Origin of the sequence: Variovorax sp. M-6, from assembly GCF_052114385.1 — a bacterium.
Classification (GTDB): domain Bacteria; phylum Pseudomonadota; class Gammaproteobacteria; order Burkholderiales; family Burkholderiaceae_C; genus Variovorax.
The window spans coordinates 1-57,671 of the sequence record NZ_JBFREQ010000018.1; the positions used below are offsets into that span (position 1 = coordinate 1).

Annotated in this window: 48 protein-coding genes, 2 tRNA genes and 1 pseudogene (1 of these 51 running past the window's edge); 32 read left to right on the forward strand and 19 right to left on the reverse strand. The window is 65.0% G+C overall.

Features of this window, described 5'->3' with window-relative positions; all coding sequences use genetic code 11:
- From tuf to AB4Z46_RS19980, 16 genes and pseudogenes are all read left to right on the forward strand, one after another.
- A pseudogene (tuf, locus tag AB4Z46_RS19905) lies at window positions 1–148 on the forward strand (elongation factor Tu); the annotation flags it as partial.
- Between the two features lie 13 nt (window positions 149–161).
- Window positions 162–237 (forward strand) — tRNA-Trp (locus tag AB4Z46_RS19910).
- Between the two features lie 134 nt (window positions 238–371).
- On the forward strand, window positions 372–755 hold the full coding sequence (secE, locus tag AB4Z46_RS19915; protein ID WP_442285261.1) for a preprotein translocase subunit SecE: 384 nt from the start codon (window positions 372–374) through the stop codon (window positions 753–755).
- Window positions 755–1,357: a transcription termination/antitermination protein NusG gene (gene nusG, locus AB4Z46_RS19920; protein WP_442285262.1), complete on the forward strand. Its 603-nt coding sequence runs from the start codon at window positions 755–757 to the stop codon at window positions 1,355–1,357. Before secE ends, nusG begins: the two co-directional genes overlap by 1 nt.
- A gap of 198 nt (window positions 1,358–1,555) precedes the next feature.
- Window positions 1,556–1,987 carry a 50S ribosomal protein L11 gene (rplK, locus tag AB4Z46_RS19925; RefSeq protein ID WP_442285263.1) on the forward strand — a complete coding sequence of 144 codons (432 nt, stop codon included), beginning with the start codon at window positions 1,556–1,558 and terminating at the stop codon, window positions 1,985–1,987.
- On the forward strand, window positions 1,988–2,686 hold the full coding sequence (rplA, locus tag AB4Z46_RS19930; RefSeq protein ID WP_442285264.1) for a 50S ribosomal protein L1: 699 nt from the start codon (window positions 1,988–1,990) through the stop codon (window positions 2,684–2,686).
- A gap of 257 nt (window positions 2,687–2,943) precedes the next feature.
- A complete protein-coding gene (gene rplJ / locus AB4Z46_RS19935; RefSeq protein ID WP_442285265.1) occupies window positions 2,944–3,477 on the forward strand; it encodes a 50S ribosomal protein L10 in 534 nt (177 codons plus the stop codon).
- A gap of 38 nt (window positions 3,478–3,515) precedes the next feature.
- A complete protein-coding gene (gene rplL, locus AB4Z46_RS19940) occupies window positions 3,516–3,890 on the forward strand; it encodes a 50S ribosomal protein L7/L12 (protein WP_442285266.1) in 375 nt (124 codons plus the stop codon).
- Between the two features lie 250 nt (window positions 3,891–4,140).
- The gene (gene rpoB / locus AB4Z46_RS19945; RefSeq protein WP_442285267.1) at window positions 4,141–8,265 is read left to right on the forward strand and encodes a DNA-directed RNA polymerase subunit beta; all 4,125 of its coding nucleotides are present in this window, start codon (window positions 4,141–4,143) and stop codon (window positions 8,263–8,265) included.
- Between the two features lie 20 nt (window positions 8,266–8,285).
- Window positions 8,286–12,524: a DNA-directed RNA polymerase subunit beta' gene (gene rpoC, locus AB4Z46_RS19950; RefSeq protein ID WP_442285268.1), complete on the forward strand. Its 4,239-nt coding sequence runs from the start codon at window positions 8,286–8,288 to the stop codon at window positions 12,522–12,524.
- Between the two features lie 93 nt (window positions 12,525–12,617).
- Entirely contained in the window at window positions 12,618–13,205 is a 588-nt protein-coding gene (locus AB4Z46_RS19955; RefSeq protein WP_442285269.1) for a lema family protein, read from the forward strand.
- Between the two features lie 51 nt (window positions 13,206–13,256).
- Entirely contained in the window at window positions 13,257–14,609 is a 1,353-nt protein-coding gene (gene rsmB, locus AB4Z46_RS19960) for a 16S rRNA (cytosine(967)-C(5))-methyltransferase RsmB (protein WP_442285270.1), read from the forward strand.
- Window positions 14,610–14,643: 34 nt separating this feature from the next.
- The gene (locus AB4Z46_RS19965; RefSeq protein ID WP_442285271.1) at window positions 14,644–15,222 is read left to right on the forward strand and encodes a DUF4390 domain-containing protein; all 579 of its coding nucleotides are present in this window, start codon (window positions 14,644–14,646) and stop codon (window positions 15,220–15,222) included.
- A complete protein-coding gene (locus tag AB4Z46_RS19970) occupies window positions 15,219–17,531 on the forward strand; it encodes an ATP-binding protein (protein ID WP_442285272.1) in 2,313 nt (770 codons plus the stop codon). Before AB4Z46_RS19965 ends, AB4Z46_RS19970 begins: the two co-directional genes overlap by 4 nt.
- Window positions 17,532–17,609: 78 nt before the next feature.
- A complete protein-coding gene (locus AB4Z46_RS19975) occupies window positions 17,610–18,305 on the forward strand; it encodes a response regulator (protein ID WP_442285273.1) in 696 nt (231 codons plus the stop codon).
- A gap of 18 nt (window positions 18,306–18,323) precedes the next feature.
- A tRNA-Phe gene (locus tag AB4Z46_RS19980) sits at window positions 18,324–18,399 on the forward strand.
- A 139-nt stretch (window positions 18,400–18,538) separates the two neighbouring features.
- On the opposite strand, the gene AB4Z46_RS19985 is transcribed toward AB4Z46_RS19980, so the two are convergent.
- Window positions 18,539–19,327, reverse strand: a complete 789-nt coding sequence (locus tag AB4Z46_RS19985) for an enoyl-CoA hydratase-related protein (RefSeq protein ID WP_442285274.1) — start codon at window positions 19,325–19,327, stop codon at window positions 18,539–18,541.
- A gap of 193 nt (window positions 19,328–19,520) precedes the next feature.
- Here AB4Z46_RS19985 and AB4Z46_RS19990 point away from each other — a divergent pair, with 193 nt between their 5' ends.
- On the forward strand, window positions 19,521–20,504 hold the full coding sequence (locus AB4Z46_RS19990) for an NmrA family NAD(P)-binding protein (protein WP_442285275.1): 984 nt from the start codon (window positions 19,521–19,523) through the stop codon (window positions 20,502–20,504).
- A 115-nt stretch (window positions 20,505–20,619) separates the two neighbouring features.
- Here the strand turns inward: AB4Z46_RS19990 and AB4Z46_RS19995 are convergent, their stop codons facing one another.
- The 9 genes from AB4Z46_RS19995 to AB4Z46_RS20035 all read right to left on the reverse strand — a co-directional run bounded on the left by AB4Z46_RS19995 (window position 20,620) and on the right by AB4Z46_RS20035 (window position 32,540).
- Window positions 20,620–22,509, reverse strand: a complete 1,890-nt coding sequence (locus AB4Z46_RS19995) for a propionate--CoA ligase (protein ID WP_442285276.1) — start codon at window positions 22,507–22,509, stop codon at window positions 20,620–20,622.
- Window positions 22,506–23,741, reverse strand: coding sequence for an ABC transporter substrate-binding protein (locus AB4Z46_RS20000; RefSeq protein WP_442285277.1), 1,236 nt, complete (start codon window positions 23,739–23,741; stop codon window positions 22,506–22,508). The genes AB4Z46_RS19995 and AB4Z46_RS20000 overlap by 4 nt, the downstream gene beginning before the upstream one ends.
- 34 nt (window positions 23,742–23,775) lie before the next feature.
- The gene (locus AB4Z46_RS20005) at window positions 23,776–25,632 is read right to left on the reverse strand and encodes an AMP-dependent synthetase/ligase (protein WP_442285278.1); all 1,857 of its coding nucleotides are present in this window, start codon (window positions 25,630–25,632) and stop codon (window positions 23,776–23,778) included.
- A 5-nt stretch (window positions 25,633–25,637) separates the two neighbouring features.
- Window positions 25,638–26,435, reverse strand: a complete 798-nt coding sequence (locus AB4Z46_RS20010; protein WP_442285279.1) for an ABC transporter ATP-binding protein — start codon at window positions 26,433–26,435, stop codon at window positions 25,638–25,640.
- The gene (locus AB4Z46_RS20015; RefSeq protein WP_442285280.1) at window positions 26,432–27,247 is read right to left on the reverse strand and encodes an ABC transporter ATP-binding protein; all 816 of its coding nucleotides are present in this window, start codon (window positions 27,245–27,247) and stop codon (window positions 26,432–26,434) included. The genes AB4Z46_RS20010 and AB4Z46_RS20015 overlap by 4 nt, the downstream gene beginning before the upstream one ends.
- Window positions 27,244–28,320 carry a branched-chain amino acid ABC transporter permease gene (locus AB4Z46_RS20020; RefSeq protein ID WP_442285281.1) on the reverse strand — a complete coding sequence of 359 codons (1,077 nt, stop codon included), beginning with the start codon at window positions 28,318–28,320 and terminating at the stop codon, window positions 27,244–27,246. The genes AB4Z46_RS20015 and AB4Z46_RS20020 overlap by 4 nt, the downstream gene beginning before the upstream one ends.
- A gap of 17 nt (window positions 28,321–28,337) precedes the next feature.
- Window positions 28,338–29,213, reverse strand: coding sequence for a branched-chain amino acid ABC transporter permease (locus AB4Z46_RS20025; protein ID WP_442285282.1), 876 nt, complete (start codon window positions 29,211–29,213; stop codon window positions 28,338–28,340).
- 122 nt (window positions 29,214–29,335) lie between these two features.
- Entirely contained in the window at window positions 29,336–30,715 is a 1,380-nt protein-coding gene (gene bioA / locus AB4Z46_RS20030; RefSeq protein WP_442285283.1) for an adenosylmethionine--8-amino-7-oxononanoate transaminase, read from the reverse strand.
- 10 nt (window positions 30,716–30,725) lie between these two features.
- Complete coding sequence (locus AB4Z46_RS20035) at window positions 30,726–32,540, reverse strand: acyclic terpene utilization AtuA family protein (RefSeq protein ID WP_442285284.1); 1,815 nt, start codon at window positions 32,538–32,540, stop codon at window positions 30,726–30,728.
- 178 nt (window positions 32,541–32,718) lie between these two features.
- Between AB4Z46_RS20035 and AB4Z46_RS20040 the strand changes: the two genes are divergently transcribed.
- From AB4Z46_RS20040 to AB4Z46_RS20080, 9 genes are all read left to right on the forward strand, one after another.
- Window positions 32,719–33,525 (forward strand): TIGR03084 family metal-binding protein, encoded by an 807-nt coding sequence (locus AB4Z46_RS20040; protein WP_442285285.1) that lies wholly within the window; start codon window positions 32,719–32,721, stop codon window positions 33,523–33,525.
- On the forward strand, window positions 33,522–34,391 hold the full coding sequence (locus tag AB4Z46_RS20045; RefSeq protein WP_442285286.1) for a phosphatidylglycerol lysyltransferase domain-containing protein: 870 nt from the start codon (window positions 33,522–33,524) through the stop codon (window positions 34,389–34,391). Before AB4Z46_RS20040 ends, AB4Z46_RS20045 begins: the two co-directional genes overlap by 4 nt.
- A gap of 81 nt (window positions 34,392–34,472) precedes the next feature.
- Complete coding sequence (locus AB4Z46_RS20050) at window positions 34,473–36,092, forward strand: acyl-CoA carboxylase subunit beta (RefSeq protein WP_442285287.1); 1,620 nt, start codon at window positions 34,473–34,475, stop codon at window positions 36,090–36,092.
- Window positions 36,093–36,114: 22 nt separating this feature from the next.
- The gene (locus AB4Z46_RS20055; RefSeq protein ID WP_442285288.1) at window positions 36,115–37,269 is read left to right on the forward strand and encodes an acyl-CoA dehydrogenase family protein; all 1,155 of its coding nucleotides are present in this window, start codon (window positions 36,115–36,117) and stop codon (window positions 37,267–37,269) included.
- A gap of 39 nt (window positions 37,270–37,308) precedes the next feature.
- The gene (locus tag AB4Z46_RS20060; protein WP_442285289.1) at window positions 37,309–39,336 is read left to right on the forward strand and encodes an acetyl/propionyl/methylcrotonyl-CoA carboxylase subunit alpha; all 2,028 of its coding nucleotides are present in this window, start codon (window positions 37,309–37,311) and stop codon (window positions 39,334–39,336) included.
- A 26-nt stretch (window positions 39,337–39,362) separates the two neighbouring features.
- Window positions 39,363–40,163 (forward strand): enoyl-CoA hydratase/isomerase family protein, encoded by an 801-nt coding sequence (locus AB4Z46_RS20065; protein ID WP_442285290.1) that lies wholly within the window; start codon window positions 39,363–39,365, stop codon window positions 40,161–40,163.
- Window positions 40,148–41,143 (forward strand): helix-turn-helix transcriptional regulator, encoded by a 996-nt coding sequence (locus AB4Z46_RS20070; protein WP_442285291.1) that lies wholly within the window; start codon window positions 40,148–40,150, stop codon window positions 41,141–41,143. The genes AB4Z46_RS20065 and AB4Z46_RS20070 overlap by 16 nt, the downstream gene beginning before the upstream one ends.
- Window positions 41,144–41,214: 71 nt before the next feature.
- Window positions 41,215–42,039, forward strand: a complete 825-nt coding sequence (locus AB4Z46_RS20075; protein ID WP_442285292.1) for an SDR family oxidoreductase — start codon at window positions 41,215–41,217, stop codon at window positions 42,037–42,039.
- An 89-nt stretch (window positions 42,040–42,128) separates the two neighbouring features.
- Window positions 42,129–43,715 carry a class I adenylate-forming enzyme family protein gene (locus AB4Z46_RS20080; RefSeq protein ID WP_442285293.1) on the forward strand — a complete coding sequence of 529 codons (1,587 nt, stop codon included), beginning with the start codon at window positions 42,129–42,131 and terminating at the stop codon, window positions 43,713–43,715.
- An 82-nt stretch (window positions 43,716–43,797) separates the two neighbouring features.
- On the opposite strand, the gene AB4Z46_RS20085 is transcribed toward AB4Z46_RS20080, so the two are convergent.
- From AB4Z46_RS20085 to AB4Z46_RS20105, 5 genes are read right to left on the reverse strand one after another with little or no spacing between them, the layout of a single operon-like run.
- A complete protein-coding gene (locus AB4Z46_RS20085) occupies window positions 43,798–44,754 on the reverse strand; it encodes a 2-hydroxyacid dehydrogenase (RefSeq protein WP_442285294.1) in 957 nt (318 codons plus the stop codon).
- 10 nt (window positions 44,755–44,764) lie between these two features.
- Window positions 44,765–45,229 carry a type II 3-dehydroquinate dehydratase gene (locus tag AB4Z46_RS20090; RefSeq protein ID WP_442285295.1) on the reverse strand — a complete coding sequence of 155 codons (465 nt, stop codon included), beginning with the start codon at window positions 45,227–45,229 and terminating at the stop codon, window positions 44,765–44,767.
- 7 nt (window positions 45,230–45,236) lie between these two features.
- Window positions 45,237–45,854: a glutathione S-transferase gene (locus tag AB4Z46_RS20095; protein ID WP_442285374.1), complete on the reverse strand. Its 618-nt coding sequence runs from the start codon at window positions 45,852–45,854 to the stop codon at window positions 45,237–45,239.
- A gap of 2 nt (window positions 45,855–45,856) precedes the next feature.
- Window positions 45,857–46,834 (reverse strand): NAD(P)H-quinone oxidoreductase, encoded by a 978-nt coding sequence (locus AB4Z46_RS20100; RefSeq protein WP_442285296.1) that lies wholly within the window; start codon window positions 46,832–46,834, stop codon window positions 45,857–45,859.
- A 50-nt stretch (window positions 46,835–46,884) separates the two neighbouring features.
- Entirely contained in the window at window positions 46,885–48,033 is a 1,149-nt protein-coding gene (locus AB4Z46_RS20105) for an ABC transporter ATP-binding protein (RefSeq protein WP_442285297.1), read from the reverse strand.
- A 265-nt stretch (window positions 48,034–48,298) separates the two neighbouring features.
- On the opposite strand from AB4Z46_RS20105, the gene AB4Z46_RS20110 reads away from it, so the two are divergent.
- Window positions 48,299–49,549, forward strand: coding sequence for a flavin-containing monooxygenase (locus tag AB4Z46_RS20110; RefSeq protein WP_442285298.1), 1,251 nt, complete (start codon window positions 48,299–48,301; stop codon window positions 49,547–49,549).
- Between the two features lie 268 nt (window positions 49,550–49,817).
- Window positions 49,818–50,966, forward strand: coding sequence for an alpha-hydroxy acid oxidase (locus AB4Z46_RS20115; RefSeq protein ID WP_442285299.1), 1,149 nt, complete (start codon window positions 49,818–49,820; stop codon window positions 50,964–50,966).
- 3 nt (window positions 50,967–50,969) lie between these two features.
- Here the strand turns inward: AB4Z46_RS20115 and argE are convergent, their stop codons facing one another.
- The 4 genes from argE to AB4Z46_RS20135 form a co-directional block, all read right to left on the reverse strand.
- A complete protein-coding gene (argE, locus tag AB4Z46_RS20120; protein WP_442285300.1) occupies window positions 50,970–52,127 on the reverse strand; it encodes an acetylornithine deacetylase in 1,158 nt (385 codons plus the stop codon).
- 43 nt (window positions 52,128–52,170) lie between these two features.
- A complete protein-coding gene (locus AB4Z46_RS20125; RefSeq protein ID WP_442285301.1) occupies window positions 52,171–53,130 on the reverse strand; it encodes a LysR substrate-binding domain-containing protein in 960 nt (319 codons plus the stop codon).
- Window positions 53,131–53,195: 65 nt separating this feature from the next.
- Window positions 53,196–53,867: a DUF1028 domain-containing protein gene (locus AB4Z46_RS20130; RefSeq protein WP_442285302.1), complete on the reverse strand. Its 672-nt coding sequence runs from the start codon at window positions 53,865–53,867 to the stop codon at window positions 53,196–53,198.
- A gap of 6 nt (window positions 53,868–53,873) precedes the next feature.
- The gene (locus AB4Z46_RS20135; protein ID WP_442285375.1) at window positions 53,874–54,287 is read right to left on the reverse strand and encodes a RidA family protein; all 414 of its coding nucleotides are present in this window, start codon (window positions 54,285–54,287) and stop codon (window positions 53,874–53,876) included.
- Between the two features lie 312 nt (window positions 54,288–54,599).
- On the opposite strand from AB4Z46_RS20135, the gene AB4Z46_RS20140 reads away from it, so the two are divergent.
- From AB4Z46_RS20140 to AB4Z46_RS20155, 4 genes are all read left to right on the forward strand, one after another.
- Window positions 54,600–55,628 carry an ABC transporter substrate-binding protein gene (locus tag AB4Z46_RS20140; RefSeq protein WP_442285303.1) on the forward strand — a complete coding sequence of 343 codons (1,029 nt, stop codon included), beginning with the start codon at window positions 54,600–54,602 and terminating at the stop codon, window positions 55,626–55,628.
- 94 nt (window positions 55,629–55,722) lie between these two features.
- Complete coding sequence (locus AB4Z46_RS20145) at window positions 55,723–56,571, forward strand: ABC transporter permease (protein ID WP_442285304.1); 849 nt, start codon at window positions 55,723–55,725, stop codon at window positions 56,569–56,571.
- A gap of 1 nt (window position 56,572) precedes the next feature.
- Complete coding sequence (locus AB4Z46_RS20150) at window positions 56,573–57,394, forward strand: ABC transporter permease (RefSeq protein ID WP_442285305.1); 822 nt, start codon at window positions 56,573–56,575, stop codon at window positions 57,392–57,394.
- A gap of 112 nt (window positions 57,395–57,506) precedes the next feature.
- Window positions 57,507–57,671, forward strand: partial view of an RtcB family protein gene (locus AB4Z46_RS20155; RefSeq protein ID WP_442285306.1) — the 5' portion only. Its footprint extends 1,053 nt past the window's final position; the window shows 165 of its 1,218 coding nt (coding positions 1–165); it begins with the start codon at window positions 57,507–57,509; its stop codon lies off the right edge, out of view.

Consider the following 57,671-nt stretch of genomic DNA (forward strand, 5'->3'; position numbering starts at 1 on the left):
CAAGGAAATGGTCATGCCCGGCGACAACGTGTCGATCACGGTCAAGCTGATCAACCCGATCGCGATGGAAGAAGGCCTGCGCTTCGCCATCCGTGAAGGCGGCCGCACCGTGGGCTCGGGCGTCGTGGCGAAGATCCTCGACATCTGATCACGGATTCCACAGGGGTATAGCTCAATTGGCAGAGCGTCGGTCTCCAAAACCGAAGGTTGTAGGTTCGATTCCTACTGCCCCTGCCACTTAGGTGGCTCCGAAAAGCAGCCCGCCATAGCCTGACGGGAGGCAAAAAAAGCCCGTCACAGCCTGACGGGCTTCGGCGTCTCAGAAGACGCATTGAATTGAAGGCCGCAAGGCCGCAGGAACAAAGCCCAAGATGGCCACTTCTCAAATCGAAACCGTCAGTACCAACGCGGACAAGGCCAAGCTGGCTGCGGCCGTCGTGCTGGCGGTGGGCGCCATCGTTGCGTTCTATCTGCTCTCGCGCCAGGGTGCGGTGGTGCAGTGGGTCGCTTTGCTGGTCGGCCTCGCGGCTGCCGTGGGTGCGTTCGGAAGCTCCGAGAGCGGCCGCCAGCTGTGGGCCTTCGGTCGCGATTCGTGGCGCGAGGTCAAGAAGGTTGTCTGGCCGACGCGCAAGGAAACGATCCAGATGACGGCTTACGTGTTCGCCTTCGTGGCGATCATGTCCATCTTCCTTTGGCTCACCGACAAGACGCTCGAATGGGTGTTTTTCGACCTCATTCTGGGCTGGAGAAAATAATGACTGACGAAGCCGTCGAAGCAGAAGCCACGCCGGAAATCAATCCGCTGCTGGCCCCCGCGAGCAACCCGGACCTGCGTTGGTACGTGGTGCACGCGTATTCCGGCATGGAAAAGGCTGTCGAGCGCAACATCCTCGAGCGCATCAACCGCGCGGGCATGCAAAGCAAGTTCGGCCGCATCCTGGTGCCGACCGAAGAAGTGGTCGAGATCAAGAACGGCCAGAAGCGCACCACCGAGCGTCGTTTCTTCCCGGGCTATGTCCTGGTCGAGATGATCATGGATGACGAGAGCTGGCACCTGGTGAAGCACACCAACAAGGTCACGGGCTTCGTCGGCGGCGCCAAGAACCGCCCGGCCCCGATTTCCCAGAAGGAAGTCGAGGACATCGTGAACCAGATGCAGCAGGGCACCGAGAAGCCGCGCCACAAGGTCGAGTTCATCGTCGGCGAGTTCGTGCGCGTCAAGGAAGGCCCGTTCACCGACTTCAACGGCACGGTCGAGGAAGTCAACTACGAGAAGAGCAAGGTGCGCGTGTCGGTCATGATTTTCGGCCGCGCGACGCCTGTGGAGCTCGAGTTCAGCCAGGTAGAGAAAACCTGAGACCTTGCGGGACAGACCACGCGAAGCGTGCTCTAAGCCTGAGACATTGTGGGACAGACCACGCGAAGCGTGCTCTGTCCTCAACCGATTAGATCTTCGCGCTACCCGACTCGGCGCGAAGAGTTGCAGAAAGAGTCGTCAACCCCGGGGAGCTGCGGCTGAAAAAGCCAAGGCGTCATCACCCGCAAGGAGAAAAGCATGGCGAAAAAAATCGTCGGCTTCATCAAGCTGCAAGTCCCAGCTGGTAAAGCCAATCCCTCACCGCCGATCGGTCCCGCTCTGGGCCAACGCGGTTTGAACATCATGGAATTCTGCAAGGCGTTCAACGCGCAGACCCAAGGCGTCGAGCCGGGCCTGCCGCTGCCGGTGGTCATCACCGCGTTCGCCGACAAGAGCTTCACCTTCATCATCAAGACGCCGCCGGCGATCACCTTGATCAAGAAGGCCATCAAGCTCGAGAAGGGTTCCGCACGTCCGCACCTGGACAAGGTCGGCAAGATCACTCGCGCGCAGCTCGAGGAAATCGCCAAGGCCAAGATGAAGGACCTGACCGCTGCCGATCTGGACGCCGCGGTTCGCACCATCGCCGGCTCGGCCCGTTCGATGGGCGTGAATGTGGAGGGCGTGTAAATGGCCAAGATCACCAAGAAGCAAAAAGCCCTCGTGGGCAAGGTCGACAGCAACAAGCTGTACGCGCTGGCCGATGCCATCGGTCTCGTGAAGGAAGCCGCCACCGCCAAGTTCGATGAGTCCATCGACGTCGCGGTGCAGCTCGGCATCGACGCGAAGAAGTCGGACCAGGTCGTGCGTGGCGCCGTCGTGCTGCCCAACGGCACCGGCAAGACCAAGCGCGTGGCCGTGTTCGCCCAGGGCGCCAAGGCTGAAGAAGCCAAGGCCGCCGGCGCCGACATCGTCGGCATGGACGACCTGGCAGCGATGGTGAAGGCTGGCGACATGCCCTTCGACGTCGTGATCGCCGCACCGGACGCGATGCGCGTGGTCGGTACGCTGGGCCAGATCCTCGGCCCGCGCGGCCTGATGCCGAACCCCAAGGTCGGCACCGTGACGCCCGACGTCGCGACCGCCGTCAAGAACGCCAAGGCTGGCCAGGTCCAGTTCCGCGTCGACAAGGCCGGCATCGTGCACGGCACGATCGGCCGCCGTTCGTTCGACACCGACAAGCTGCAGGGCAACCTCGCCGCGCTGATCGAAGCCCTGGTCAAGGCCAAGCCGGCGACCAGCAAGGGCGTGTACCTGCGCAAGGTCGCCGTGTCGTCGACGATGGGTCTGGGTGTCCGCGTGGACACGCAAACCATCGCCGCGAGCTGAGAGCGTTGATGAGATTTGCCTCGCCCGTCGAACGGTGAGGCGGATGTGGTGGGTCGTGGCAGCTTCGGTTGCCGCGAGCCATCCAAGACCGCTGGTGTGCAGGTCGCCTGCACTTAATCGCCCGACCTTCGTCAGGCAGCCAGCGCAGATGGCGACCCCACTGCAAGGAATTTGATTTTTTGTTCCGAAACAGTTGGTCGCTGCATGAAGCGCGATCCGAGGCTCCCGCCGAGGATCGCATTGAAAAGGAGTAGACCTTGAGTCTGAATCGCAGTGAGAAAGAAGCGGTCATCAGTGATGTGACCAGCCTCGCCGCAAAAGCTCAAACGCTCGTGATGGCGGAATACCGTGGCATCACGGTGGCCGATATGACCAAACTGCGCAACGAAGCGCGCAGCAAGGGTGTGACTCTCAGCGTGTTCAAGAACACGCTGGCACGCCGTGCTGTCGCTGGTAGCGCGTTTGAGATCGTCGGCGACCAGATGACCGGCCCGCTGATCTACGGCTTCTCCGAAGACGCTGTGGCTGCCGCGAAGGTGGTGGCCGATTTCGCGAAGACCAACGACAAGTTGGTCATTCGCGGCGGCGCATTCGGTGGCAAGGCCCTGGACGTCGACGGCGTGAAGCAACTGGCCAACATCCCTTCCAAGGAAGTGCTGCTGGCGCAATTGCTGGGCTTGATGCAATCCCCGATCTCTCGTACCGCCCGCGTGCTCGCGGCGCTGGCCGAGAAGCGTGGTGGTGGCGAAGCACAGGCGGAAGCTCCCGCCGCAGAAGGAGTCGCGGCTTAAGCGCGCGACTTTTGACCCAACTTATTTAGGAAACAAAAATGGCATTCGATAAAGACGCATTTCTGACCGCGCTCGACAGCATGACGGTCCTGGAACTCAACGACCTGGTCAAGGCCATCGAAGAGAAGTTCGGCGTGAGCGCCGCAGCCATGTCGGCTCCCGCAGCCGCCGGTGGCGCCGCTGCAGCAGTGGCCGAAGAGCAAACCGAATTCAACGTCATGCTGATGGATGCTGGCGCGAACAAGGTGTCGGCGATCAAGGCCGTGCGCGAAATCACCGGCCTGGGCCTCAAGGAAGCCAAGGACCTGGTGGAAGCCGCTCCCAAGGCTGTCAAGGAAGGCCTGTCGAAGGCTGACGCTGAAGCCGCCAAGAAGAAGCTGGAAGATGCCGGCGCCAAGGTGGAACTGAAGTAATTCAGTTCTCCCGAAGGGCTGGAGGTGCCGAAAGGCCCTCCAGCCTTTGCCGCTTTCAGAGCGCACCCAAAAACCGGCTCGATCCAGTCGATTTTTGAGTGTCTTCTGACCCCGACTGCAGAAGACCCCCTTGGTTCGGGCGATGTGCAACGCATCGCCGTCCGCCAGGGCTGGTAGTGGCCAGCCGCCAAGGAGAGTGGTGCTCAGGCACCTCACCACGTCGCTGAAGATCTCAAGCTCCGGAGCTCTCATGGCCCAAACGTCCACGTACAGTTACACCGAACGCAAGCGCATCCGAAAGAATTTCGGCAACCGCGACAGCGTCGTCGAAATCCCCTACCTGCTGCAGATGCAGAAAGACGCGTACACCGCGTTCCTGCAAGCCGGCATCGCGCCCCAGAAACGCACCGTCGAAGGCCTGCAGGCCGCGTTCGACGCCGCCTTCCCGATCGTCTCGCACAACGGTTTCGTCGAGATGAAGTTCCTCGAGTACAACCTCGCGAAACCCGCCTTCGACGTCCGCGAATGCCAGACCCGTGGTCTCACGTTCGCCTCGGCCGTGCGCGCCAAGGTCCAGCTGATCATCTATGACCGCGAGTCGTCGACCTCGCAGTCGAAGGTGGTCAAGGAAGTCAAGGAGCAAGAGGTCTACATGGGCGAAGTGCCGCTCATGACCGACAAGGGCTCGTTCATCATCAACGGCACCGAGCGCGTCATCGTGTCGCAGCTCCACCGTTCGCCGGGCGTGTTCTTCGAGCACGACAAGGGCAAGACCCACAGCTCGGGCAAGCTGCTGTTCTCGGCCCGCGTGATTCCTTACCGCGGCTCGTGGCTCGACTTCGAGTTCGACCCGAAGGACATGCTGTACTTCCGCGTCGACCGTCGCCGCAAGATGCCGGTCACGATCCTGCTGAAGGCCATCGGCCTGAACCCGGAATCGATCCTGGCCAACTTCTTCGTCAACGACAACTTCCGCCTGATGGACAGCGGCGCGCAGATGGAGTTCGTCTCCGAGCGCCTGCGCGGCGAAGTCGCGCGCTTCGACATCACCGACAAGGCCGGCAAGGTCGTGGTCGCCAAGGACAAGCGCGTCACCGCGCGCCACACGCGCGAGCTCGAGCAGTCTGAAACCACGCACATCAGCGTGCCGGAAGACTTCCTGGTCGGCCGCGTCGTGGCCCGCAACATCGTCGACCCCGACACCGGCGAGATCCTGGCCAAGGCCAACGACGAACTGACCGAAGCGCTGCTGAAGAAGCTGCGCACGGCCGGCGTGCAGGACGTGCAGGCGATCTACACCAACGAACTCGACCAGGGCGCCTACATCTCGCAGACGCTGCGCATCGACGAGACGGTGGACGAATTCGCCGCCCGCGTGGCCATCTACCGCATGATGCGCCCCGGCGAGCCGCCGACGGAAGACGCGGTGCAGGCCCTGTTCCAGCGCCTGTTCTACAACCCGGACACGTACGACCTGTCGCGCGTCGGCCGCATGAAGTTCAACGCCAAGGTCGGCCGCGACGAATCGACCGGCCCGATGGTGCTGACCAACGAGGACATCCTGGCCGTGGTCAAGATCCTCGTCGACCTGCGCAATGGCCGCGGCGAAGTCGATGACATCGACCACCTGGGCAACCGCCGCGTGCGTTGCGTCGGCGAACTGGCCGAGAACCAGTACCGCACCGGCCTGGCGCGCATCGAGAAGGCCGTGAAGGAGCGTCTGGGCCAGGCGGAGCAAGAGCCGCTGATGCCGCACGACCTGATCAACAGCAAGCCGATCTCGGCCGCGCTGAAGGAATTCTTCGGCGCCTCGCAGCTGTCGCAGTTCATGGACCAGACCAACCCGCTGTCCGAGATCACGCACAAGCGTCGCGTCTCGGCCCTTGGCCCGGGCGGTCTGACCCGCGAACGCGCCGGCTTCGAAGTGCGCGACGTGCACGTCACGCACTACGGCCGCGTGTGCCCGATCGAAACGCCCGAAGGCCCGAACATCGGCCTGATCAATTCGCTGGCCCTGTACGCCCGCCTGAACGAATACGGCTTCATCGAGACGCCGTACCGCCGCGTGGTCGACAGCAAGGTCACGATGGACATCGACTACCTGTCGGCCATCGAGGAAGGCAAGTACGTCATCGCCCAGRCCAACGCGGCCCTCGACAAGGACGGCCGCCTGACCGGCGACCTGGTGTCGGCGCGTGAAACCGGCGAATCGATCCTGGTGAGCGCCGAGCGCGTCCAGTACATGGACGTGTCGCCGGCGCAGATCGTGTCGGTGGCGGCCTCGCTCGTGCCCTTCCTGGAGCACGACGATGCGAACCGCGCGTTGATGGGCGCCAACATGCAGCGCCAGGCCGTGCCTGTGCTGCGTCCCGAAAAGCCGTTCGTCGGTACCGGCATCGAGCGCGTCTCGGCCGTCGACTCGGGCACCGTGGTCACGGCCACCCGCGGCGGTATCGTCGACTACGTCGATGCGACCCGCATCGTGGTTCGCGTCAACGATGCCGAAGCCACCGCCGGTGAGGTCGGCGTCGACATCTACAACCTGATCAAGTACCAGCGTTCGAACCAGAACACGAACATCCATCAGCGCCCGATCGTCAAGCGCGGCGACAAGATCGCCAAGGGCGACGTGGTCGCCGACGGCGCGTCGACCGACCTGGGCGAGCTCGCGCTCGGCCAGAACATGCTGATCGGCTTCATGCCCTGGAACGGCTACAACTTCGAAGACTCGATCCTGATCAGCGAACGCGTCGTCGCCGAAGACCGCTACACCTCGATCCACATCGAGGAACTGGTGGTGATGGCCCGCGACACCAAGCTGGGTGCCGAGGAAATCACGCGCGACATCCCGAACCTGGCCGAGCAGCAGCTCAATCGCCTGGACGAATCCGGCATCATCTACGTCGGCGCCGAAGTGCAGCCGGGCGACACGCTGGTGGGCAAGGTCACGCCGAAGGGCGAGACCACGCTGACGCCTGAAGAGAAGCTGCTGCGCGCGATCTTCGGCGAGAAGGCCTCCGACGTGAAGGACACCTCGCTGCGCGTCGACCAGGGCTCGCAAGGCACCGTGATCGACGTCCAGGTGTTCACGCGCGAAGGCATCACGCGCGACAAGCGCGCCCAGCAGATCATCGACGACGAGCTGAAGCGCTTCCGCCTCGACCTGAACGACCAGCTGCGCATCGTCGAGGCCGACGCGTTCGACCGGATCGAGAAGCTCCTGACCGGCAAGACCGCCAACGGCGGCCCGAACAAGCTGGCCAAGGGCACCAAGCTCGACAAGGCGTACCTGACCTCGATCGAGAAGTTCCACTGGTTCGACATCCGTCCGGCGGAAGACGAAGTGGCGACGCAGCTCGAGTCGATCAAGAACTCGCTCGAGCAGACCCGCCACAGCTTCGACCTCGCGTTCGAAGAGAAGCGCAAGAAGCTCACGCAGGGCGACGAGCTGCCCGCGGGCGTGCTCAAGATGGTCAAGGTCTACCTGGCCGTCAAGCGCCGCCTGCAACCCGGCGACAAGATGGCCGGCCGCCACGGCAACAAGGGTGTGGTGTCGAAGATCGTTCCGGTCGAGGACATGCCGCACATGGCCGACGGCACGCCGTGCGACATCTGCCTGAACCCGCTGGGCGTGCCCTCGCGGATGAACGTCGGCCAGGTGCTCGAAGTGCATCTGGGCTGGGCCGGCAAGGGCATCGGCCAGCGCATCGGAGACATGCTGCAAGCCGAAGCCAAGGTGGCCGAGCTGCGCAAGTTCATGGACGAGATGTACAACGGCTCGGGCCGCAAGGAAGACCTGAGCAAGCTCAGCGATTCCGACGTGCTCGAGATGGCGGCCAACCTGTCGAGCGGCGTGACCTTCGCGACCCCGGTGTTCGACGGCGCCTCGGAAGAGGAAATCCGCGGCATGCTGAAGCTCGCCTACCCGGACGAGATCGCCAAGCTCAAGGGCCTGACCGATACCCGCACGCAGGCCTACCTGTACGACGGCCGCACCGGCGACCAGTTCGAGCGTCCGGTCACCGTCGGCTACATGCACTTCTTGAAGCTGCACCACTTGGTGGACGACAAGATGCACGCCCGCTCGACCGGCCCGTACTCGCTGGTCACGCAGCAGCCGCTGGGTGGCAAGGCGCAGTTCGGCGGCCAGCGCTTCGGTGAAATGGAAGTGTGGGCGCTCGAGGCCTACGGCGCCGCCTACGTGCTGCAGGAAATGCTGACGGTGAAGTCCGACGACGTGCAGGGCCGTACCAAGGTGTACGAGAGCATCGTCAAGGGCGAACACTCGATCGAAGCCGGGATGCCGGAATCGTTCAATGTGCTGGTCAAGGAAATCCGTTCCTTGGGCCTGGACATTGAACTGGAACGCTCATAAGCCAACAAGGAAAGAGTCACATGAAGTCATTACTCGACCTGTTCAAGCAATTCACGCCGGACGAGCATTTCGATGCCATCCGCATCGGCATGGCCTCGCCCGAGAAGATCCGCTCGTGGTCCTTCGGCGAAGTGAAGAAGCCCGAGACCATCAACTACCGGACCTTCAAGCCCGAGCGCGACGGTCTCTTCTGCGCCAAGATCTTCGGCCCGATCAAGGACTACGAGTGCCTGTGCGGCAAGTACAAGCGCCTCAAGCACCGCGGCGTGATCTGCGAGAAGTGCGGCGTTGAAGTCACGCAGACCAAGGTGCGTCGCGAGCGCATGGGTCACATCGACCTGGCCGCGCCCTGCGCCCACATCTGGTTCCTGAAGTCGCTGCCGTCGCGCCTGGGCCTGGTGCTCGACATGACGCTGCGCGACATCGAACGCGTGCTGTATTTCGAAGCCTACGTGATCACCGACCCCGGCATGACTCCGCTGAAGAAGTTCGGCATCATGTCCGAGGACGACTATGACGCGAAGCGCAAGGAATACGGCGACGAGTTCATCGCCAAGATGGGCGCCGAAGGCATCAAGGACCTGCTCGAAGGCATCGAACTCGACAGCGAGATCGAGCGCCTGCGCGGCGACCTGACCGGCTCCGAAGTCAAGGTCAAGAAGAACTCCAAGCGCCTCAAGGTGCTCGAGGCCTTCCGCAAGTCGGGCATCAAGCCCAACTGGATGGTGCTCGAAGTGCTGCCCGTGCTGCCGCCGGACCTGCGTCCGCTGGTGCCGCTGGACGGCGGCCGCTTCGCGACCTCCGACCTGAACGACCTCTATCGCCGCGTCATCAACCGCAACAGCCGCCTGCGTCGCCTGCTCGAACTGAAGGCGCCGGAAATCATCGCGCGCAACGAAAAGCGGATGCTCCAGGAAGCGGTCGACTCGCTGCTGGACAACGGCCGTCGCGGCAAGGCCATGACGGGCGCCAACAAGCGCGCACTGAAGTCGCTGGCCGACATGATCAAGGGCAAGAGCGGCCGCTTCCGCCAGAATCTGCTGGGCAAGCGCGTCGACTACTCGGGCCGTTCGGTCATCGTGGTGGGCCCGACGCTCAAGCTGCACCAGTGCGGCCTGCCGAAGCTGATGGCGCTCGAGCTGTTCAAGCCCTTCATCTTCTCGCGCCTCGAAGCCATGGGCATCGCGACCACCATCAAGGCGGCCAAGAAGGAAGTGGAATCGGGCACGCCGGTGGTCTGGGACATCCTTGAGGAAGTGATCAAGGAACACCCGGTGATGCTGAACCGCGCACCGACGCTGCACCGCCTGGGCATCCAGGCCTTCGAGCCGATCCTGATCGAAGGCAAGGCGATCCAGCTGCACCCGCTGGTCTGCGCGGCTTTCAACGCCGACTTCGACGGCGACCAGATGGCCGTCCACGTGCCGCTGTCGGTGGAAGCGCAGATGGAAGCCCGCACGCTGATGCTGGCCTCCAACAACGTGCTGTTCCCGGCTTCGGGCGAACCGTCGATCGTGCCGTCGCAAGACGTGGTGCTGGGTCTGTACTACACGACCCGCGACCGCATCAACGCCAAGGGCGAAGGCCTGGTCTTCTCCGACATCGGTGAAGTCCAGCGCGCGCTCGACGCCAACGTGGTCGAGCTCACCGCCAAGGTCGCGGTCCGCATCACCGAGTACACCAAGGACAAGGAAAGCGGCGCGTTCGTGCCGTCGACCTCGCTGGTGGACACGACCGTGGGCCGTGCGCTGCTGTCCGAGATCCTGCCCAAGGGCCTGCCGTTCTCGAACATCAACAAGGCGCTGAAGAAGAAGGAAATCTCCAAGCTCATCAACGTCTCGTTCCGCAAGTGCGGCCTGAAAGAGACCGTCGTGTTCGCCGACAAGCTGTTGCAGAACGGCTTCCGCCTGGCGACCAAGGCCGGCATCTCGATCGCGATCGACGACATGCTGGTGCCGGCCGAGAAGCACGGCATCATCGACCGCTCGGCCAAGGAAGTGAAGGAGATCGAGCAGCAGTACGTGTCCGGTCTCGTGACCTCCGGCGAGCGCTACAACAAGGTGGTCGACATCTGGGGCAAGGCCGGCGACGAAGTGTCGAAGGTCATGATGGCCAAGCTGTCGAAGCAGACCGTCACCGACCGCCACGGCAAGGAAGTCGAGCAGGAGTCGTTCAACTCGATCTACATGATGGCCGACTCGGGCGCTCGCGGTTCCGCCGCGCAGATCCGCCAGGTGGCCGGCATGCGGGGCCTGATGGCCAAGCCCGACGGCTCGATCATCGAGACGCCCATCACGGCGAACTTCCGCGAAGGCCTGAACGTGCTGGAGTACTTCATCTCCACCCACGGTGCCCGTAAGGGTCTGGCCGACACGGCGCTGAAGACCGCGAACTCCGGTTACCTCACGCGTCGTCTGGTCGACGTGACGCAGGATCTGGTGGTGATCGAGCAGGATTGCGGCACCCACGACGGCGCGTTGATGCGCGCCATCGTCGAAGGCGGTGAAGTGATCGAATCGCTGCGCGACCGTATCCTCGGCCGTACCGCCGCGGAAGACGTGCTGCACCCCGAAACGCGTGCCGTGCTGGTGAATGCCGGCGACATGCTCGACGAGGACGTGATCGACGCAATCGAGCTCGACGGCGTCGACGAGGTCAAGGTCCGCACCGCGCTGACCTGCGCCACGCGCTTCGGCATCTGCGCCAAGTGCTACGGCCGCGACCTCGGCCGCGGCGGCCTGGTCAACAACGGCGAAGCGGTCGGTGTGATCGCTGCGCAGTCGATCGGCGAACCCGGCACCCAGCTGACGATGCGGACCTTCCACATCGGCGGCGCGGCCTCGCGTGCGGCGGTGGCCTCCAGCGTCGAAGCCAAGTCGAACGGTTCGATCGGCTTCAACGCCACGATGCGCTACGTGACCAACAGCAAGAGCGAGCTGGTCGTGATCTCTCGTTCGGGCGAAATCGTGATCCACGACGAGCACGGCCGCGAGCGCGAGCGCCACAAGGTGCCGTACGGCGCCATCCTGGCGGTCAAGGCCGACCAGCAGATCAAGGCCGGCCATGTGCTGGCCAACTGGGATCCGCTGACGCGCCCGATCATCACGGAATTCGCCGGTATGACGAAGTTCGAGAACGTCGAGGAAGGCCTCACGGTCGCCAAGCAGGTGGACGAAGTCACCGGCCTGTCGACCCTGGTCGTGATCGATCCGAAGCGCCGCGGCGCTGCCAAGGTCGTGCGTCCGCAAGTGAAGCTGATCGACGCCTCGGGCGCCGAGGTGAAGATCCCCGGCACCGACCACTCGGTGACCATCGGCTTCCCGATCGGTGCGCTGGTCCAGGTGCGCGACGGCCAGGACGTGGGCCCCGGCGAAGTGCTGGCGCGGATTCCGGTCGAAGGCCAGAAGACCCGCGACATCACCGGCGGTCTGCCGCGCGTGGCCGAGCTGTTCGAGGCTCGTTCGCCGAAGGACAAGGGCATGCTGGCCGAGATGACCGGTACCGTGTCGTTCGGCAAGGAGACCAAGGGCAAGATCCGCCTGCAGATCACCGACCCCGAAGGCACCGTCTGGGAAGACCTCGTGCCGAAGGAGAAGAACATCCTGGTGCACGAAGGCCAGGTGGTGAACAAGGGCGAAAGCGTGGTCGACGGCCCGGCGGATCCGCAGGACATCCTGCGCCTGCTGGGTTCGGAAGAACTGGCGCGCTACATCGTGGACGAAGTGCAGGACGTGTACCGCTTGCAAGGCGTGAAGATCAACGACAAGCACATCGAGGTGATCGTTCGCCAGATGCTGCGCCGGGTCGTGGTCGAGAGCGTCGGCGACACCAACTACATCGCCGGTGAACAGGTCGAGCGCAGCGAGATGCTCAACACCAACGACGCCCTGCGCGCCGCTGGCAAGATCCCCGCGACGTTCACCAACCTGCTGCTGGGTATCACGAAGGCATCGCTCTCGACCGACAGCTTCATCAGCGCCGCATCGTTCCAGGAAACGACGCGCGTGCTGACCGAAGCCGCGATCATGGGCAAGCGCGACGAGCTGCGCGGCCTGAAGGAAAACGTCATCGTCGGCCGCCTGATCCCCGCGGGCACCGGCATGGCGTACCACCAGGCGCGCAAGGTCAAGGACGCGATGGACGAGGCCGAACGCCGTGCGATCGCCGAGTCGGAAGCGGCCGAACTGAGCGGTTCCAGCACCGCCGCCGAGGAAGCGACCACAGCGGTCGACGCCAGCGAAGGCGCCGCGACCGAATAACTGGTTAGCATCTCCGGCCATGACCGGAACCCGAAGCCCCCTTTCCGCCCGCGGATCGGGGGCTTTTCTTTTTTCGCCCTTGCCATGAGCGGCATGCCCGAATCACTCCCGTTCTGGATCGGCGGCGCGCTGGCGCTGTTCTGGTTCGTCGGCGCCTACAACCGATTGGTGCGGTTGCGCTCGGCGGCCCTGCAGGCCTATGCGACGCTCGACGCCGCGCTGGTGCGGCAGCTCGAGTTCGTGCTGGCGCGGGCGGCCGAGGCCGMGGCCGCCGCGCCCGCTGCAGACCCGCCGCCGTCCGGCGCCTCGCTGCGGGCCGCAGCCGGCCAGCTCGCGACACTGTTGGCCACCACCCGGCTGCGGGCGCTCGACCCGGCCGGAATCGCCGCCCTGGGCACCGCCTTGCACGTGCTGTTGGCCGCCTGGCAGCACCTGCATCCCGACGCCGTCATCAGCTTCGACGCCGACGGCACCCTGTCGCGTCCGGCGCCGCTCCCCGGCAGGGACGAGCCACTGGCCGACAGCACGCCGATCGCCTGGCCCGAGCCTTCCGCCGCGGCGGAAATCGCCCGCAGCCAGTTCAATCTGGCGGTGGCGCAATACAACGCGGCGATCGGCCAGTTTCCCGCCCTGCTGGTGGCGTGGATCATGCAGCTCAGACCCGCAGCCCCGCTGCGTTGAACGTGGCGCAGGCGTCCGCCTGTGCCTCCCGCCCTTACCATCGACCTCAAGTTGCCAGATCTTCCAGACCCCATCCCCGGTTCGCCGCCCTTGTGGCGCCAGTTGCAGCTCACCGCCGCGTCGCTGGCGTCGATCCGCAGCGGCGTCTCGGGCTCCGTCGCCTTCGAGGCCGTCGAGCCGGCCCTGCGGCCCGGCGTGCAGGCGCTCGGCTTCCAGGTGCTGCGCTGGCTCGGGCGAGCCGAGGCGCTGCGCCGCCAGCTCGCCAAGCGCACCCCGCCGCCGGCCGCCGATGCGCTGCTGTGCACCGCGCTCGCGCTGGCCTGGGACCCCGAGCGCTCGCCCTATGAACCGTTCACGCTGGTCGACCAGGCGGTCGAAGCCGCCAAGCGCAACCCGGGCACCCGGGCCCAGGCCAGCTTCATCAATGCCTGCCTGCGGCGCTTCCTGCGCGAGCGCGACGAGTTGGTGGCGATCACGGAGCGCGAGCCGGTCGCGCAGTGGAACCATCCGCGCTGGTGGATCGAACGGCTCAAGCGCCAGCATCCGCGCGACTGGCAGCGCGTGCTGGCGGCCGACAACACGCAGGCGCCGATGACCCTGCGCGTCAATCTGCGCAAGACCGATGTCGCCGCCTTCCGGCAGGGGCTGGCGGCGGTGGACCTGAAGGCCGTGACGGTCGGTGCCAGCGGATTGGAGCTGGCGCGGGCGCGTCCCGTGGCCCAGATCCCGGGCTTCCTGGAAGGCGAATGCTCGGTGCAGGATGCGGCCGCGCAGATCGCCGCCCCGCTGCTGCTCTCCGGCCTCGACCTGCGCGGCGCCGCGCCGCTGCGGGTCCTCGATGCCTGCGCCGCGCCGGGCGGCAAGACGGCCCATCTGCTCGAAGTCGCGGGCAATGCGGCGATCGAGGTCACGGCGCTGGAAGTCGACGCTGCGCGCAGCCGCCGCATCGACGACACGCTGTCCCGGCTGGGCTTGAGTGCCAAAGTAGTCGTTGCCGACGCCTCCCGGCCCGCGGCCTGGTGGGACGGCCAGCCCTTCGACGCCATCCTGCTCGACGCGCCGTGCACGGCTTCGGGCATCGTCCGGCGCCATCCCGACGTGCGCTGGCTGCGCCGCGAGAGCGACATCGAACAGCTTGCGGTGCAGCAGGCGATGCTGCTGGCCGCCCTGTGGCCGCTGGTCCGCCCTGGCGGCCGACTGCTTTATTGCACCTGCTCGGTGTTTTTGGAGGAGGGCGCGCACCAGATCGAGGCGTTCCTTGCACACAACACCGATGCCCGTTTGCTGCCCTCGCCCGGGCATTTGCTACCCCAAAGCGGGGTGAATGCGCGCGGCGTCCCGGACAATGCCTTGGGTGATCACGACGGTTTCTTCTACGCGCTGCTCGAGAAGCTGCCACGCTGAAAGGCGTTGGGCGGCTCGGCTGGCCGCGCTCCTGATGCTCGTCTGGGCCCTGTCGGCGTGGCTGCCGGGGCGGGCCCTGGCGGACTCGCGCAGCACCGCGATCACCCAGTTGCGGCTCGAGCAGGCGGACGATGGCGTCTACCTCACGGCCCAGGTGCAATTCGACTTGCCGCCGGTGGTCGAGGAGGTGCTCGAGAAAGGCATCGCGATCTATTTCGTCGCCGAGGCCGAGCTGTACCGGGAACGTTGGTACTGGACCGATCTCAAAGTGGCCCAGGCGGCGCGATACATGCGGCTGGCCTACCAGCCCCTGACCCGCCGATGGCGCCTCAACGTGTCCCCCGTGCCCATCACCAATTCAGGCTTCGGCGTCTCGCTGAACCAGAACTTCGACACCCTGGCCGATGCCCTCGAGGTCATCAGCCGGGTCGGGCGGATGCGCCTGGGCGACCTGGCCGAGATCGGCGACGACGCCACGCACCCGGTGTCCTTCCGCTTTCGCCTCGACACCTCCCAGCTGCCGCGACCGTTCCAGATCGGCGCGGTCGGCCAGTCCGACTGGAACATCTCGGCCGACAAGAGCATCCGGCTTCCGCTGGAGAAACTGAAGTGAGCACCGACCAGCGGGCGTCGCCGGCGGCGCGACGTTCGCGCGCCGTGCGCTGGGCCATCGGCGTGGTGGCGGCGCTGGTCACGGCGATCGGCCTGGTGCTGATGTTCCTGCTGGCGCAGTCCACCAGCAACCGCGCCTTCTACGAGCGCAACTACGCCCGCCTGTTCGGCATCAACGTGGTGGTGGCGGTGGTGCTGGTGATCGTGATCGGCTGGGTCGCGTTCCGGCTGCTGCGGCGGTTGCGGCAGGGCAAGTTCGGCAGCCGGCTCCTGATCAACCTGGCGGCGATCTTCGCGCTGGTCGGCGTGGTGCCCGGCGTGCTGGTGTATGTCGTCTCCTATCAGTTCGTCGCCCGTTCGATCGAGAGCTGGTTCGACGTCAAGGTCGAGGGGGCGCTCGACGCCGGGCTGAACCTCGGCCGGGCCACGCTGGATTCGCTGTCCGACGACCTCGCGAACAAGACGCGGACGGCCAGCGCGCAGCTGGCCAACGTGCCGGACACCCGCGCCGGGCTGGTGCTGGAGCGCATCCGTGACCAGCTGGGCGCGACCGACGTCATCCTCTGGACCGGCGGCGGCCAGCTGGTGGCCAGCGCGGGCGCGTCGCGCTTCCAGCTCAACCCCGACCGGCCGACCCAGCAGCAACTGCGGCAGGTGCGCGCCGACCGCGCGGTCGCCCACATCGAAGGCCTCGACGAAACGCCGGCGCCGGGCGCTTCGGCGCCCGTGGCCAGCGTGCGGGCGCTGGCGCTGGTGCAGAGCCAGGGCTTCGAATTCAACACCGAGCCGCGCTTTCTGCAGGTCACCCTGCCGCTGCCGCCGGCGGTGGTGAGCAACGCCCTGGCAGTGCAGGAGGCCAACCGCGAATACCAGGAGCGGGCGCTGGCGCGCGAGGGCCTGCGCCGGATGTACATCGGCACGCTGACGCTGACGCTGTTCCTGGCGGTGTTCGGCGCCGTGCTGCTGGCCGTGCTGTTCGGCACCCGGTTGGCACGGCCGCTGCTGGTGCTGGCCGACGGCGTGCGCCAGGTGGCGGGGGGCGACCTGCGGCCGACCGCCGTGCTGCAGGGCCGGGACGAACTCGGCGGCCTTACGCGCTCCTTCGCCACCATGACCCAGCAGCTGGCGGATGCGCGCGGCGCCGTCGAGAAGACCATGGGCGAACTCGACGCGGCCCGCTCCAACCTGCAGACGATCCTCGACAACCTCACCTCGGGCGTGATCGTGCTCGATGCCCAGGGGGTCATCCGGTCGACCAATCCCGGCGCGACGCGCGTGCTGCGGGCACCGCTGGCGGCCTATGAAAGCCAGCATCTCGCCGAGGTGCCGGGCCTTGCGGAATTCGCGCAGAACGTCCAGCAGCAGTTCGACGACTTCGAGGTCGAGCGCCTCCAGCACGGGCTCGACCACTGGCAGCACGCGTTCGAATTGCACGCGGGCGGCGACGCGATGGGGCAGGACGTGATCAACATCGTCGCGCGTGGCGCCGAACTGCCGGGCGCTGAGCGGCTGCTGGTGTTCGACGACATCTCCGAAATCGTCTCGGCCCAGCGCGCGCAGGCCTGGGGCGAGGTGGCGCGCCGCCTGGCGCACGAGATCAAGAATCCGCTGACGCCGATCCAGCTCTCGGCCGAGCGGCTCGAGATGAAGCTGTCGGGCAAGGTCGCGCCGCCCGAGCAGGCGATCCTCACCAAGTCGGTCAAGACCATCGTCGACCAGGTCGACGCCATGAAGCGCCTGGTGAACGAATTCCGCGATTACGCGCGGCTGCCGGCGGCCGACCTCCGGCCGGTCGACCTGAACCTGCTGGTGACCGAGGTGCTGCACCTCTATCCGGCCGAACACGCCGCGGTCGCGCTCAAGCCCGAACTTGACGAACGCTGCCCGCCGATCCGCGCCGACGAACAGCAGATCCGGCAGGTCATTCACAACCTGTTGCAAAACGCCCAGGATGCGGCGGAGGCCAATGCCTTGCGCACCGGGCAGGGCGGCGAGGTCGTGATCCGCACCCGGCTCGGCGAATCGGGCCAGCGGGTGCGACTCACGGTCCAGGACAGCGGCCCCGGCTTTGCCGAAAACATCCTCAAGCGGGCCTTCGAGCCCTATGTCACGACCAAGGCCAAGGGCACCGGGCTGGGCCTGGCGGTGGTCAAGAAGATCGTCGACGAGCACGGGGCCCGGATCGAACTTTCGAACCGCATGGTGGACGGGGCTGTGGCTGGCGCGCAAGTCTCGTTATCATTCGCGCTTGCGGAGCAACGGCAGGGAGCGGTTGCTCACACCGAAGATTCGAAGTCGTCCATCACCTGAGCGCTTGCCCGGCGCGCGGAAGCGGACCGGCAAACGAACCGATCACTCAAAATACGAACGCGCACAACTCAAGCACACATGGCAAACATCCTCGTGGTCGACGACGAGCTGGGCATCCGGGACCTGCTCTTCGAAATTCTCAATGACGAAGGCCACAACGTGGAGCTCGCCGAGAACGCGGCCGAAGCGCGGGCGGCGCGGCAGCGGGCGCGGCCCGACCTCGTCCTGCTCGACATCTGGATGCCCGACACCGACGGCGTGACGCTGCTCAAGGAGTGGTCGGCGGCCGGCCTCCTCAGCATGCCGGTGGTCATGATGAGCGGCCACGCGACGATCGACACGGCAGTCGATGCCACGCGCATCGGTGCCTTTGCCTTCCTCGAGAAGCCCATCACGCTGCAGAAGCTGTTGAAGGCGGTCGAGCAGGGGCTGGCGCGCGAGAGCGCGCGCCGTGCCGCCGCCAGCGTGGTGCCGCCCGCGAGCAGCTTCGCCGCCGTGGTGACCACCGTCGGCGACAGTGCCCTGGTGCCGGCACAGCCGCAGCTGCCGGTCGCGGACCTGGGCCCGCAGTCGACGCAGAGTTTCGACCTCGATCGCCCGCTGCGCGACGCGCGAGACGGCTTCGAGAAGGCGTACTTCGAATTTCACCTCGCGATGGAGAACGGCTCGATGACCCGCGTGGCCGAGAAAACCGGCCTCGAACGCACCCACCTCTATCGAAAACTCAAGCAACTCGGCGTCGATCTTTCCCGAGGCCGCAGAAGCGCTGTATAATCGCAGGCTGCACACCAAGGCCCGGTAGCTCAGTTGGTAGAGCAGCGGATTGAAAATCCGCGTGTCGGTGGTTCGATTCCGCCCCAGGCCACCACTTTCTTTTCTCAGACGATCCCAAGTCAGCTCAGAAGTCCTTGTAAATCAAGGGCTTAGCCTGAAAAAGGCGGCTCAAGCGGTATCGTTGAATCCCACACCGTCCGATCTTCGCGTGTACACCCTAGGTGTACCAGTTGCTATTTCGATGTCTCTTTCCGAGAAGCCGAAGCGAAGCGAGCACAGGCCTCACGGAAAAAAGGTGAACGCAAGAGCTCCATCTGGATCAGGCGCTCCTGTTCCAGCTGATCGGGCAACGTGGCCTCCGGTGCAGCATCGAGCAGCTCGCGGGTAGCGCACAAGGCCGAAGAAGGAATGGCGGCCAGCTTGCGCGCCAGCGCCATGGCCTCGTCCATCAACACGGCATCGTCCACGCACTTCCAGACCAGGCCCCAGGCTTGAGCCTGTTCCGCCGTGATTCGCTCGCCCAGCAGCGACATCCCGAAAGCACGGGAACGGCCGATCATGCGCGGCAACTGCCATGTTGCGCCGAGGTCGGGGACGAAGCCCAGGACCGGCGCTTGCGGCAGCAGGAAGTAGGCCGAGCGCGCGGCCAGTACCATGTCCGCGGCCAGTGCCAGGCCCGCGCCGCCGCCTACACAGGCGCCATTGACGGCACTGATCACGGGCACAGGCGAAGAAGAGATGGCCTGGACGAGAGGGTTGAGCGTCTCCTGCATGCGCAACCCGATGTCTTCTTCCCCGCCCTGCGTGACGCCGTTCGCCAGTTGGCCCGCGACCGCAAGGTCGGCACCAGCACAGAATGCTCGCCCGTTGCCGGTCAGGATCACCGCGCGGGCACCATCGCGAATTGCGCCTTGCAGTGCCGCCAACCCCAGCGTGCCCGTTTCGCGCGTCAGGGCATTCAGGGCCTCGGGGCGGTCGAAGGCAATGGTGGCAATGCCGTCTTGCAGGGTGGTCTTGATCATGGTCTCGCAGATGCTGAAAGTTGATCGGACACGATACCGCCGAGGCCGTCCGGCGTCTTGCGACAGGACACTGTTCCGAGCATCCGCGGCGCTCGGCGAGTCGACGCAAGACGCGTGCGCGCCGCCCGCTCATCGCCTCCCGCACAGCGGCTGGACGCAAGACGATCGGCGTGCCCGTTCATAAGATGAACCGATGACAAACCCACCCAAATCCATCCCCGCGAGCATCCTCGTTTTTGGCGCCAGCGGTTTGATCGGAGGTGCCGTCGCCCGGCATCTGAAAGACGTATCGCCCCAGACACGCTTGCGGCTGGTCACGAGCAGGGAAAAGAAGGCCGAGCAGTTGCGTGCCCGGTTTCCCGATACCGAGGTGATCGTCGCCAACTACCTCGACCTCCCCGGCATGATTCGGGCGTTCGATGGCATGGAAGGGGCATTCGTTGTCACACCGGATTTCCTCGACGAAACCGCAGCCATGATCAATGTCGTGGCCGCGGCGCGGCATGCCGGCACGCTGAAGCATCTGGTGCGCGTGACTGGCGACCCATCGAGTGTTCACACCGAAGACGATGTTCCGTTGAATCTGCGCGCCTTCGATGGTGGAACCGCGATCCAGCACGTCCGTGCGCGCAAGGTGATCGACAGCGCGCGATTGCCGGTGACCTACCTCAACATTGCGGCCTACCTGATGTCGGACTTCACGCGGCTCTTCTTCCGCAGCCTCGTCAACGAACGCACACTGCTCGTGCCGTACGACCGCACCATGGCCTTCATCGACGACCGCGACGTGGGCAAGGCCGGAGCCTGCCTGTTGTTGTCCGCGAACGGCCATCACATCGGAAAGGTCTACCAGCTCGACAACGGCCACGACCTGATGACGTTTCGCGAGGCGGCAGCGGTGCTCGGCGAAGTGCTGGGTGAGCCCATTGCCTATGACGATTCGGTCGAGCGATACGTTCAGTCGTTCGGCCCGCTGGCCGAAGGGAAAGACGTGAAGCTGCGCTATTTTCTGCAGTACATGGAGTGGGAGCGCGGCGCCTCGACCATCTGGCGCAGAAGCGACATCCTCGAGACGCTGACGGGGAGTCGCGGCGGTTCGCTGCGGACGTGGATCGCCGAAAACAGGGCTGCTTTGCTCGGCGGGGTTCCGAAGTCCGCGGGGAAAGTGCCTGCCTGACTTCTTGCAGATGAAGCCGGCGAGGCACTTCAGCGGTCCAGGATGCCCGGTGGATTGACGAGCACGGCATCGCTCGTGCCGGGGTAGCTTGCCACCCTCTCGATGATCGCAACTGCTACGCCAGATCCCTGATCTGCTGCAGCGCTGCGGGATCCTCGATGGTGGTCAGGTCGCCCGGATCGCGGCCTTCGCACACGGCCTGGATGGCGCGGCGCAGCACCTTGCCCGAGCGGGTCTTCGGCAGCACGGAGACGAAGCGCACCCGGCTGGGGCGGGCAACGGCGCTGAGCTGCGCATCGACCAGTTTCATCATCGAGCCTTCCAGCTTCGACGCATCCTCCTCGTTTGCCGCTTTGGCGGCGTCCTTGAGCATCACGAAGGCCATGGCCACCTGGCCCTTGAGCGTGTCGGCAACGCCGACGACCGCGACCTCGGCCACGTCGGGGTGACTGCAAATGCTCGCCTCGATTTCGCGCGTGCCGAGCCTGTGGCCCGCGACGTTGATCACGTCGTCGGTGCGGCCGAGGATGAAGTAGTAGCCGTCTTCATCGCGAACGCCCCAGTCGAAGGTGCTGTAGACCGTCTTGCCGGGGATGCTCTGCCAATAGGTCTTCACGAAGCGCGCATCGTCGCCCCATACGGTTTGCAGGCAACCGGGCGGCAGCGGACCCTCGAGGGCCACCACGCCCTTTTGATTCGGGCCCTTGAGTTCTTCGCCCGTGAGTTCGTCGAGCAGCTTGACGTCGTAGCCATACATGGCGACGCCCGGGCTGCCGAGGCGGGGCGCCAACGGTTCGATGCCGCGTGCAATGGAGAGGACGGGCCAGCCGGTCTCCGTCTGCCAGTAGTTGTCGATCACCGGTCGGCCGAGGCTTTCCGTGATCCATTTCGCCGTGGGTTCATCGAGCGGCTCTCCGGCAAGGAACAGCGCCCGCAGGCTGCTCAGATCGTGCTTTCCAAGGTAGGCCGGGTCCTGCTTCTTCAGCACGCGCACGGCAGTGGGGGCGCTGAACATCGCGGTGACCTTGTACTTCTCGACCAGGCGCCACCAGATGCCCGCGTCCGGCTGCGTCGGCAGCCCCTCGTACATGATCGTCGCCATGCCGGCCAGCAGCGGCCCGTAGACGATGTAGCTGTGGCCCACCACCCAGCCGATGTCGCTGGTGCTGAAGAAGGTCTCGCCCGGCTGTCCCATGAAGATGTGCCGCATGCTGGCCGCGAGCGCCACCGCGTAGCCGCCGGTGTCGCGCTGCACGCCTTTGGGCTTGCCGGTGGTGCCGCTCGTGTAGAGCGTGTAGCTGGGGTGGGTTGCGTCCACCCAGGTGCAAGGCACCTGCGCATCGAGGTACTGTTCGCGCAGGGGCGTGTAGTCGACGTCGCGTTCCTCCACCCGTTGCATGGCGCTCAGGCCCCGGTCCACGAGCAACACCTTCGCCGGCTTGTGCACTGCCAGGCGGATCGCCTCGTCGAGCAGCGGCTTGTAGGCCAGTACCTTGCCGCCGCGGCTGCCGGCATCGGCGCTGACGACGACCCTGGGCCGCGCGTCGTCGATGCGCTGTGCCAGGCTGACGCTCGCAAAGCCGCCGAACACGACCGAATGAATCGCGCCGATCCGCGCACACGCGAGCATCGCAAAGACCGCCTCGGGAATCATCGGCATGTACAGCAGCACGCGGTCGCCTTGCTCGACGCCGAGGGCCTGCAGCATGGCCGCCATGCGCTGCACTTCGGCATGCAACTGCGCGAAGCTGCAGACGCGCTCCTGCCCCACCTCGGAGGACACCCAGATCAGCGCGTTCTGCGACGCCCGATCCTTCAGGTGGCGATCGACCGCGTTGTGGCACAGGTTGGTCTGCCCGCCGACGAACCAGCGCGCGAACGGGGGATGGCTGTAGTCGCACGCCTGCTCGAAAGGCCGATGCCAGTCGATGAGCCCGGCCTGTTCGCTCCAGAAGGCCTCGCGCTCCTCGATCGAGAGGCGATAGAACTCTGCGTAATCCGTCATTCGGGGAAAAACTCCGACACCATCTTGACGCTGCCGTCCTTCTGCGTAACCCCCTTCAAGCCGTTGAAGGCCACGTAGTCGGACACCACCTTCCACTTGCCATCCTGGATCTGGGAGAGCCGCGAATAGGGGCTGCCCAGTCGCTTGGTGGCAGTGAAGCTGGCCTCCGGTGCGCCGAAGATGTCGCGCGGAATCACGATGCTGTCCATCGCCTTGATGAAGCTGTCGGTGCCGAGATCGGGCCCGGCCTTCTGGGCCGCCCGTGCAAAGGCATCCGCGCCGTAGTAGCCGTACACCGCGAAGGTGTTGGGCTCCTCGCCAAAGCGGTCCTTGTACTTGTTGGCCCAGGCACGCACTTGCGGCGATGCGTCGTCCAGGTAGGGGTGCTGCGCGGTCATGATCGCGTACAGACCGTCCATGCCCTTGCCGCCCAGCTTGTGGATCAGGTCGCTGTAGGCGGCCGAGGAGGTCACGAAGACCGGGTTGAAGCCGGTCTTGCGAGCCTCGGCGATCGTGCCCACGGTTTCGCGGATGACGGTGCCCATCATCACCAGGTCGCAGCCCGCCGCCTTCATCCTTGCGACCTGGGACGAGAAATCGGTTGCCCCGCGCTTGTAGGAAGTCTTCTCCACCAGCTCGAGGTTCACGAGCTTCAATCCGGCTTCGCTGCCGCGCAGCACCTCCTGGCCGAAGTCGTCGTCCTGGTAGATCACGCAGGGCTTCTTCAGTCCCTGTTCCTTGACCAGCCGTGGCGCTGCGGTGCGCATCTGGTCGTAGTTGGTCGCGAAGAAGGCGTACTTCAGGCGATTGACGGGCTCGTACATTTCGCGCGCCGCGCTCACCGGCAGGAAGCTGATGACGTTCTTCTCCAGCTGCAACGGCATCGCCGCCATGCTCGGCGCCGTGCCGAGAACACTGGTCAGGAGGAAGACCTTGTCCTGGTTGATCAGCTTCTGCGCGGCCAGCACCGACTTCTTGGGGTCGTAGCCCGAATCTTCCACCACCAGCTTGACCTTGCGGCCCTGGATACCGCCCTGGTCGTTGATCTCGTCGAAGCGCAACAGCAGGCCGTTGCGCAGCGCCTTGCCGTAGCTGGCGGCCGGGCCGGAAAGGTCGACGATCGTGCCCAGCTTGATCTCGGTCTTGCTCACGCCCTGATCGGCGTTCTGGGCGCGCGCGAGTCCGGCGCCCAGGACCGTCAGGGCCAGGACGGCGATGAGTTTTTGTTTCATGGATGTCTCCTTTTTGGGATGGGATCGAACAGGCTTACGGGTACATCGCTTCGATCTGCGCGGCGTACTTTTCTTGAACGAGCTTTCGCTTGAGCTTCATCGTGGGCGTGAGCTCTTCGTCCTCGGCGGACAACTGCGTGTCGAGAAGAAAGAACTTCTTGATCTGCTCGACGCGGGCGAACTTCCGGTTCACGCGATCGAGTTCGCCCTGGATCAGCGCCTGGACCTGCGGCGCTCGCGTGAGGCTCGCGTAGTTGGAGAAGGGCACGTCGCTGTCCTGCGCGAACTTCTCGACGTTCTCCTGGTCGATCATGACGATCACCGTGAGGTAGGAGCGCTTGTCTCCGATGACGACCGCATCGGTGATGTAGGGCGAGAACTTGAGTTCGTTCTCCAGCTCGCTGGGCGTGATGTTCTTGCCGCCGGCCGTGATGATGATGTCCTTCATGCGGTCGGTGATCCGGAAGTAGCCGTCGTCGTCGACGACGCCCACGTCCCCGGTGCGCAGCCAGCCTTCCGCATCGATGGTCTCGGCCGTCTTGCCGGGCTGGTTCAGGTAGCCCATGAACACGTTCGGGCCGCGTACCAGGATCTCGCCGCTGCCAGGGGCGATGCGCACTTCGTTGTGGGCGGTCGCCGGGCCGATCGTGCCCAGGCGGATGCGCGCGATCGGATTGCAGGTCGAGGCGCCCCCGGTCTCCGTCATGCCCCAGATTTCCACCATGGGAATGCCCAGGGCCAGGTACCACCTGATCAGCTCGGGCGATATGGGGGCCGCGCCGGTGACCAGAAAGCGCGCGCGATGGATGCCGATCAGCTTGCGCACGTTGTTCAGCGTGAGCCAGCGGGCCAGCGTGAACTTCAGCTTGAGCGCCGCGCCCACCGGCTCGCCGGCCAGCACCTTGTCGGCAATCCGGGTGCCTACGCCAATGCTCCAGGCGTAGGCCCCTTGTTGCACGGCACTGGCCTCCTTCAGCGCGATCACCACGCCCGAATAGAACTTCTCCCAGATCCGGGGGACGCCGGCGAAGACCGTCGGCGCGATCTCGCGCACGTTCTCCGGCACGGTCTCGGGGTTCTCCACGAAGTTCAGCACGGTGCCCGTGAGGAGGCCCATGTAGGCACCGAAGATGCGCTCCGCCGCGTGGCACAGCGGCAGGAAGCACATGCGCTGGTCTTCTTCGTTCTGCGGAAGGATCCTGTGCATGCCATGAAGGCTGTAGACCAATCCCGCATGGCTGTGCATCGCGCCCTTGGGCTTGCCGGTGGTGCCCGAGGTGTAGATCAGGATGGCCAGATCGGCTGGCCTGCATGCCTTGATCCGATGCGCCAGCTCGTCCGGATGCTGCTGCAGATAGGCAACCCCGATCTCGCGCAGCCCGGCGAGGCTGATCACGCCGGGATCGTCCAGATCGCGCAGGCCCTTCATGTCGAAGACCACGATCCTTGTCAGGCCAGGCAACTGCCCGCGTATTTCCAGCGCCTTGTCCAGTTGCTCGTCGTCTTCCACGAACAGGAAGCGCGTGCCCGAATCCGCGCACAGGTATTGCACCTGGCTCGCGGCATCGGTCGGATAGATGCCGTTGGCCACGCCGCCACAGGAGAGCACGGCCATGTCGGCCAACACCCATTCGACGACCGTGTTGGAGAGGATGGAAGCCGTGTCGCCGGGCGCGAAGCCCAGGCTCATCAGGCCGCCGGCAATCTCGCGCACGGCTTCGCCCGTTTGCTGCCAGCTCCAACTGCGCCAGATGCCCAGCTTCTTCTGGCGCAGCCATGTCTGCGAACCGCGCTGGTCCACGCCGTTCCAGAACAGCGCCGGAATCGTGTCGCCCGACAGCAGGGCGGAGGCATCGGGCCGGATGAGGTGGGCATTCCAGAGGTTGGACATCTTCTCTATCTCCAGTTCTTCTTCTTTTTCCAGCGCCGCTCGCCGCGAACGCCGGCTTCCTTCATGCCGAGGTAGAACTCCTTGATGTCGTCCTTCTCCCGCAGGCGCGCGCAGGTGTCTTCCATCACGATGCGGCCGTTCTCCAGCACGTAGCCGTGGTCGGAGGCATTGAGGGCCATGTTGGCGTTCTGCTCCACCAGCAGGATGGTGGTGCCGCGTTCGCGGTTGATGCGAACGACGATCTCGAAGATCTCCTTCGTCAGCTTGGGACTCAGGCCCAGGCTGGGTTCGTCGAGCAGGATCAGCTCGGGCGCGGCCATGATGGCGCGCGAGATCGCCAGCATCTGCTGCTGGCCCCCCGAGAGAAGGCCGGCGTCCTGTGCCGCGCGGTCCTTCAGGATCGGGAAGTAGCGGTACACCACCTCCATGTCGCGCGCCACGCCGTCGCGGTCGCGGCGGGTGTAGGCGCCCATCGCCAGGTTGTCCTGCACCGACAGCAGCGGAAATACCTCGCGTCCCTCGGGCACATGGGAGAGCCCTTGCCGGACGATGTACGCAGGGTCCTTGCCGTCGATGCCCGCACCCTTGAACTCGATGCTGCCCTTGCGCGGATCGATGATCCCGGAGATGGTCTTCAGGATCGTGGTCTTGCCGGCCCCGTTGGACCCCAGCACGGTGGCGATCTCGCCGCGCCGCACCTGCAGGCTGACGCCGCGAATGGCCTTGATCGGACCGTAGGCCGATTCGACGTTGAGCAGTCGCAGCACAGCCTGCCCGCTTTCTGGCGCCATGGAAGGGCTCATGCCGCGACCTCCCTGCGAAGGCTGCTGACGTCGTCGATCGAACCGAGGTAAGCCTCGATCACGCCCGGGTCGTTCTGGACATCGCGCGGCGTGCCCATGGCCAGCACCTCGCCCTGGTTCATCGCCAGCACGCGGTCCGACACCTTCGAGACCAGCGCCATGTCGTGCTCCACCATCAGCACGGTGATGCCCAGCTCGTCCCGGATGTCCTGGATCCAGAACGCCATGTCTTCGGTTTCTTCCACGTTCAGGCCTGACGACGGCTCGTCCAGAAGCAGCAACCTGGGCTCGGTGCACAAGGCGCGCGCCAGCTCCACCACCTTGCGCACGCCATAGGGCAAGCCTGCCACCAGAGAGTCGCGGTAGTGCTGCAGGTCGAGAAACTCGATGACCTCTTCGACCTTCTCGCGCGTTTCGATTTCGGCCCGGCGCACCTTGCCGAGGAAGAGCATTTCGCTCCACAGGCTGCTGCGGTGATGGGTGTGGCGCCCGATCAGCAGGTTGTGCAGCACCGTGGCGTGCTCGAACAGTTCGATGTTCTGGAACGTGCGCGCGATGCCCAGCGAGGCGATCCTGTGCGCAGGCTGGTCGGTGAGCCGTTGGCCTTCATAGTCGATGCTTCCGGACGTGGGCGTGTAGATGCGGCTGATCAGGTTGAACACCGTGGTCTTGCCCGCGCCGTTGGGGCCGATCAGCGTGAACACCTCGCCGCGTTGCACGTCGAAGCTCACCTTGTTGACCGCGAGCACGCCGCCGAAGCGCACGCTGAGATCCTTGGCCGCAAGCAGGGGATGGGAGAGATTCGGGCTCATTTCAGCCGGTCCGATTTCTGGAAGGATTTCTGCCGCTTGAACAAGCCCTGGCGGTAGAACGGGAACAACTGGAGGTAGGTGCGCACCTTGAGCCAGCGGCCGTACAGGCCCAAGGGCTCGAACAGCACGAAGCCGATCAGCACCACGCCGTACACCACGCTCTGCAGGCCCGGTGCCTGGCCGATGGCCGCCGGCAGATAGTCCTTGGTCAGCGAGATGACCTGGGGCAGCGTGATCAGGAAGATCGCGCCCAGGAAGGCGCCGTGCACCGACCCCAGCCCACCGATCACCACCAGCAGCAACAGGTCGACCGACTGCAGGACACCGAACTGATCGGGCGAGATGAAGGAAATCTTGTGCGCGTACAGCGCTCCGCCAATGCCCGCCAGCGCTGCCGAGAGTGCGAAAGACAAGGTCTTGTAGCGCGCCAGGTGGATGCCCATGCTCTGCGCGGAGACTTCCGAATCGCGGATGGCCACGAACGCCCGGCCCGTCGGCGAACGCAGCAGGTTGAGGATGGCCAGCGTCGAGGCCACGCAGACGACCAGGCACAGGAAGTAGAAGCCCGTCGCGGTGTCCACCTTGAAGCCGAAGAGGTCGGGGTGCTTGACATGCAGGCCCGCGTTGCCGCCCGTGACCGACTCCCAGCGCGCCATCACCTCTTCCACGATGAAGCCGAACGACAGCGTCGCGATGCCCAGGTAGATGCCCTTCACCCGCAGCGCGGGCAGCCCGACCACGGCGCCCACCGCGGCCGACAGCAGGCCGGCCAGGGCCAGCGCGACAGGGAAGGGAACGCCCACGTTGGTGAACACCCCCTGGGTGTAGGCCCCCACGCCGAGGAACGCCGCCTGGCCGATGGAGAACAGGCCGGTGAAGCCGGCCAGCAGCATCAGCCCCAGACCGACGATCGCGTAGATGAGCACGAAGGTCATCTGGGCCAGCCAGTACTCGGCGATGAGCCACGGCGCGGCGACGAGCAGCACGGCCAGCATGCCGTACCAGAACACATGGCCGCCGTGCCTGGCGAGGTCAACGTCCTGGCCGTAGCCGGTCTTGAAGAGGTATCGCATGTTGTTTTACTTCTTCCTCAGACCTTCTTGCGCAGCTTCTCGCCGAACAGGCCGTTGGGTTTGATCATCAGCATCACCAGCACCACGATGTAGGCAGCCGTGTCCTTGAAGCCGTCGGGCAGGTAGAACCCCGAGAAGGATTCCACGAGGCCGATGACCAGGCCGCCCACGATGGCGCCCGGCAAGCTCCCGAAGCCTCCGATCACGGCCGCGGGAAAGGCCTTGAGCCCGATGAAGCCCATGTTGGCGTGCACGAACGTGATGGGCGCGAGCAGCAGGCCGGCCGCTGCGGCGACGGCGGCTGCGAGTCCCCACACCAGTCCGTTGAGCCGTTGGACCGGGATGCCCATGTAATAGGCGGCCAGCTGGTTCTGCGAGGAGGCCTGCATCGCGATGCCGACCTTGCTGTACCTGAACATGGCGAACAGCACGAGGCAAAGAATGGCCGTCGCACCGATCACCGTGGCCTGCTCCACGTTGAGCACCAGCGGCCCCACATTCCAGACTTCGTCCTTGTAGGGAACCGGCAGCGCATGGGTCTCGGTGCCGATCCCTGGGACCATGGTGACGAGCCCGCGCATCACGTAGCCGATGCCGAAGGTCAGCATGACGACGGAGAACGCCGGTTGCCCCAGGATCGGACGCACGACGATGCGCTCGAGCAGAACGCCGAACACCGCCATCGCGGCAATGGCACTGATCACTGCGATCCAGTACGGGATGCCCAGCAGCGTCGTCAGCGCAAGGCCGCAGAAGGCGCCGAGCATCATCAGCTCGCCCTGCGCGAAGCTCACTGTTTCGGTGGCCTTGTAGATCAGCACGAAACCCAGCGCGATCAGGCCATAGATACAGCCTTGCGAAACGCCGGAAAAGGCGAGTTGTACCCACTGCAAGAGATGTCTCCTTTTCGGCCGGTTCATCCGGCCTTTGTCATGGCGCGAACGTTAGGGCTTCGATGGCGCGCGGTCTTGCGTCGAGTCGTTGTGTGACGGTGCGGTGCGTCGATCGCGGCCGATCAGTTGCCGCTGAAGTCCTGTTGCAGGACCTCATGCAAAGTCGCGAGCACGCGCTCTGCGAGCCATTTCGACAACGTGCTGTCCAGCACGTAGGGCGGCAGCAGGTACACCGAGCGTCCGATCGGCCGGATCAGCAGTTCGTGCGTGCGGCCGGCCAGATGGAAGCGTTCCGCGAAGCGCGGACCGGCATGTTCTTCCCGCACGTCGAAGGCCCAGACCATGCCGCGATGGCGCAGGTGTTCGATGCGCGGATCGCGGGAGAGGGGCGAGAGTGCGGCCGTCAGTGCCGGGGCCTGCTGCCGGTTGTGCCGCAGCACGTCGTCGTGTTCGAAGCGGTCGAGCACCGCCAGTGCTGCGCGACAGGCCAGTGCGTTGCCTGCGTACGAATGCGAGTGCAGGAAGCCGCGAGCGACGTCGTCGTCCAGGAAAGCGTCGTAGATCGTGTCGCGCGACAGGACGAGCGACAGTGGCAGGTAGCCGCCGCTGATGCCTTTCGAAAGGCAGATCAGGTCGGGCCAGATGCGCGGCTCGTCCGGCAGCGAGGCTTGCTCGAACGCGAAGAAGGTCCCTGTGCGGCCGCAGCCCACGGCGATCTCGTCGGCGATCAGGTGCACCTCGAAACGGTCGCACAGCGCACGCACCGCGCGCAGGTACGAAGGGTGGTGCATCGCCATGCCGGCCGCGCCCTGCACCAATGGTTCGAGGATGACGGCGGCGATGTGCGTGTGCCGCGCTTCGAGCAGGGCCTGCAACTCGCCGGCCGCACGCTGCGCCACATCGGCGGCGGATTCGCCCGGTGCCGCCTGCCGGGCATCGGGCGACATGACCTGGTGCGCCTGCATGAGCAGCGGGTTGTAGGTATCGCGGAACACGGCCACGTCGGTCACGGCGAGCGCACCGAGGGTTTCGCCGTGATACCCCTGGCGCAGGCAGACGAACTCGCGCTTGGCCAGGCGACCGCTGTTGCGCCAATGGTGAAAACTCATCTTGAGCGCAATCTCCACCGCCGAGGCGCCGTCGCTGGCAAAGAAGCAATGGCCCAGCACGCCGTCTGTCAGCGCCGACAGGCGCTCGGCCAACTCGATCGCCGGCGCATGGGTGCAGCCGGCCAGCATCACGTGTGGCAGCCGGTCGAGCTGGTCGCGCAGCGCTGCGTTGATGCGGGCGTCGGCATGGCCGAAGAGATTGACCCACCAGGAGCTGGTGGCGTCGAAGTAGCGCCGGTCCGCGTCGTCGAAAAGCCAAGGCCCCAGGCCTTGCGCGATCGCCAGCGGCGGCACCGTGTCCGCACGCTTCATCTGTGTGCAGGGGTGCCAGATTGCGGCGACGCTGCGCCGCGCGAGGTCGGCGCGCATCGCCTGGCGTGGGGGCGCACTCATCGCCGGGCCTTCAGCGTGCGCGGTCGAGGCTCGCGGCAATCGACCGCGGAACCTTGATGACCATGTCCAGCAGCATCTGCCCCATGCCCTTGCCCAGCGGATCCATGCGCATCGACGACGGGCCGCCGCCGTCCAGCGCCTCGTGCAGAAGCAGGTTCATGGACGCCGTGCCGGGCAGGTGAAAACGCTCGACCTTGCCGTGCATCAGGTGCGCGAAGTAGCCGCGCACCGCATCGGGCGTGACCCGGTCCCACAGCAATGGCAGCCACTCCGGGCGACGGGCCACCAGGCCGATGTTGGAGATGTCGCCCTTGTCTCCGCTGCGCGCGTATGCGAGGGAGATCAGCCGGACGTCCTCCTGGGCTTCGTCCGAGTCCTGCCAGGCGCCGGGCAGGACCGCGGGTGGAACGTCGGCAGTACCGATGCCTGCCGGAATGGCCACGGCATGGCGCTCCCCATCGAGCACGCACGTCACTGCCACGACCCCCTTGTCGAGAGTGAATGCAAAGGGCTTGACCAGCGGCGACACCGTGGGCCGGCCACCCCCCGGGCTGGTGGTGCCGGGCGCACCGGATGTGGCCGAGGGCGCGATCTCGCGCGAAAACATTTCGAGTGCCGCCTTCTGCGGATGGTTGGCGACCACACGCACCATGACCTCGCGCACATGGTGCGTGCGCGCGTGGGGCCCGTACAGCGTTTCGGAGCCGATGACCTCGATGAACGTCGAGGTGAAGGGCGGTTGTCCGTTCTCGCGCAGGATGTTGCCGGCACGCTCGAGGATCGCCTCGCCGGTGCGCAGCGCCTTCTTCTCGGCGTCGACGCCCACGATCACCAGGCTGCCGGTACAGCGATAGCCGTCGAGTTGCGTGGCCGACACTTTGTAGCCGGGCATCGGCGCACGTCCCTTGGCAGGACTCACCCACACACGGTCGGCTCCCTGCTGCTCGATCACCACGTTGCGGAAATCGCAGGTCACATCGGGCAGCATGTAGGCGGCCGGGTCGCCGATCTCGTAGAGCATCTGCTCTGCGATGGCGGCCCGGATCACCTTGCCGCCGGTGCCCTCGGGCTTGGTGACGACGAAGCTGCCGTCGGCATGGCATTCGACGATGGGGAAGCCCATGTTGGCCCAATCGGGGATGTCTTCCCAGTCGGTATGCAGGCCACCAGTGGCCTGGCAGCCGCACTCGATGATGTGACCGGCCAGGCTGCCGGAAGCCAGCAGGTCGAAGTCGTCGCTGCTCCAGCCGAACTCATGCATCAAGGGGCCGAGCGTGACGGCACTGTCGACGCACCGGCCCGTGATGACCACGTCGGCACCGGCTGCCAGCGCGGCGGCAATCGGCACGGCACCCAGGTAGGCATTCGCGCTCAGCACCTTCTCGGGCAGCGCCTCGCCAGTGAACATGTCCCTGGCGCCGAGCCCACGCAGCGCCGGCATCTTCGCGCTGACGTCGTCGCCTTCCACCACCGCGATGCGCAGCGAAACGCCCTCTGCCTCGGCCAGCGCGCGCAACGCATCGGCACACCCCTGGGGGTTGATGCCGCCGGCATTGCTGATCACCTTGATGCCTTGCCGCTTGATCTCCTTGAGTACCGGCTTCATCGAGATGTCGACGAAGTCGGTGGCATAGCCCATTTCGGGTTTCCTGGCACGCGCGGCGGCCAGGATGGCCATGGTGGTTTCGGCCAGGAAGTCGAACACCAGGTAGTCGAGTTGGCCGTGCTTCACGAGCTGCGGCGCGGCCACCATGCTGTCGCCCCAGAAGCCGGAAGCGCCTCCGATGCGGACGACTTTTTGTTCAGATGAAGAGGAGCGGGTCATGCGTGTTTTCCTGGGGGGCTGATCGAAAAGTCAGCTTATCCAGCGCACCTGCAAAACGCTTGCGCCGAAGCGCTGTGTTGCGCAGCGTTTCGGCGCAAGACCTGCCGGCCTTCGTTCGGTAGCCTTCCGTTGACTATGGCGTGCGCCGACTGCCTCGCCTAAAAGAAGGACTGATGCGATGAGAGAGACAACCGACGACCTGCGTGCCGAGTACAAGGGGCTGGCCGACCTGGCACGTACCCTGAGCCCTGCGCAATGGAAGGCGACCACCGCCTTCTACGGATGGACAGCCTGGGACGAGATCGCTCACACCTGCTTCTTCGACGAAACCGCGTTGCTGTCCGCCACCGACACCGACGCCTTTGCCCGCGATTCCGCAGGCTTGATGGCCCAGATTGCAGCGGGCAAGGAAATCAGCGCCATCGCGCGCGAAAAATACGCCCACCTCGATGGCGCAGCGTTGCTGGCCCGGTGGGAGCCGATCTCCATGCGGCTCGTCGACGCATTGCAGCCTCTTCCCCCCAAGGCGCGCCTGCCCTGGTACGGGCCCAGCATGAGCGCACTGTCGTTTGCTTCCGCCAGGGTGATGGAAGTCTGGGCGCATGGCCAGGACGTATGGGACCTGATGCGACGCGAACGGCCCGCCACCGCACGGCTGAAGCACATCGCCCACATTGGTGTGAACACCTTCGGATGGACCTTCGTCAATCGCAAACTGCCGGTGCCGACCCCCGCACCGCGTGTCGAGCTTGAAGCGCCCGACGGCGGCACATGGACCTGGGGCGACGCGAGCTCCGCGGAGTTCGTGCGTGGATCGGCCACGGACTTCTGCCTGGTCGTCACGCAGCGGCGCCACTTGGCCGACACGGCGCTGCGCTACAGCGATGGCGCGGCCCGGCAATGGCTGTCGAAGGCGCAGTGCTTTGCCGGCCCTCCGGCGGACGGTCCGGCGCCGGGCGTGCGCAAGGTGGTGTACGCACCTTGACCGGACTGCCGCTGACGCTCGACCTGCAGGCGCCGATCGAAGCCGCGCTGGCACGCCTTCGCGAGGGCAGCGGTGCGCATTGCCTCTCGGACCATTCGTTCTCGAATCTCTATCTGTTCCGCGAGATTCACGGCTACCGCTTTCTTCCGGGGGACTGGCCCTGCGTTTCGGGCCTCGCTTATGACGGCAGTCGGCACCTGATGCCCCTGTTCGAGCCCGCTGCGGCACCTCGCGATGTGTGGCACGACCTGCTGGAAGGGCACAAGCATGTCTATCCGGTGGCGGCGCGCCATGCCGATGGGCTTCCGGCCGGCCTGTTCGGGATCTCCGATTCGCGCGACGACGCGGACTATCTGTTTGCCGCATCCGATTTCGTCGACTATCCCGGACGCCCGTTGGCCAAGAAGCGCAATCTCCTGCGGCAGTTTCACGCGACGCATGTTCCGCGGGCCGAGCCCTTCGGCGACGATCTTGCGGACGCGGCCCGGCAGGTGCTGCGCGGCTGGATGGCGCAGAAGGGAAAGAACCCGGGCGAAGCCGACGAAGCCGCCTGCCTGGAGGCCATCGCGCTGCATGCGCGCTTCGGGCTCGAAGGCTTCGTGTATTTCTCCGAGGCGCAGCCGATGGGTTTCGTGCTGGCGCAGGAGCTGCAGCCGGGCGTTTTCGTGATGCGTTTCGCGAAGGGGCTCGACAGCCACATCGGCCTCTACCCCTTCATGTTTCAGCACTTCTGCCGCGAGTTCTCGCGGCCCGTGGCGTGGCTCAATTTTGAGCAGGACATGGGCATTGCCGGATTCCGCCGCAGCAAGCTGTCCTATCAGCCGAGGGCGCTGCTGTCCAAGTTGCGCTTGCAATTGCGGGCCTGATCACCCATCGCAGCGACTGCGCGCAAGACGGTGCACATCGCTTTGCCTAAGCTGCCTTCCATCCATCCAAGGCAGCAGCAAATGGCAACCATCGAATCGAGCATTTCTCCCGGCAGCGAGAATTTCCAGTCCAACCGCGACGGCATGCTGGCGCTGCTCGAACGTGTTCGTGGCTACCAGCAGCGCGCCGTCATGACCTCGGCCAAATCGCGCGAGCGCTTCGAGAAGCGCGGCCAGTTGCTGCCGCGCGAGCGCCTGTCGCTGCTGCTCGACCCGGGCACGCCGTTTCTTGAAATCGGCTCGTTGGCGGGCCTTGGCCTGGACAACCCCGATCTCGAAAAAAGCGTGCCGGGCGGTGGCGTGATCGGCGGCATCGGCTGGGTCTCGGGCGTGCGCGTGATGATCAACGCCTCCGACTCCGGCATCGATGCCGGAGCGCTGCAACCGATGGGCATCGACAAGCAGTTGCGCATGCAGGAAATCGCGCTCGAGAACAAGCTGCCCTATGTCCAGCTGGTCGAGTGCGCGGGCGCCAACCTCATGACCTACCGGGTCGAGGAATTCGTGGTCGGCGGCAACCTGTTCCGCAACATCGCGCGCATGTCCGCTGCGGGCCTGCCGGTGATCACCGTGACGCACGGCTCCTCGACGGCGGGCGGCGCCTACCAGACGGGCCTGTCGGACTACATCGTGATGGTGCGGGGCCGCTCGCGGGCCTTTCTTGCGGGGCCGCCGCTGCTCAAGGCCGCCACCGGCGAGGTCGCGACCGAAGAGGAGCTGGGTGGTGCGGTGATGCATACCCACATCTCGGGCCTGGGCGACTACCTGGCCGAAGACGACCGCGACGCCATCCGCATCGCACGCGAAATCGTCTCCAACATCGACTGGCATCGCGATGTGCCGGCCGAGCCGTCGCGGCGCTTCAAGCCGCCGCGGCACGATGCGGAAGAACTGCTGGGCATCATGCCGATGGACCCCAAGCGTCCGGTGGACATGCGGCAGGTGATCGCGCGCATCGCGGACGACTCCGAGTTCCTGGAGTTCGGCGAGAACTACGGCAACGCCACGGTGGTCGGTCACATCAAGATCGAAGGATTGCCGCTCGGCGTGGTGACCAACAACGGACCGATCGACGTGGCCGGCGCTTCCAAGGCCACGCACTTCATCCAGGCCTGCTGCCAGTCGCAGACGCCCATCCTCTACCTCAACAACATCACGGGCTTCATGGTGGGCAAGGATGTGGAGGAGGCCGGCATCATCAAGCACGGCTCCAAGATGATCCAGGCGGTGACCAACGCCACCGTGCCGCAGATCACGATCTTTTGCGGTGCGTCGTTCGGTGCCGGCAACTACGGCATGTGCGGCCGGGGCTTCCATCCGCGCTTCTGTTTTTCGTGGCCCAACGCCAAGACCGCCGTGATGGGCGGCGAGCAGGCCGCCAAGACGATGTCCATCGTCACCGAGGCCGCCATGAAGCGCAAAGGCGCGGTGGACCAGGCTAGGCTTGACGATATGGAGCGCCGGATCATCGATCGCTTCGACGGCCAGATGAGCGTTTTTCACACCAGTGCGCGGCTGCTCGACGACGGCGTGATCGACCCGCGCGACACCCGCACGGTGCTGGCCAAGGTGTTGTCGATCTGTCGCGATGCCGAACTGCGCAAGCCGCATCCGATGCAGTTCTCGGTGGCACGGCCCTGAACCAAAAGAACGAAAGACATTCATGCAACTCACACCCGAACACGAAGCACTGCGCGACACGCTCAAGCGTTTCATCGCGCAGGAGATCAATCCGCATGTGGACGAATGGGAAAAGGCCGAGATCTTCCCGGCCCACCAGGTTTTTCGCCGCATGGGCGAGCTCGGATTGCTGGGCCTGACCATGCCGGTGGAAAACGGCGGTGCGGGGCTCGACCATTCGTATGCGGCCCTGATGGCCGAGACCCTCGCGGAAATCAATTGCGGCGGCGTGCCGCTGGCCATCGGCCTGCAGACCGACATGGCGACACCGGCGTTGGCGCATCGCGGCAGCAAGGCGTTGCGCGACGAGTTCCTCACGCCGGCAATCACGGGCGAGTACGTGGCCTGCCTGGGGGTGTCCGAGGTCGGTAGCGGATCGGACGTGGCGTCGATCAAGACCACGGCCCGCAAGGATGGTGGCGACTACGTCATCCGCGGCGGCAAGATGTGGACCACCAGCGGAACGCAGGCTGATTTCTGCTGCGTGCTGGCCAACACCTCCGACGGCGCGGCGCATCGCAACAAGTCGCTGATCGTGGTTCCGATGAAGACGCCCGGGGTATCCGTCGCGCGCAAGCTGAAAAAGCTGGGCATGCACGCCTCGGACACTGCGCAGTTGCACTTCGACGAGGTGCGCGTGCCGCAGCGCTACCGCATCGGGGAGGAGGGCATGGGCTTCATGTACCAGATGGAGCAGTTCCAGGTCGAGCGGCTGTGGGGCGCGCTCAACAATGCCGGCATGGCCCAGCGCGCGATCGACATCACGATCGACTACACCCGCGAGCGCAAGGCCTTCGGCCGTTCCATCCTCGACAACCAGTGGGTGCACTACAAGCTGGCCGAACTCCAGACGGAGGTCTCGTGCCTGAAGGCGATCTGCTGGCAGGCGGTGGAAGAAATGGTCGCGGGCCGGGACGCCACGCGCACCGCCACCGTGGCCAAGCTCAAGGCCGGTCGCGTCATGCGCGAAGTGGCAGACGGCTGTCTCCAGTTCTGGGGCGGCATGGGCTTCATGGACGAGAGCCACATCACGCGCATCTTCCGCGACGGCCGGCTGACCTCCATCGGAGGCGGCGCCGACGAGGTCATGTTGCAGATCCTCAGCAAGTTCATGGGCACCTTTCCCAAGTCGGCTTGAGCACCCGCTCTCGTCGTCTCTTTTCCGGACCACGCTCTCATGACCGACTCCACCTCTACCCCGACGCCTTTCCAGAAGATCCTCATCGCGAACCGCGGCGAGATCGCGCTGCGCGTGATCCGCAGCGCACGCGCGCTCGGCTACCGCACCGTGGCGGTGTACTCCACCGCCGACGCCGGTGCCCGTCACGTGCTGGAAGCGGATCAGTCCGTCTGCATCGGCGAGCCGCTGCCGGCGCAGTCGTACCTGCGCATCCCGGCCATCATCGAGGCGGCGCGCCTGAGCGGCGCCGACGCCGTGCATCCGGGCTACGGCTTTCTGGCCGAGAACGAAGACTTCGCGCAAGCCTGCAAGGACGCCGGGCTGGTGTTCATCGGCCCCTCGGCGGAAGCGATCGTGTCCATGGGCAACAAGGCAGGTGCCAAGACACTGATGCAGGCCGCGGGCGTGCCGTGCATTCCCGGCTACCAGGGCGAAGACCAGGGCGAGCAGCGCCTGGCGTCGGAGGCCGCGCGCATCGGCTTCCCGGTGATGATCAAGGCCACGGCCGGCGGCGGCGGCCGTGGCATGCGGCTGGTGCCCTCGGCCAAGGAGTTTCCCGAACTGCTGCGCAGCGCGCGTTCCGAAGCGCAAAGCGCCTTCGGCGACCCGGAGGTGATCCTCGAACGCGCCATCGTGGAGCCTCGCCACATCGAGATCCAAGTCTTCGCGGACCGCTACGGCAACGCCATCCACCTGGGCGAGCGCGATTGCTCGGTGCAGCGTCGGCACCAGAAGTTGATCGAAGAGGCGCCGTCGCCGGCCGTCGATGCGGCGCTGCGCGAGCGGATGGGGGTCACGGCCGTGGCGGCTGTGAAAGCGATCCGCTACGAAGGCGCCGGCACGCTCGAGTTCTTGCTCGACCGCGAGGGCAACTTCTATTTCATGGAGATGAACACCCGCCTGCAGGTCGAGCATCCTGTGACCGAGGCCGTCACCGGGCTCGATCTGGTCGAGCTGCAGTTGCGTGTTGCCGCAGGAGAGGCGTTGCCGCTCACGCAGGAGCAGGTGCGCTTTTCCGGCCACGCCATCGAAGTGCGGCTGTGCGCCGAGGATGCGGACAAGGGCTTCATGCCGCAGAGCGGCACGGTCGCGCTCTGGAAGATGCCGGCACAGCTGCGCGTCGAGGACGCGTTGCGCTCGGGCGCCGAGATTCCGCCGTTCTACGACTCGATGATCGCCAAGATCATCAGCCACGGCCGCACGCGCGACGAAGCACGCCGCAAGCTGATGGCGGGCCTGGAAGATGCCGTCGCACTCGGCGTGACAACCAACCAGGCCTTCTTGCGCAGTTGTCTCGCGCATCCGGTCTTTGCCGCCGGTGGCGCGACCACGGCATTTATCGGCCAGCACCAGGATGCGCTGCTGACCCAGGACCCGGCAGCGCAGGCGCGCGCAGCGGCGCTGGCGGCCGTGCTGCTCTATGCCACTGCCGTTTCGTCCCGGCCGCGCCGCTCGGGGCGCGCGATGACGCACAACCTGCCGATCTCGCAGCGCTTCGACCTTGGCGGCAGGACCTGGAACGCCAGTGTCGTGCTGGGAACGCAGCATCGTTTCCAGGTCAGCCTTGGCGACGCGCAGGACTTCGCCGTCGAAATCGCGCAGGTGGACGATGCCTCGTTACGCTTCGTGTGCAACGGCGTGTCCGAGAACGCAGCCTTTTATCGCGATGGCCCGCTCCTGCTGCTGCACTACCGTGGCCGGGCACTGCGCATCGACGACAAGACGCGCGCCGCATCGGCCCGCCAGGGCGACGCGGGCGGCGACGGCAAGCTGCGCGCCTCCATGAACGGGCGGGTGGTTGCGGTGCTCGCCGCCGTCGGCGACACGGTGCAGGTCGGGCAGCCGATCGTCACGCTCGAGGCCATGAAGATGGAACACGTCCATATGGCCTCCGTGGCGGGAAAGCTCAGCGCGCTGCATGTGGCGGTGGGCGAGCAGGTGGCCGCGAGCCGCGTGGTGGCCGAGATCGAAGTCACGGCGCAAGCCACGACGCCCGCGGAAGGCAGTCAGGCTGCCACGCACTGAAGCAACAACCACTCCCAGGAAAAACCATGAGAGACACGACGATCACTGCCGGCACCGCACCGGTGGTTCTTCTTGAAAAACGCGACCGGGCGTTCTGGATCACCATCAACCGCCCTGACAAGCGCAACGCCATCAGCAAGGAGGTGGTTGCCGGCATCCGCGAGGGTTACCGGCAGGCGCACGCCGACCCGGAAGTGCGCGTGATCGTGCTGACCGCCGCTGGCGACAAGGCGTTCTGCGCCGGTGGCGATCTCCAGCCGGGTGCGGCGTTCACCTTCGACCACTCCCGGCCCAACGCGGACTATGCCGACCTGCTGCGGGACGCGCAGAACGCCACCTTGCCCAGCATCGCGCGAGTCAACGGCGTGTGCATGGCCGGCGGATTCGGCCTGCTGTGCATGACCGACATGGCAATTGCGGCAGATCACGTGCAGTTCGGCCTGCCCGAGGTGAAGATCGGCCTCTTTCCGATGCAGGTGCTGAGCGTGCTCAACGGTGTCGCGCCGCGCCGCAAGGTGCGCGAATGGTGCATCACGGGCGAACCCTTCGACGCTGCGGAGGCAAAGGAAAGCGGATTGCTGAACTATGTGGTGCCGGCCGCCGAACTCGACACCAGGACGCAGTGGCTGATCGACCGGCTGGCCGGCAAATCGCCGACCGCCATTCGCCGCGGCAAGTACGCGATGCGGGCCATGGATGCGATGTCCTTCGACGAAAGCATTGCCTATACCGAGAGCCAGATCGCCCTGATGGCCATGACGGAGGACGCCAGGGAAGGGCTTGCGTCTTTCAACGAGAAGCGCAAGCCGGTATGGACGGGGCGCTGAGGGCGCCGGGCAACTTGAGCGAGCTATCGGAAATGCTATGGACGACCGCCGTCCTCCGCCGTCAGAATCGGCGGAGACGACTCACGGGGCATGCCGGCCTGGCAGGCCATGGTGGGGCGCTGTCGGTGAAGCCAAGCAAGGAGACGCTCATGCCCAAACATCCAGAACCCGCGGAGAGCCCCACGGCCGCCGCGCAGGCGACGGGATCGGCACGACCGGATTCGATGATGTGGCTGAACGTCGACCGCGTGCTGTATGTCGGCCTCGTCGGCGAGCCGATGGTTCGGGAACTGGGCGCGTATTCCATCTACGTGTCGCTGAGCAAGACGCACCGCATCTCCATCGAGGGGGGGCCGTGGCAGGAAGCGGAACTCTCGGTGGTGCCGCCGTATGTTTCGCATTCCCTCGTGTCGGGCGACCGCATGATCTGCGACATCCTGATCGAGGCCGACAGCGTGGCGGTCGACAAGCTGCCCACGTTCATTGCCAACGGGCGGGGCGCGGTGCCGGAGCCTGAAACGGCGAGGGCCCTGCGTGGCGCGCTCGAACGCTTTCAGCGCGGGAGGGTCCAGCAGACGCTGCAGACGGCCGATTTCGACCAATGCTTTTTCGGTCAGGCGCTGGAGCCGCGCGCCATCGACCGGCGCATCCGCGCGGTGCTGGCGCGGATCAAGGACGACCCGAACAGCCACACATCGGCTCAGGACTGCGCCGAGGCCTCGCACCTCTCAGTGTCGCGCTTCCTGCACCTTTTCAAGACCGAGGCGGGCACGTCGTTTCGCAGCTTTCGCACCTGGCAGCGGGCGCGCAGCGTTCTCTACTACGTGACGCAGGACGCGAATCTTGCACAGATCGCGCTTGACGTGGGCTATCCGGACTCGACCCATTTCAGCCACTCGGTGCGGCAGGTCTACGGGCTGACGCCGAAGTCGATCTTCGCGGTCGGCCGCAAGCTCGACGTGCATGGCCGCGTGGCGTAGCGCGGCATAGGCCGCGCCGATTCCGACCTGATCCAGTACGTGTGCGCCGCGCCCGGCGCAGGAGACATTCAATGCAAGTGGATTTTGATTTCAGTGGACAGCACGTGGTCGTCTTCGGCGGCACCACGGGCATCAATTTCGGCATCGCGCATGCCTTTGCGCGGCAGGGCGCCAACCTGACGGTCGTGAGCCGCAAGCCCGAGAACGTCGAGGCCGCGACCGCCGCGCTGCTGCGCTACGGCGGCAAGGTGCACGGGGTGAGTGCGGACGTGCGCGACTTCGATGCCGTGGGTCGCGCGCTGCAGGAGTCCGTCGATCGCTTCGGTCTCGTCGACGCGCTGGTGTCGGGGGCGGCGGGCAATTTTCTCTGTGAAGCCAAGGACATGTCGTCCAACGGATTCAAGGTGGTGGTCGACATCGACCTGGTCGGGAGTTTCCATGTGCTGCGCCAGGCCTACGCGCACCTGAAGAAACCAGGCGCGTCGGTCATCAACATCACCGCGCCGCAGTCTTTCATTCCGATGCGCTACCAGGCGCATGCCTGCGCGGCTAAGGCCGGCATCGACCAGCTCACGCGGGTGCTGGCGCTGGAGTGGGGTGGGGAAGGAATCCGGATCAACTCGATCTCGCCCGGTCCGATCGACGGGACCGAGGGCTTTCGCAAGTTGATGGCGCCTGCACCATCGGAGCGCGAGCGGGCCCGCAACGCCGTGCCGCTCAAGCGTTTTGGCAGCCTCGACGACATCGCCAACCTGGCCTTGTTCCTGGCGTCGCCGTTTGCCGGCTACATCTCCGGCGCATTGATTCCTTGCGACGGCGGAGGGGCCCTGGAAAGCGTCAAGCCCGCGTTGGAGTCGGCGGGAGATGAAGCAACCGCACCAGCCGCAAGGGCATAGCGCATTCGCCCGAGCAGGAATGGCTTGACGAGTCGACGCAAGACGGCGCGCCCCAGCCACAGTAGCCTTCCCGCAAAAGGAGACAAGCCATGGAAATCACACTCGACTCGCTGCAAAAACGCATCCGACGAATTGCACTGGGGGACGTGCTGCACCGCTCGGCGCGTCGCTTCGGCGAGCGCACCGCATTGATCGACGGGGACACGCGCGTGTCGTACCGCGAGCTTGACGAGGCCGCCAACCGATTCGCCCATCACCTGTTGGGCCAGGGCGCTGGCCAGGGTGGTTCTGTCGGCATGCTGTGCAGCAACTCCATAGAGACGATCAGCGCCATATTGGGCATCCACAAGGCGGGGCGGGTCTGGGTGCCGATCAACACCGCGCTGGCGCCGGAGGCCATCGGCTACATCCTCGATCATGCGGAAGTCCAGTCATTGGTGATCGACGCTGCTTTCTACGCCAGGCCGGAACTGCGCGAACTCGTCGAGTCCAGAGGCATTGTTCCCATCCTCGTATGCCCCGCGGGTCACGTCCCGGACGCGGGTGTTTCGACCGTGAACCAGGTGATTGCCAGCGGGCCGAGCACACTGCCCGACGTGGAGATCGAGAGCGAGCAACTGGCGCTGATCATGTACACCAGCGGCACGACCGGCAAGCAAAAGGGGGTGATGCATTCGCATGCCTCGGTCTATGCCGCGTTGACGTCGAGCGCGATCGCGTGGCACAGCAGCACCACCGGCGACGTCTGGAGCGGCATGCTGCCGCTGTTCCACATCGGGCAGTACACGGTCATGATGACCTTGCTGACCGTCGGCGGCACGATGCTGGTGCAGCGCGGCTTCGATCCGGCGGCCATGCTCGAGGCGATCGAGCGCCACAAGGTGACGGTGATCGCCGCGCTGCCGATGATGTATGCGGCGATGCTTTCGCATCCCGACAAGCCCAGGCGCGACCTGGGCAGCCTGCGCCTGTGCATCTACGCGATGGCCCCGATGTCGAAGGCACTGGTGCTCAGGATGCTCGACGAGTTCTGTCCGAACCTCATGCAGCCCGGTGGACAGACCGAGGTCATTGCGCCCGCCACGGTCTTCGAGGCCCACGAGCAGCGCAAGCGTTTCGGTGCGTACTGGGGTGTCGCCACGACAGCCAACGAAGTCGCGGTCATGAGCGACGACGGCCAGTTGCTGGGGCGCGGCGAGGTTGGCGAGATCGTGTTCCGCGGTCCGAGCGTGATGCTCGGCTACTACAAGGACCCGGAGGCGACCGCGCATGCGTGGCGCCACGGGTGGCACCACTCGGGTGACCTGGGCATGTTCGACAAGGACGGGCAGTTGCTGTTCATGGACCGCCTGAAGGACATGATCAAGTCGGGCGGCGAGAACGTGCCGTCGATCAAGGTCGAAGAAGTGCTGCTGCGCCACCCCGCGGTGTTCAATGTCGCGGTGGTCGGACTGCCGCACGATCGATGGGGCGAAGCGATCACCGCCTTCATCGTGCTCAGGCCGGGGACGACGGCAACGCCGGACGAGGTGATTGCGCATTGCAAGGAGCAGCTCGGCGGCTTCGAAGTGCCCAAAGACATCGTTTTCGTACCGGCACTTCCCATGACGCCGACGGGCAAGATCCAGAAATTCGAGTTGCGCCGCGCGAATCTGGCGTACTACCAGAACGATTGAGTCCACCGTATGGCCAACGCTGCGCTCCCGACCAGCGGTTTGACGTCTGCGGGACGCACCCTCCAGTCGTCGGCGCGGCCCGTCAATATCCGCGTGCCGGCTCGATGATGTTGTCCGGCAATTCGCCCGCTGAGACGCGGAGGATGTTGGCTGCGATCTGCCTGGCCGAGGATGACGGAATCGCCACCGACGCGAGGTGCGGGGTGATGAGCACGTTGGGCATGCGCCACAGCGCATCTCCGGCCGGCAGGGGTTCGCGCTCGAAGACATCCAGCGTTGCCGCGCCGATGTGGCCACTTTGGAGCAGCTCCGTCAACGCGGCCTGATCCACCAGGGCGCCCCTGGCGACGTTGATGAAAGCAGCGCCAGGCCTCATTTTCTCGAGACGGCCGCGATCGAAGAGTCGGTTTGTCTGCGGCGTGAGCGGCAGCATCAGCACGACGATGTCCGCTTGGCCGATCACGGCATCGAGCGTCTCCATGCCGGCAGAACACGCCACGCCATCGATCTGCGCAAGACTGCGTGACCAACCCAGCGTCCTGAACCCCTGGCGCTGAATTTCATGCGCTGCCTTGGCTCCCAGCTGCCCCAGTCCCAGCACCGCAACGGTGATTTCCTCCGGCGAACGCGGGTGGCGATAGGTCCACTCGCCCGAGCGCTGGGCCTGCTCGAAGAGTGGAATGTCCCGGGCGTGCCGGAGCACCGCGAACAGCACATAACCGGCCATCATCCTCGACATCTGCGGATCGGTGATCCGGGTGATGGGAATGTTCCCGGGGAGATCGTCGCGTGTCACCAGCGAGTCGACTCCGGCGCCCAGGTTGATGATCAGCCGAAGATTCGTCATCTGCCTGAAGATGCCCTGCGGGGGCTTCCAGACCAGGGCGTAGTCGATCAGTTCCGGCCGCTCGGCCTGGCTCGCGTGAACCACATGAAGTGCCGGAAGCTGCGCCTGAAGCGCTTCTTTCCAAGTCTGGAAATCGTCGAAGTCGCTGTAGAAGGCCAGGGTGCCGACAGCCTTTGCTTCAGGAGACGTCATGGTCGAAAGCCTATTTGCTCTTTCGCACCAGGCGCGCGATGGCCTCGATGGCGAGTTCGTAGCCGTCCCCCCCGAGTCCGGCAATGACACCATCCGCCACCTTCGATATGTAGGAGTGATGGCGGAAGGGCTCGCGCTTCCAGATGTTGCTCATGTGGGCTTCGATGATCTTTCCGGGGAAAGACATCAGGGCATCCAGGATGGGGATGGACGTGTAGGTCAAACCGGCCGCATTGATGACGATGCCGTCCGCAACGCCGCGGGCTTCCTGGATCCAGTCGATCAGCTGTCCTTCATGGTTCGACTGCAGGAAACGCAGGCCGACCTCGAGCGAGGCTGCCTTCTGCTCGCAGCGCGACTGCAGGACGGGGAAGCTGTCGGTGCCGTAGCTCTTGTTGGCATCCAGGCCATAGAGGTTGGCGTTGGGGCCGTTCAGGAACCAGACGGTGACAGGAGGCTTCGAGGTTTGGGTCATTTGTTTCTCAAGCTTCGTAGGGGCGGGTGGCCTGCATGGCGGGCAGGCTCTGGAAGGCTTCGTTCCAACGGGCGGCGACGCCGCATTGGGCGCGCCAGTTCAGTGCGGGAAACCGGAAGTCCAGATACCCCAATGCGCAGCCGATGGTGATCTCGCCGATGGTGGGCTCTTCGTGGGCCAGGTCGGATGCGATGGCTTCGATGGCGGCGAGGCAGCTCGTGACCTTCGTCAAAAGGGCTTCGTGCCAAGTGGGCCACTGGAATTCGGCGGGGCGCGCCGTCAGCTCGTAGCGCGCCAGCAGCGCGGCGTCGAGCAGGCCATCGCCCAGTGCCTGGCGGCTCAGTGCCGTCCATCGGTCGGTGCCGGACGCAGGAAATATCTTCTCTGCGCCCGCCTGGCTGGCCAGGTACTCGCAGATCACCCGGCTGTCGTAGAGGGCCTGACCGCTTGGCAGGATCAGGGTCGGCACCTTGGCGAGCGGGTTGTGAGCGGCGATGCGCGGGTCGCGTCGAATCGGATGAGCGGCGCTGTCCAGGAGCTGGATCTTGTCGGCCTGTCCGGTCAGGTGCGCGCACACCATGACCTTCCGCACGAAGGGGGAGGTCGGAGCAAAGAGGAGTTTCATCATCAGGGCACCAGCACCAGCTTGCCGAACACCTTGCCGCTTTCCAGCAAGGCATGGGATGCCGCAGCCTCCGCGACCGGGAAAGTGCCGTGGATGCGCGGCGCGATCCGCCGGTTTTTCAGCAGCGGTATCACGTGGTGGGCCAGGCGCTTGGCCATGCGGGCCTTTTCATCGTGACTCTGCGGACGCATGGTGGAGGAGTGCAGGCTCAGCTGGCGCTGCATCAGCGTCAGCAGTTCAATGGTGACCGCCGAGCCCTGCATGAAGGACAGGCTGACATGCCGTCCGCCGAAAGCCATGGCTTGAAGATTGCGGCGCACATAGTCGCCGCCGACGATGTCGAGCACCACGTCCACCCCGCGCCCCTCGGTGTAGTCCAGGCAGGCCTGGGTGAAGTCGGTGGTGGGCCAGCAGATCGCCAGATCGGCGCCCAAGGCCTTCAGTTCGGGAAATCGGGCTTCGTCGTTGTCGGTCACGATGACCGTGCAGCCGGCCGCATGGGCCATCTGGATCGCCAGCGTGCCGATGCCGCCCGCGGCGCCGTGGATCAGAACCGTCTCGCCCATGGCCAGACGGCCGAGTTCGAACAGGTTGTGCCAGACAGTGAAGAGCCCTTCGGGCAAAGCGGCTGCCTCGACATCGGACAGAGCGGCCGGCACCACGAAGGAATGATCGACCGACGCCGTGCACCACGGCGCATAGCCTCCGCCGGGCACCAGGCTCATGAGGCGCTGGCCCACAAGCGTGCTGTCGGCACCGGGGCCGCAGGCGACGACCTCGCCGCACACCTCCAGGCCGAGCACGTCGGTGATGCCGGGTGCGGGCTTGGCGATGCCCTGACGCTGCATGACGTCGGGCCGGTTGATGCCGGCGGCGAGCACGCGCAGCAGGACTTCGCCGGCTCCGGGCACGGGCATGGGGCGCTCGGCCAGCCCCAGCACGCTGGCGTCGCCGGGCTCCCGGGCGACGATGGCTTGCATGGAACTCGGAAGGGGGGTTCTGATTTCGGTCATGGGGTCTGCTTGGCCTTTTACTTTCGGGAGCTGAAAACGCTGATGCCCTCGTCGAGAAGGGCGAGCCCGGCGACCGAGCCGACGGGCCAATGCTGCATGGCGCCGAGGCCTGCACTGCGCACCGTGACCACCTGGCGGGCCGTCTTCGGAACATCCACATCCACGTAGGTATTGATGTGGTCGCCTTGAAAGACGTGGTGGATCACGGTGCCGCTCAGGACCGAACCGGCATGCAGGCTCTCCAGCAGGATGTGTTCCGGGCGGACGTAGACATCCAGCCTCTCGCCTTCGTGCGATGCATCGACCAATCGAGCGTGCGGAAGGCTGAGGTAGCCTGAGCCCAGGCGCAGCTGGATATCGTTGGCGGTCTTGCCTTGGTAGTGGGCCGGCAGGATGTTCACGTCGCCAAGAAAGGACGCAACGAACGGGTCCTGCGGACTCCGGTACAGGTCGGCGGGCGAGGCGATCTGGCGAATGACGCCGGCCGACATCACGGCGATGCGGTCCGACATGGCCAGCGCCTCGCCCTGGTCGTGAGTGACGAAGACCGTGGTCAGGCCCAGGCGGCGCTGGATCTCGCGAATCTCGACCTGCATCGAGCCGCGCAAGCTCTTGTCCAGGGCCGAGAAGGGCTCGTCGAGCAGCAGCACCTTGGGCTGGATGATCAGTGCGCGCGCCAGCGCCACACGTTGCTGCTGGCCGCCGGACAGTTCGCGCGGCTTGCGGTGCCCCAGGCCAGTGAGCTTGACCATGGCCATCGCTTCCTTGACGCGCTGGGCCACCTCGGTCTTGGACACGCCCCGCATCCGCAGGCCATAGCCGATGTTGCGCTCCACGGTCATGTGCGGAAAGAGCGCGTAGTTCTGGAAGACGATGCCGATCTGCCGCTTGTGCGGCGGATCGCTGGTCACCGGCTGGCCCTCGATGAAGATCTCGCCGCTGTCGGCCTCGGCAAAGCCCGCGATCAGGTTCAGCAGCGTCGTCTTGCCGCAGCCCGACGGACCCAGCAGGGTCAGGAATTCGCCACGCTTGATCTTCAGCGAGACCTCGTGCAACACGGTCTGGTCGTGGTACTTCTTGACCACGCCTTCCAGGCTGACGGCGATGTCGGCCTGCGGATGCGAAAGGCTGGGCTGCGCTGCAGGGTCGGAGTGGACTACTTTCATGCCCGAACGATAAGTCATGGATCCCCGACCGGGTCTTTGCCGAAATTGATGCGGCCCCTCGGAAAAACGAAAGGCCTCGATGGCCGCAGGGCACATGCCCCTGCAAGGGCCTCGTGGGCAGCGCTTTGCTTTTTCCTAAGCCCTGAATCCGAAAACTGTGATTCTCAAATGTGGCGTGCTTCTTCAGACTCGCCTGCATCGACGGCTGATGTCTCCAGGCTGCCTGGCGACGTGCATCAGAGGCGATCTTCTTTAGGAAACCCAAATGTCAGTGGAAAAAATCAATACCTTGGTGGTCGGCGCCGGTCAGGCGGGCATTGCGATGAGCGAGCACCTTTCCCTCATGGGCGTGCCGCATGTGGTGCTGGAGCGCAATCGGATCGCGGAACGCTGGCGTTCGGAGCGTTGGGATTCCCTGGTCGCGAACGGCCCTGCCTGGCATGACCGTTTTCCGGGGCTGAAGTTCGACGATGTGTCGCCAGAGTCGTTTCCGCCGAAAGAGCGCATGGCGCAATACTTCGAGGACTACGCCGCCAAGCTGAAGGCGCCGGTGCGTACCGGCGTCGAAGTCAAACAGGTGGAGCGCCACATCGGTCGCCCGGGCTTCAAGGTGACGACCTCCGAGGGTGTCATCGAGGCGACCAACGTCGTTTCGGCCACCGGTCCTTTCCAGATTCCGGCCTATCCGAAGATCGTTCCCGAAACCGACAGCATTCAGCAGTTGCATTCCTCGGCGTACAAGAACCCGGGCCAGTTGCGAGAAGGCGCCGTGCTGGTGGTGGGTGCGGGTGCCTCCGGCTCGCAGATCGCCGAGGAACTGCGAAAAGCGGGCAAGACGGTCTATCTCTCGGTGGGCGAGCACTACCGCCCGCCGCGTTCCTATCGTGGCCGCGACTACTGCTGGTGGCTGGGTGCCCTGGGCCTGTGGGACGAGGTCAAGATCAAGCCCAAGAAGCAGCACGTCGCGTTCGCCGTCAGCGGCTACGAGGGTGGCAAGACGGTCGATTTCCGCCGCCTTGCACACATGGGCGTGACGCTGGTGGGCCTGACCAAGGCCTACAAGGGTGGCGTCATCGAATTCGAAGAAGGCTTGGCCGGGAATGTCGCGGAAGGCGACCAGGCGTACTTCGACGTGTTGCGTGAAGCGGATGCCTATATCGAGCAGAACGGCCTGCCGTTTCCGCCGGAGCCCGAAGCCTGGGACCTGCTGCCGGATCCGGATTGCCTCAAGGAACCGATCATGAGCCTGGATCTCGGCAAGGCCGGCATCACGACCATTCTCTGGGCGACCGGATTCACGTTCGACTACAGCTGGCTGAAGGTCAATGCCTTCGATGAAAAGGGCGCGCCTTTTCACAAGCGGGGCATTTCCGCCGAGAGCGGCATCTATTTCCTGGGATTGCCGAACCTGGTCAATCGCGCGTCATCTTTCATCTATGGCGTGTGGCATGACGCGAAGTACATCGCCGACCATATCGTGATCCAGGACGCGTACATGTCATACGGCAAGACCTGAGCCTGCATGGATCAGGGCGTGTTCACCCTATTTCCAGGGTCGCGAAGGCCTGCCAAGGCGGGCCAATCAAGGCGCGCGACGCCGCATGTGCGTTGGCACATGCCAGGAGCGCAACGCGGAGTGGCACGCCTTGGCAGGCCTTCCCTTCGGGTTGCCCGGCCAAGGGGCCGTCTGCGGCGTTGCCCGCGCTTGCAAGGCGCGAGCCTTGCTGCGCACGGGCGCCTTGCATCCAGCCCCTTGGCCGGGCAACGCGATCCCTGGAAATAGGATGAACACGCCCTTGATCACCTGCATCGAAGACCTGCGCCGCCTGGCGAGGAAACGTGTGCCTCGGATGTTCTACGACTACGTGGACGGCGGCTCGTGGACCGAATACACCTACCGTGCCAACGAAGAGGATTTCGGGAAGATCGAATTCCGCCAGCGCGTGGCGGTAGACATCACCGAGCGCAGCATCGCCAGCACCATGGTGGGCCAGCCGGTCAGCATGCCGGTGGCAATCGCGCCCACCGGTCTCACCGGCATGCAGCATGCCGATGGTGAAATCCTGGCGGCGCGCGCGGCGCAGAAATTCGGCATTCCCTTCACCCTCTCGACCATGAGCATCTGCCCGATCGAGGCGGTGGCCGAGGCGACCGGTCGCCATCCGTTCTGGTTTCAGCTCTATGTGCTGCGCGACCGGAACTTCGTGGAAGGCCTGATCGACAGGGCCAGCAACGCCAACTGTTCCGCGCTCGTGGTCACCATGGACCTGCAGGTCTTCGGACAGCGGCACAAGGACAAGAAGAACGGCCTGTCCACGCCCCCTCGGCCGACCCTGCGCAACCTCGTCAATCTGGCGAGCAAGCCGCGCTGGTGCTGGAACATGCTGGGCACCCGGCATCGCCATTTCGGCAATATCGTCGGGCACGCGAAGGGCGTGGACAACATCGGCTCGCTGGTGGAGTGGACCCGGGAACAGTTCGATCCGCGCCTGTCCTGGCAAGACATCGAATGGATCAAGAAGCGCTGGAACGGCAAGCTGATCGTCAAGGGCATCCAGGATCCCGAGGATGCGCGGCTGGCGGTGGAAAGCGGGGCCGATGCCATCGTGGTGTCCAACCATGGCGGCCGCCAGCTCGACGGCGCCTCCTCATCGATCTCCACCCTGCCACGCATCGTGGAAGCCGTCGGGCACCGGGTGGAGGTGCACATGGATGGCGGCATCCGCTCGGGGCAGGACGTGTTGAAGGCGATCGCGCTCGGAGCGCGCGGCACCTACATCGGCCGCGCCATGATGTACGGCCTGGGCGCCCTGGGAGAGAAGGGCGTCACCACCGCCTTGCAGCTCATCCGGAACGAACTCGATCTCTCCATGGCCTTCTGCGGCAAGACGGATATCCGCGGGGTCGACCGCGACATCCTGCGCATGCGCTAAGGCCTACTGGCAGAGGAAGTCGACGAGGCCGGCCAGCATCCGGTCGCAGGCTTCGATCTGCGACAGCTCCACGTACTCGTCGGCCTTGTGCGCCACCTCGATGCTGCCCGGACCGCAGACCAGCACCGGGGTCTCGCGCCAGCTCTGCTTGAACAAGCCGCCCTCGGTTCCGTAGTCGACCTTGGTGCAGCGGGTGCCGGGGGGCAGCAAGGAACTGAGCAGGCCGACTGCCGGTGAATCCTCGGGCGTGCTCAGGCTGGGATAGCTGTTGGTCAGCTGAATCTCCGGCAAGGGGGCTTCGGGATGCAGCGCATCGGCCGCCACACGGTCGACCAGGCGTTGGAGTACGCGGGCCAGGATCTCTTCGGGCTGGTCTTCGGAGACATGGCGAATCTCGAAGCTGAGTTCGCATTCGCTGGGCACGATGTTCAGGGCCCGGCCGCCGTGGATCACGCCGACGTGGACCGTGGAGTAGGGCACTCCGTAGCCATCCTCACGAGGGCCGGTTTCAGACAGTTCACGCTGCACGTCGCGCACCGACGCGACGAGGTCGCTCGCCATGTGGACGGCGTTGATGAACTTGGGCGCCAGGCCCGAATGGCCGGCCTGGCCGCAGCAGACCGCCCGGTAGGCGGACTTGCCCTTGTGGCCGGTTCCAATACGCATCAGCGTGGGCTCGCCGACGATGCAGAGGTACGGGGCAGGAAGGCTGTTCTCGAGTCGGCGCAGCAGGTGGCGCACGCCGACGCAGCCGATCTCTTCGTCGAAGGACAGCGCCAGTTGCAGGGGCCGCATCAGCGGTCTCCGGGCCGCCGCCACCATGGCCGTGACCGCGCAGGCGACGAAGCCCTTCATGTCGGCCGAGCCGCGTCCGTAGATGCGGCCGTCCTTGTGCGTGGCTTCGAAGGGCGGCGAGGTCCAGGGCTGTCCGTCCACGGGCACCACGTCGGTGTGGCCGGAGAGCAAGACACCCGGAATGCCTGGCGGACCCACCGTGGCGAACAGGTTGGTCCTGCTGGCGTCCTGCGGATCCGGCGCGAGGGTGGATTCGATGCCGGCTTCCGCCAGGATCTCCTGCACCTTGTGGATGAGGCCGATGTTCGGTTTCAGGGAAACCGAAGGGAAGGCAATCAGCGTTTCCAGCAGCGAGATGCTGGACATGCTTGCAGAACTTGCTTGGTTCATGACCGATGCGTGGGGCGCCTCAGGGCGCCGTGATGTGGGGGTCGAAGAAACTTGCCGCACTCATGCCAGGGATGTACTGGTCGGAGATATAGGCGCGGCAGCGCTCCATGAAGACGCGGGTCAGTCGCGACTGCTTCATCGGTTTGTAGGTCGCCAGTCCCAGCAGCATCGGGCGATGGGTGCCGGCCAGACGCACACGCACCATGCGCTTGCCGTCGAGCGCCTGGTTCGATTTGGGCCGCACGTTGAACAGCGCATACCCGATGCCGTTGGCCACCATGGACCGCACGACCTCCTCGGACCGCGAGCGCGCCACGATGTTCGGCGTGACGCCGGCCATGGCAAAAAGCGAGGTGAAGTATTCCCGGCTCATGGGCAGATCCAGCAGCACATAGGGCTGGGCTGCCAGCTCCTCGAACGTGACGGCCGTCTCCTGCGCCAACGGATGCAGTTCGCTCACCAGCACATAGGGCGGCAGCGTCGCCAGGGTTTCGAACTCGATGTCGTCGCCCAGGTGCAGGTCGTAGGTGATCGCCAGGTCGACCTCGAGCGCACGGAGCTTGTTCATCAAGACCACCTGGTCGCCTTCGACCATCTCCACGCCGACCTTCTCGAACGCCCGGGAGAATCCGAAGATGACCTCCGGCGCGATCATGGCGGTGAGCGACTGGAAGCTGCCCACCCGCAAAGCGCCTTGCATGACATCGCACGAATCCGAGGCGATTTCATACAGGCGGAATGACTGGTCCAGCACATCCTGGCACTGTCTCAGGACCAGGGTGCCGATGGCGGTCAGCCCCAGTCCCTTGGACGGATGGCGGACGAACAACTGCACGTTCAGTTCGGACTCGAGATGCGCAATGGCCGCGGAGATCGAGGGCGAGGAGATATGGATCTGCGCCGACGCAGCGGCGATGCTGCCGTGTTTCGCGGTGGCGACAAAGTACTCCATCTGACGCAATGAAACGCGGTTGAGCATATCGAGTTAGAGAAGAGGCCGTGGAACGTCGCGGGACGTTGACGGTCCAGTGTACCGGCGGCCCTTCAGAGGTTTCCGGGCACCCCGAAGCTGGGGGCTGCGCGCGGGTCGAGCGCCCGCGTGACGTAGGCTTGCAGCTGCGGTTCGTAGACCTTCCAGGTGGCGTAGAGCGCCTGCACCGGGTCGAGCTCCACCCAGTCCAGCCGCAGATCCACGATGGGCCAGTTCTGGTCCCCGTAGACCAGCAGGCCGGCCGAATGCACAGGGCCCTCCTCGCCACCGGCCGCCTGGCCTGCGAGCATGGCTTGCATCAGGCGTTCGGCCAGCGGGCCCTCGGCGCTCTCGAAAGCCGACAGCATGGCCTGGGGCACCTCGCGTGTGAGCAGCATGTTGCCGGCGCAGGCCGCATGGGTGCCGACCACGCTGGCCAGGGTGCCCAGCGCCTTGGCGCCGGTGAAAACCACCGGCGGGTTCGATGCATCGATGGCCATCACCTGGCGGTACTCGATGAAGGGGCGCTTTTGCAGCTCGGCCACCGCTTGCGCCGGCGTCAGTCCGCTGGCGAGCAGGTCCAGCGCGAGCGGGCCCAGGTCCGGATCGGTGATGTTCTGGCTGGCGGCGGCGCCCACGTTCTTGCGGCCGCGGATGCACCGTGCGGCGACCGCGGGAGAAGACGAGGCCACGGCAGCACCGAACTGCCCGGTGGCGGGGCAGCGCGCGATGATGGAGAACGTCATGGAAGCTCAGTCGGGGATCACGGCGGTGGCATCAATTTCCACCAGCCATTCCGGACGGGCCAGGGCCGACACCACGATGCCTGTCGACACCGGGAAAACCCCCTTCAGCCAGCGGCCCACGACGAGATAAACCGCCTCGCGGTAGCGCGGATCGATGATGTAGATGGTGATCTTGCAGATGTCCTGGATCTCGCCGCCGGCTTCCTTCAGCAGCATCGCGATGTTGGCCATGGCCTGCTCCGCTTGTCCGCTGACATCGCCGATGCAGACGCTCTCGGACGTGTCGAGGTTCTGTCCGATCTGCCCGCGCAGGAAAACGGTGCTGCCCCGGGCGACAACGGCCTGGCAAAGGTCGTTGTCGAGCTTCTGTTCCGGGTACGTGGCCTTGGTATTGAAAGGGCGGATGCGGGTGTGTTTCATGTTGCTGGGGGCTATGCCTGGAAAGTTGGCGACTTCGGGAATGGCAATGGTCATCGGCGCTGGCCATCGGTGCCATTTGTTTTTTCCGGGCGACCGTTTAGGAATTTCCGAGCGTTGCTCGCCGTCCCGCGCCCATCGGGAAATTTGAGGCACCCCTAAGTAAAAGGCGACTTGGCCGTAGAGGGCGAGTTCCACATCATCCGGTCACCGCGGTGGGTGGGCGTGGTGCTGGCGTGATTCTTGTATCGCCAGGCGGCTCACCGACGGACTCTCAGCTCCGACCAACGTCAACTTCTCAATTGAGGGTATTCAATGATTCGCAAGCTTTTGAAACTGTGCATGTTCTCCGCCGCGCTGGCCGCCACGTCGGCCTATTCGCAGGACAACGCCCTGGTGGTGAGCACCTGGGGCGGAAGTTTCCGCGACCTCATCGACGAGAACATCGGCAAGGAGTTCACCAAACAAACCGGCGTGCCGGTGAAGTACGTGACCGGCGGCACCATCGACCGCTTGAACAAGGCCAAGCTCGCCTCCAAGCCCGAAAGCGACATCACGTTCACGACCTCGCATGTCGGCTGGCTCTACGTCAACAGCGATCTGTTCGAGCAGCTCGACAACAGCAAGATCCCGAACGCCAGCCGCCTGGTCGACCGCGCCAGGATCAGCCCGTACCACATCGGCAGCTGGGCCTATGTGTATTCCATCGGCTATCGCGCCGACCTGCTGCCGCCCAGCGTCAAGTTCGAAAGCTGGAATGACCTGTGGAATCCGGCCCTGAAAGGCAAGATCAGCGCCCCTGACTTCGACCCCAGCCATTTGATTGCGGTTTCCGCCATGCTGTCGGGCGGGGACGCCAAGTCCTGGGAAAAGGGCCAGGACAAACTCAAGGCGCTCAAGCCCAACTTCAAGGCCTTCTATACCAACGACGCCAATGCGCAGCAACTGATCGCCACCGGGGAAACGCCCGTAGAAGTCATTCTCTCGATGAACGCGTACCACATGGCCAGCCAGGGCGTGCCGATCAAGGTGGTCATGCCCAAGGAAGGTGCGGTGCTCGGCGTTGACACCATGGCCATCATGAAGGGCAGTACCAAGACCGACCTGGCCCACAAGTTCCTGAACATTGCGCTGTCGCCCGAAGTGCAGTCGAAGATCGTGGCTTCGAAGAAGGCCAGCCCGGTCGTCGACAACGCAACGGTTTCGGCCGAAGACGCCAAGCTGCCTGGCGTGTTCACCACCAAGGCACAGTGGGATACCCAGACCATCGTCATCGACAACAAGCTGCGCGCCGAGAAGACTGCAGAGTGGCGCAAGTGGTTCACCGAAAACATCATGAACTGAACCCGTTGAGGGTTCATCAAGGGGGAGGGTTCTTGCGCCGTTGGGCCGCAGCAATCCTCCCTGGCCGATCAAGTCTCTGGAACAAGGTTTAGGAATGCGCTCCGATCTACGGGCCTGGTTGGTATCCCCAGCCGTGATAGTTGCGGTGGGCATCGTCGTGTCCCTGGCCGCGGTGTTCCAGTTCAGCTTTCGGGCGTTTGTCCCTGGCTCACTGGATGTCGGCGGGCTGACCTTCGCCAACTTCACCGGCATGGGCAAGTCGATTTATCTCGATGCGTTTGCCAATACCTTGTTGCTGAGTGTGGAGACGACGGTTTTCTCGCTTCTCGCCGCCTATCCCCTGGCCTACGCCCTCGTTCGTGTGAAGAACCGGGCTCTCAAATCCTTCATCCTGATCGTTTCGATCACGCCGCTGTTTCTGGGTGAAATCGTCCGGACCTACTCGTGGATCGCGGTCCTGGGCAGCAACGGCTTCATCAACGGTACCTTGCGAAAGCTCGGCCTGATCGAATGGCCATTCGAACTCATGTTCACCCACTTGGGCGTGCTCGTCGCGCTGGTGCACGTGACGATTCCCGTGGTGGTCCTGATGCTTGCGACAGCGATATCCCACATCGACCGCGACTATGAAAAGGCCGCGCAAAGCCTGGGCGCCGGCCCCGTCAGAACCTTCGTCACGGTGACCCTGCCTCTTTCAATGCCGGGCATCCTGGCCAGCATCACGACCGCCTTTGCCTGGACTTTCAGTGCTTTCGCGACGCCTCAGATGATCGGCGGAGGCCGCGTGCCCACGGTGTCGACCCTGGTCTACCAACTGGGTTTTTCTTCGATGAATTTTCCGCTGGCAGCCAGCCTGAGCGTGATGGGCCTGCTGATGACGACCGCGGCGCTCTTCGCCTTGGGACTGTTGACGAAGCGCCTGAAGGCCGCTGGAGGACACTGAAATGAAAATCCGAAGCTCCCTGCCTCTGCCGCTGCGTGTTGCCGGCCCGCTCCTGATCGCCATCCTGCTTGCATTCGTATTGTTGCCGGTGGTGGTGGTGACGATCGCCGCATTCAATGAAAAAGCGATCCTGGCCTTTCCGCCTGAGTCGTATTCGCTCAAGTGGTTCTTGCGGGTGTTCAGCTATCCGGATTTCCAGGAGGGTTTTCGCTCGAGCATGGTCATCACCGGATGGTCTTCTTTCCTGGCATTGGTGATCGGGACCTGTCTTTCCATCGCCGTGAAGCGGTTGGAATTCAGCGGCAAGCAGCTCCTGCTCGCGATCCTGCACTCGCCGCTGGTGGTGCCGCATTTCACGCTGGGGCTGGGCCTGCTCATCCTGGTGTCCCAGATCTCGATGCAACGCGCCTATGGCATCGTCATCCTGTGCCATGTCATGCTGGTTCTGCCCTTTGTGCTCCGAAGCGTCTATGTTTCCATGGAGAACCTGGACGAACGGCTTGAACAGGCAGCGGCCAGCCTGGGCGCGTCGCCGGTGAAAGTGCTTTTCACGGTCACGGTCCCGCTTCTGGCTCCCGGGCTCTTCGGCGGATGGCTGTTCGCCGCCATCATGTCGTTCAGCGAATTCACTGCCTCGCTGTTCGTGACGACGCAGAACACGCAGACGCTGCCGGTGGCCATGTACAACTATGTTCGGGAGTTTGCCGACCCGACGCTGGCGGCACTCTCCGCTGTCTACATTGCGGTGACGGCAGCGCTGCTTGCGTTTGCCAACTATTTTCTGGGCTTGGGGAAGATACTCAACATCGAGGACAGCCACTAGCGGAGCGCTGGGGCGCGGATCGAGCTGGGCACATCCTCCTCTGAACGGCCGCCGGCCCGGTCGGCCGACCCGAGTTCCGTCGCGTTCACCCATTGAACCGAGGAGGAATGAAATGGCCTACGACACCGAACAACCCGAAGGCGGCGTGCCCATCAAGATGTGGACGCGCGGCGTGCCGGTCGAAGACGAGGCGAAGAAGCAGCTCTTCAACGCAGCGCGCCTTCCCGTCGTGTTCAGGCACATCGCGGCCATGCCCGACGTGCACCTGGGCATCGGC

Bases quoted from the DNA above. Each gene is read 5' to 3' on its own strand.
- secE (WP_442285261.1), top strand. From the start codon at position 372: ATGGCCACTTCTCAAATCGAAACCGTCAGTACCAACGCGGACAAGGCC.
- nusG (WP_442285262.1), top strand. From the start codon at position 755: ATGACTGACGAAGCCGTCGAAGCAGAAGCCACGCCGGAAATCAATCCG.
- rplK (WP_442285263.1), top strand. From the start codon at position 1,556: ATGGCGAAAAAAATCGTCGGCTTCATCAAGCTGCAAGTCCCAGCTGGT.
- rplA (WP_442285264.1), top strand. From the start codon at position 1,988: ATGGCCAAGATCACCAAGAAGCAAAAAGCCCTCGTGGGCAAGGTCGAC.
- rplL (WP_442285266.1), top strand. From the start codon at position 3,516: ATGGCATTCGATAAAGACGCATTTCTGACCGCGCTCGACAGCATGACG.
- rpoC (WP_442285268.1), top strand. From the start codon at position 8,286: ATGAAGTCATTACTCGACCTGTTCAAGCAATTCACGCCGGACGAGCAT.
- AB4Z46_RS19965 (WP_442285271.1), top strand. From the start codon at position 14,644: ATGCTCGTCTGGGCCCTGTCGGCGTGGCTGCCGGGGCGGGCCCTGGCG.
- AB4Z46_RS19975 (WP_442285273.1), top strand. From the start codon at position 17,610: ATGGCAAACATCCTCGTGGTCGACGACGAGCTGGGCATCCGGGACCTG.
- AB4Z46_RS19985 (WP_442285274.1), bottom strand. From the start codon at position 19,327: ATGATCAAGACCACCCTGCAAGACGGCATTGCCACCATTGCCTTCGAC.
- AB4Z46_RS19990 (WP_442285275.1), top strand. From the start codon at position 19,521: ATGACAAACCCACCCAAATCCATCCCCGCGAGCATCCTCGTTTTTGGC.
- AB4Z46_RS19995 (WP_442285276.1), bottom strand. From the start codon at position 22,509: ATGACGGATTACGCAGAGTTCTATCGCCTCTCGATCGAGGAGCGCGAG.
- AB4Z46_RS20000 (WP_442285277.1), bottom strand. From the start codon at position 23,741: ATGAAACAAAAACTCATCGCCGTCCTGGCCCTGACGGTCCTGGGCGCC.
- AB4Z46_RS20005 (WP_442285278.1), bottom strand. From the start codon at position 25,632: ATGTCCAACCTCTGGAATGCCCACCTCATCCGGCCCGATGCCTCCGCC.
- AB4Z46_RS20010 (WP_442285279.1), bottom strand. From the start codon at position 26,435: ATGAGCCCTTCCATGGCGCCAGAAAGCGGGCAGGCTGTGCTGCGACTG.
- AB4Z46_RS20015 (WP_442285280.1), bottom strand. From the start codon at position 27,247: ATGAGCCCGAATCTCTCCCATCCCCTGCTTGCGGCCAAGGATCTCAGC.
- AB4Z46_RS20020 (WP_442285281.1), bottom strand. From the start codon at position 28,320: ATGCGATACCTCTTCAAGACCGGCTACGGCCAGGACGTTGACCTCGCC.
- bioA (WP_442285283.1), bottom strand. From the start codon at position 30,715: ATGAGTGCGCCCCCACGCCAGGCGATGCGCGCCGACCTCGCGCGGCGC.
- AB4Z46_RS20035 (WP_442285284.1), bottom strand. From the start codon at position 32,540: ATGACCCGCTCCTCTTCATCTGAACAAAAAGTCGTCCGCATCGGAGGC.
- AB4Z46_RS20040 (WP_442285285.1), top strand. From the start codon at position 32,719: ATGAGAGAGACAACCGACGACCTGCGTGCCGAGTACAAGGGGCTGGCC.
- AB4Z46_RS20050 (WP_442285287.1), top strand. From the start codon at position 34,473: ATGGCAACCATCGAATCGAGCATTTCTCCCGGCAGCGAGAATTTCCAG.
- AB4Z46_RS20055 (WP_442285288.1), top strand. From the start codon at position 36,115: ATGCAACTCACACCCGAACACGAAGCACTGCGCGACACGCTCAAGCGT.
- AB4Z46_RS20060 (WP_442285289.1), top strand. From the start codon at position 37,309: ATGACCGACTCCACCTCTACCCCGACGCCTTTCCAGAAGATCCTCATC.
- AB4Z46_RS20065 (WP_442285290.1), top strand. From the start codon at position 39,363: ATGAGAGACACGACGATCACTGCCGGCACCGCACCGGTGGTTCTTCTT.
- AB4Z46_RS20070 (WP_442285291.1), top strand. From the start codon at position 40,148: ATGGACGGGGCGCTGAGGGCGCCGGGCAACTTGAGCGAGCTATCGGAA.
- AB4Z46_RS20075 (WP_442285292.1), top strand. From the start codon at position 41,215: ATGCAAGTGGATTTTGATTTCAGTGGACAGCACGTGGTCGTCTTCGGC.
- AB4Z46_RS20080 (WP_442285293.1), top strand. From the start codon at position 42,129: ATGGAAATCACACTCGACTCGCTGCAAAAACGCATCCGACGAATTGCA.
- AB4Z46_RS20085 (WP_442285294.1), bottom strand. From the start codon at position 44,754: ATGACGTCTCCTGAAGCAAAGGCTGTCGGCACCCTGGCCTTCTACAGC.
- AB4Z46_RS20090 (WP_442285295.1), bottom strand. From the start codon at position 45,229: ATGACCCAAACCTCGAAGCCTCCTGTCACCGTCTGGTTCCTGAACGGC.
- AB4Z46_RS20095 (WP_442285374.1), bottom strand. From the start codon at position 45,854: ATGAAACTCCTCTTTGCTCCGACCTCCCCCTTCGTGCGGAAGGTCATG.
- AB4Z46_RS20100 (WP_442285296.1), bottom strand. From the start codon at position 46,834: ATGCAAGCCATCGTCGCCCGGGAGCCCGGCGACGCCAGCGTGCTGGGG.
- AB4Z46_RS20105 (WP_442285297.1), bottom strand. From the start codon at position 48,033: ATGAAAGTAGTCCACTCCGACCCTGCAGCGCAGCCCAGCCTTTCGCAT.
- AB4Z46_RS20110 (WP_442285298.1), top strand. From the start codon at position 48,299: ATGTCAGTGGAAAAAATCAATACCTTGGTGGTCGGCGCCGGTCAGGCG.
- AB4Z46_RS20115 (WP_442285299.1), top strand. From the start codon at position 49,818: ATGAACACGCCCTTGATCACCTGCATCGAAGACCTGCGCCGCCTGGCG.
- argE (WP_442285300.1), bottom strand. From the start codon at position 52,127: ATGTCCAGCATCTCGCTGCTGGAAACGCTGATTGCCTTCCCTTCGGTT.
- AB4Z46_RS20125 (WP_442285301.1), bottom strand. From the start codon at position 53,130: ATGCTCAACCGCGTTTCATTGCGTCAGATGGAGTACTTTGTCGCCACC.
- AB4Z46_RS20130 (WP_442285302.1), bottom strand. From the start codon at position 53,867: ATGACGTTCTCCATCATCGCGCGCTGCCCCGCCACCGGGCAGTTCGGT.
- AB4Z46_RS20135 (WP_442285375.1), bottom strand. From the start codon at position 54,287: ATGAAACACACCCGCATCCGCCCTTTCAATACCAAGGCCACGTACCCG.
- AB4Z46_RS20140 (WP_442285303.1), top strand. From the start codon at position 54,600: ATGATTCGCAAGCTTTTGAAACTGTGCATGTTCTCCGCCGCGCTGGCC.
- AB4Z46_RS20145 (WP_442285304.1), top strand. From the start codon at position 55,723: ATGCGCTCCGATCTACGGGCCTGGTTGGTATCCCCAGCCGTGATAGTT.
- AB4Z46_RS20150 (WP_442285305.1), top strand. From the start codon at position 56,573: ATGAAAATCCGAAGCTCCCTGCCTCTGCCGCTGCGTGTTGCCGGCCCG.